The following is a 55,877-nucleotide window of genomic DNA, read 5'->3' as shown; positions in this document are numbered from 1 at the left end:
ACCCAGCCGGGGATCGCCAGCAGGCCGGCGCCGATGGCCATGATGACCAGGAACCAGACCACCATCGACTGCGAGGTGTCGGTGCGGGTCAGCAGGCTGACGGTGATCGCGGCGATGGCATAGGCGGTGGCAGCGGCCAGCACCATCAGCCCCGGCACCGAGATGAAACCGCCCACGCCCGGCCGCAGCACCACCAGCACGCCGACCAGGCCGATGCCGATGGCGACCCAGCGCCGCGGTCCGACCCGCTCGCCCAGCAGCGGCATCGACAAGGCAGCAATCAGCAGCGGCGCGACAAAATAGATGGTGTAAGCGGTGGACAGCGGCAGGTCGCGCAGGGCGAACACGAAGCAGCCGATCATCGCCATGCCCAGCCCGCCGCGCAGCAGGTGCAGGCCCCAGCGGCGCGGAATCAACGAGCGTGGCCCGGCACTGGCCAGTACCCAGACCAGCACGAAGGGCAGCGACGCCACACCCCGCAGGAAGGTCACCTCCAGCGAGGGATAGCTGGCCGAAAGCTGCTTCATGCCGGCGTCCATCAGCGAGAAACAGGCGACGGCGGCGACCATCCAGGCCACGGCGCGCGAAGGGGAGCGTTGCAGGTTCATGGCCCATTATCGCCGACCGCGGACGTTGCCGCCGCGACCGGCGCGATAGAATGAGCGCCACTGATTTCTGCGGAGTAACGCCCATGCCTTCCTTCGACGTTGTGTCCGAAGTCGACACCCACGAACTGACCAATGCACTCGACCAGGCCAACCGCGAGCTTGCCACCCGTTTCGACTTCAAGGGCGTGGACGCCAAGTTCGAGCGCGAGGGCGAAGTGATCACCCAATCCGCGCCGAGCGAGTTCCAGCTCAAGCAGATGAACGACATCCTGCGCGCACGTCTGGCTGCCCGCAGCATCGACGTGCTCAGCCTGGAATATGGCGACGTGGAAACCAACCTGGCCCAGGCCCGGCAGAAGATCACCGTCAAGCAGGGCATCGAGCAGAAGATCGCCAAGAAGATCGCTGCGGCGCTGAAGGAAGCCAAGCTGAAGGTGGAAACCCAGATCAACGGCGACAAGCTGCGGGTGATGGGCAAGAAGCGCGACGACCTGCAGGACGCCATTGCCGTGCTGAAGGCCGGCAAGTTCGAACTGCCGCTGCAGTTCAACAATTTCCGCGATTGATCGACGCCGGGGTGTAGCGCCGGCCTCGGTTGCCGGCCTCACTCCCGCAGCAATTTGTACAGCGTTGTCCGCGAGATTCCGAGCTGGCGTGCGGCAAGGCTGAGGTTGCCGTCGGCGGCGCGTGCGGCGCGGCGCGCTGCATCGCGCTGCTGGTCACGCAGTGGCGCCGCCTGCACGGGCCCCGCGGCCGCAGCCGGCGAACGAGACCGTGCAGCGCGCGGTGCCTGCAGATGCTGCAGATGGACCGCACTGCCCTCACCCAGCCGCACCCGATGCGCAGGACCGGGCTGCAGCAGGCGACGTCGCTGTGCGGCGCTGGCGCCGGCAAACAACGTATCCAGCGAAAGCAACGGCAGCGGCCCGCGCCGTGGCAGACCGAGCAGACGCCGGGCGACGCGGTTGGCGGCAAGCAACTGGCCGTCTTCCTGCACCGCCAACAGGCCCTGCAGCGGTGATGCCAGCCAGCGCGGATCATGCTGCACCGCCAGCAGGTGCACATCGCTGAGCGTGTGCATCAAACGGTTCTCGATGGCCAGCGCCGCCTGCCGGAAATAGCCCTGCAGCAATACCGGATCGCGTTCCCCAAGCCCGGTGATGTCGATCGCACCGCAGACCTGCCCCTGCAGGTCATGCAGCGGCTCACTCAAGCAGAACACGGGGGCAAACCGCTGCAGATAGTGTTCGTTGCCGCGTACCAAGGCGGGCAGGTCGTCGGCCAGGCTGACCGCAGGCGCGGTGGTGCCGATCTCTGCCTCGCCCAACCGCCGTCCCACCTGGATCGGCCGCAGCAGCGGCGCATCTTCAAGGCCATGGGCGCGATGCACGATCACCATGCCTTCGCGGTTGGCGCAGAACATCGTCCATCCCCGCGCACCGAACGCGGCCCACAACTGCTCCAGCTCCGGCTGTACGCAACGCGCCAGGCGCCGATCATCGCGAGACTCCAGGCGAAGGCCATTGCCCTGCAGTGGCGGGTAATACGGCTCCTGCCCGGGCCGCACACCGGCCGCATGCGAGCGCTGCCAGGACTGCTGCAAAGGCAAGGGCAGCATCGCCAGCGACTGCACATCGCCCTCGGCAAAAGCGGCACGCGCCGCCACCAACTGCTGTTGCCCGACTGTCGTGGCCATCATGCACGCAGAGTACACCCGTGCACGCCACGCCCGCGTTACGTCCCGACAACGGAGCGTTTCCGTTTCCGTCAGACATTCATCCACGCATGACATGGATCCATGTGTCGACCAAGGTCGACACCTACCAAGGACAGGCCATGCCATTCCAACAGATTACGGAGATCTGTCGAAGGCGGGGTGGGTCCGGTTGCGGGGGTGTCCGCGGCATGGATGCCGCGGCCAAGCCCCCAAGGACGGGTTTACGGCGTCCCCCGCAACCGGACCCACCCCGCCATCCCACGGAATACCCGCTTTTGACGTTGCCGTTGCCGTTGCCGTTGCCGTTGCCGTTGCCGTTGCCGTCGATTCGGCGGGGGCAGGGCGCAGCCCTGCAAACCCACCCCACCCTCACATCACGCCGCGATCCGCAGAATCGGCTTCAGGGTAATGCCCCGAGTACTGTCCTCGGCCGCCTGGTTGATCTGCTCCAGCGGATAGAACTTCACCAGCCTGTCGAACGGGAAACGCCCCTGCTGGTACAGCGTCACCAGCTGCGGAATGAACACCTGCGGCACGCTGTCACCCTCGACGATGCCACGGATGCTGCGACCACCCAGCAGCAGGTTGTTCACATCGAAGCTGGCGGTCGTGCCCAATTTCGGCGCGCCAACCACGCCCATCATGCCCAGCCCGCCCAGCGCCTCGATACCTGCGGAGAGAACCTCCGGACGACCGGTGGATTCCAGCGCGAAATCGGTGCCACCACCGGTGATCGCACGCACGGCCTCGATCACATCGGTCTCGCGGCTGTTGACCACGTGGGTAGCGCCCAGCTCCAAGGCCAGCTGCAACCGCGAGGGCACCACGTCGATGGCGATGATGGTGGTGGCACCGGCGACCTTGGCCGCCATCACCGCGCTCAGGCCGACCGCACCGGCGCCATAGCTGGCGAAGCTGCTGCCCGATCGCACCTGCAGCGAGTTGAGCACCGCACCGGCACCGGTCTGGATACCGCAGCCCAGTGGCCCGAGCAGCTCCAGCGGCGCATCGTCAGGCACCTTGATCGCGTTGATCTCGCGCGCCAATGCAAACGTGGCAAACGACGACTGTGCGAAGAAGTGATCGTGCAGCGGTTGGCCCTGTGCATCGGTGATGGCGGTATGACCGTGGCCATCAACACCACCGAAATTCAGCGCAAAGAAATCGCGGCAGTACGCACCATGTCCACCACGGCAGGGATTGCAGTGGCCGCATTGACCGTAGGTCAGCACGACGTGGTCGCCGGCCTTCAGTTCACGCACGTTGGGGCCGACCGCCTCGACGATGCCCGCGCCCTCATGGCCCAGCACCGCCGGCAGCGGCACCGGATAGTATTGGTCACGCACGATCAGGTCGGTATGGCACAGGCCGGTCGCCACGATCTTCACCAGTACCTCGTCGTCCTGCGGTCCGCGCAGGCGTGCCTGTTCGATGACGAAGGGCTGTTCCTTGCCGCGCACCACGGCGGCGGTGATGTCACGCGATCCACTGTTGCTGCTCATCGTTGCGTTCTCCTCGATCAGATCGGATAGGCCGGGGCTTCGCCCTTGACCGTCATCCATTGCCACTGGGTGAATTCCTCCACGTTGGCCGGGCCGCCGATGCTGGTGCCGTTGCCGGACGCTCCTACCCCGCCGAAGGGATTGATGACCTCATCGTTCACGGTCTGGTCGTTGATGTGCAGCAGGCCGGTACGCAGGCGCTCGCCCAGCTTCAGCGCGCGGCCGACATTGCTGGAGACGATCGCCATCGACAGGCCGTACTCGCTGTCGTTGGCCAGGCGCACGGCTTCGTCGTCGTCATCGAACGGCACCACCACCGCCACCGGCGCGAAGATCTCTTCGTTGAACGCCGGATTGTCCGCGCTGACGTTGCCGAGCACGGTCGGTGCGAAGAACAGGTCCTGGTAGGTGCCGCCGGTTTCGAGGGACGCACCGGCCTTCACTGCGTCGTCGACCACACGCGCCGCATGGTCGCGCTGCGCGGCATTGATCAATGGCCCCAGCGCCACGTCCTCGCGTGCAGGGTCGCCCACCTTCAGCGACTTCGCCTTGGCCACCAGCTTCTGCAGGAACGCCTGATGGATGCTTCGCTGTACCAGCACACGGCCGGTGGCCATGCAGATCTGTCCCTGGTGCAGGTACACGCCCCAGGCGGTATTGGCCACGGCCAGATCCAGATCGGCATCGTCGAGGATGATCAGCGCGTTCTTGCCCCCCAACTCCAGTGACACTTTTTTCAGATGCTTGCCGGCGGCTTCGCCGACCTTGCGCCCGGCAGCAGTGGAACCGGTGAACTGGATCATCGCCACGTGCGGATCACTGGTCAGCGCGGCACCGGCGGCGCCGTCGCCGGGCAACATGTGCAGCACCCCCTGCGGAAGACCGGCCTGCTCGAACAGGCGTGCGATCACCGCACCACCGCACACCGCCGTGCGCGGGTCGGGCTTGAGCACCACGGCATTGCCGAGAGCGATGGCCGGGGCCACCGCGCGCATCGCCAGGTACAGCGGAAAATTGAACGGTGAGATCACCCCCACCACGCCGAGGGGACGACGCCGCGCCAGATTCAGCCTGCCGGGCTCGGACGGCAGGATTTCCCCCACGCTGCGCGAAGGGAGTGCGGCGGCCTCATGCAGTGCCTTGATGGTCACCTTGGCCTCGAAGCCGGCCTTCAGGCGGGTGGAGCCGCTTTCGCGGACCAGCCAGTCGACCAGCGTGTCTAAGTTTTCCTCGGCCAGGCGTGCAGCCTTGCGCAGCACCTCGGCGCGCTGTTCGTACGGCGCCGCCGCCCATGCCTGTTGCGCCTGCGCCGCAGCGGCAGCCGAACGCGCGACCTGCGCCGCGTCGGCCAGGCCGATCTCACCAAGCGACTGCCCGGTGGCGGGCTCGATCACCGGCTGGCGCTGCGCGGCAGCGCTCCATTGACCATCGAAGAAGGCGCCTGACCAGAGTGTGTCCGGCAGCCATGGGGAAGATGCAGTCATGTGAAGTCCTCCTGTGTCGTGCCGCCATTGCACGCCTAGCCCGCTGCGTCGGCAATCGGCCATTGGCGTGATATCGGCAAGGGATTGAATCGATGGGAATTTCCAGCATCGCCGTTGTCCAGTTCCTGCACAGTGAACGGCGTCCCCGCACCGGCACGCCTACAATGGCCACCCACGCCAGCCGATGCGCCCGCCATGACCGACACCACCCTGCCCACCGATGACCCGATCGCCGCCACCCGCCTGTGGCTGGAGCGCATCGTCATCGGCCTGAACCTGTGCCCGTTCGCCAAGGCGGTGTACGTGAAAGACCAGGTCCGCATCGTGCTGAGCGACGCGACCACACCGGAAGCCCTGGTGGAAGAACTGGCCGAAGAACTGGTGCTGCTGCGCGACACGCCGGCCGAGCAGATCGATACCACCCTGATCGTGCACCCGCAGGTGCTGAGCGACTTCCTCGACTACAACGACTTCCTCGACAACGCCGATGCGGCGATCGAGGCGCTGGACCTGCAGGGCACCCTGCAGGTGGCCAGCTTCCATCCGGATTATCAGTTCGATGGTGTCGCCGCCGATGACGCCAGCAACTACACCAACCGCGCGCCCTACCCCACCCTGCACCTACTGCGCGAAGACAGCGTGGAACGCGCGGTGGATGTCTACCCGGATCCGGACGTGATCGTCGAGCGCAACATCCAGACCCTGGACCGGATCGGTGTGGAAGGCTGGCACCGTCGCCTTCGCGGTGACGACCTGTCATGAGCGCGGCGCCGCCGATTGCTGCCTGGCCGGCCACACCGCTGCACGACAGGGTCGTGCTGGTCACCGGTGGTGCCAACGGCATCGGCCGCGGCATCGCCCAGGCGGTGCTCGGGGCCGGCGGTCGCGTGCTGATCGGCGATCTGGATGTGGAGGCAGGCCAAGCCTGCCTCGCCGAATGGCAGCGCGGCGATGATGCCGCGTTCCAGCGGCTGGACATCACGGACGAAACCAGTGTGCGCGACTTCATCGCGGTAGCGCTGCAACGCTTCGGCCGCATCGATGGCCTCGTCAACAATGCCGGCATCGCGGGGCCGCACGGCACCCTGCTGCAGGACATGGACTGGGAAGAATGGCAGCGCAGGCTTTCGTCGCTGCATGGTGCGTTCCTGTGCAGCAAGCATGCATTGCCGGCGCTGTCGACCGATGCAGGCGCGATCATCAACATCGCGTCGACGCGCGCCTGGCAGTCCGAGGCAAACAGCGAAGCCTATGCAGCGGCCAAGGGCGGGCTGGTGGCCTTCACCCATGCGCTGGCGATCAGTGCCGGACCGGCGGTGCGGGTGAACAGCATCAGCCCCGGCTGGATCAGCACCGATGCCTGGCAGGCGCCGTCGCGCCGACACGTGCCGCAGTATTCGGCCAGCGACCATGCCCAGCATCCGGTGGGCCGGGTGGGGCAACCGGAAGATATCGGCGCGCTGGCGGTATACCTGCTGTCCTCGCTGTCCGGTTTCAGCACCGGCCAGGATTTCATCGTCGACGGTGGCATGACCCGGAAGATGATCTACGCCGAGTGATCCCGGCCACCGCACCCGGTAGATGCCAACCTTGGTTGGCATGGATCCCGTGCCAACCAAGGTTGGCACCTACCAGGGCATCACGCATCGATTTCCAGTAGATCCACGCCATGCGTGGATGGCGGTAGCGTGCTTACGCCATGCCGGAATGCCGCAGCAGCGCGTCGATCTGCGGCGCGCGGCCGCGGAAGGCCTTGAAGTTTTCGGCGGCCGGGCGACTACCGCCGCGCGACAGCACTTCGTCGCGGAAACGCGCGCCGGTTGCGGCCAGCGCCTGCGGCGCTTCCTCGAACGCGGCGTACGCATCGGCACTCAGCACTTCAGCCCACTTGTAGCTGTAGTAACCGGCGGCATAGCCACCGGCGAAGATGTGGCTGAACTGGTGCGGGAAGCGATTCCAGCTCGGCGGATGGTTCACCGCCACTTCCGCACGCACGCGCTCAAGCAGTGCCAGCACGCTGTCCTGCGCGGCTTCGAACTCGCTATGCAGCAGCATGTCGAACAGGCCGAATTCGAGCTGGCGCACGGTGGCCATGCCGCTGTGGAAATTGCGTGCGGCCAGCATGCGCTCGTACAGCGCGCGCGGCAGCGGTTCGCCGCTGTCCACATGCGCGGTCATGCCCTGCAGGTGGTCCCATTCCCAGCAGAAGTTCTCCATGAACTGGCTGGGCAGCTCCACCGCATCCCACTCCACGCCATTGATGCCGGCCACGCCCAGCTCGCCGATGCGGGTCAGCAGCTGATGCAGGCCATGGCCCATTTCATGGAACAACGTGGTCACTTCGTTATGGCTGAAGGTCGCCGGCTTGCCGTCGGCACCGCGGCCGAAGTTGCACACCAGGTACACCAGCGGCGTCTGCACGCTGCCATCGGCGCGCTCGCGGCGGTTGCGGCAGTCATCCATCCACGCGCCACCGCGCTTTCCCTCGCGGGCGTACAGGTCCAGGTAGAACTGGCCCACCAGGTTGCCCTGCGCATCCACCAGGCGGAAGAAGCGCACGTCCTCATGCCAGACCGGCGCGCTGTCTTCCTGCACGCGCAGGCCGTACAGCTGTTCGATCACCGAGAACAGGCCGCCCAGTACTTTCGGCTCGGTGAAGTACTGTTTCACTTCCTGCTCGGAGTAGCTGTAACGCGCCTGCTTCAGGCGGTCGGCGGCGAACGCCAGATCCCAGGCCTGCAGGCTGTCGATACCGAGATGCTCGCGGGCGAACTGCTCCAGCTCGGCACGATCCTTGGCCGCGAACGGCTTCGCACGCGCGGCGAGGTCACGCAGGAAACCCAGCACTTCGGCGGGGTCCTTGGCCATCTTGGTGGCTACCGAATAGCCGGCGTAGGAATCAAAGCCCAGCAGTGCGGCCAACTCGGCACGCAGCGCAAGGATGCGATCGATGTTGCCGCCGTTGTCCAGTGCATCGTCGCCGAACTCGGAAGCGCGCTGCGCGCTCGCGCGGTACAGGATCTCGCGCAGGTCGCGGTCTTCTCCCCAGGTCTGCACGGGCAGGTAGCACGGCATCTGCAGGGTCAGTTTCCAGCCCGTCGTGCCGTCCTTCTCGGCTGCCGCGCGTGCAGCGGCCTTCACGTCGTCCGGCACGCCAGCCAGACGCGCCGGGTCTTCGACGATCAGCGACCACGCATCGGTGGCGTCGAGCACGTTCTGCGAGAACTTCGCCGACAGCGCCGAGAGCTCTTCCTTGATCGCCGCGAAACTCTGCTGCGCGTCCGCATCCAGTTCGGCACCGCCCAGGCGGAAATCACGCAGGGTGTTTTCCAGCACCTTGCGGCGCGCCTCGTCGAAACCCGCCGCTTCGGTGCTGGCCGCCAGGGCCTGGTACTGGCGGTACAAGGCCAGGTTCTGGCCCAGCGCACTGGCGAAGCGGGTCACCCGCGGCAGGTTGCTGTTGTATGCCTCGCGCAGCTCGGGCGTGTTGACCACGCCCTGCAGATGGCCGACCAGGCCCCAGGCACGCCACAGTCGTTCGGTGGCATCGTCCAGCGGGGTAACGAAGGTCTGCCAGCTGACCGGCTGCACCTGCTCGGCAGCGCTGACCGCCGCCTCGGCCTGCGCCAGCAGCACGTCCAGCGCCGGCGCCACATGCTCGGGGCGGATCGCCTCGAAGCGCGGCAGGCCGGAAAAATCGAGCAGGGGGTTGGCAACGGTCACGGCAGGTCTCCAGAGTACGGGCCCGAAGGTGCGGGCAGCCAGATCGATATGGCGCTTGCCGGGCTGGCAGACAAGGGGCGGCGGGCCATTGTTCACGTCGGCCTTACGGCCGTCGGCTGAAGCTTGCGGCGCGGGGGAGACCGCAGCGGAACGTGTCGAGGAGGCCCCACATGGAAGGTCTGGCTCCAGCTCCATCCGCAGTACGTTCACCATCGCTGGCGCTGTCGGCCAGCCCGACCGAACTGGCCTGGATCGCCGCGCTGTGCGATGCGGGCGACGATGCGCCGCGCCACCTGCAGCAGCTGCAGGCACTGCAACACCAGGGCGGCAGGTTCAGCGACGAGCAGGAGTGGTATCCGTTCGAGGTGATCGAACGCGGCGCCAGCCAGGTGCAGTCGGGGCACGAGCGCGAGTTCGTCATCTGCGTGCTGCTGTGGCTGCAGGCATTGGCCCAGGGCCGGGCCAGCAGCCTGGACCCACGCCTGCACCTGGACGACCGCGCCGTGGAGATCGAGGCCCTGCCCGATGCCCTGCGCGATGTGGTGCTGGATGCGTTCACTGCGGCCGGATATTGATCGGGGTGCGACTCACCGCCGCGCTCGCCGGACACGGCCCGGCGCTACCGGCTCGGCGTGACCGATAGCGCCGGGCCATGCCCGGCGGAAATGTTGGCCGGTTACAGCGCTTCCAGGCTGCACCACGGCAATGCAGGCAGGCCCTGCCCGGCTGCTGCCGCTGCTACCTGTGCGTCGGCGGTTTCCACATCGATCCCCTGCCGCACATACCAGGCGGGGTCGTAATAGCTGTGCGCGTAGCGATCGCCGCTGTCGCACAGGATGCTGACGATGCTGCCCTGGCGGCCAGCCTCGCGCATCCACTGCGCGGCCTGCAGCACACCGATGAAATTGGTACCGGTGGAGCCACCGACGCGGCGCCCCAGCTGACGGCTGACGTGGCGCATCGCGGCCAGGCTCAAGGCGTCGGGCACCTTCAACATGGCGTCGACACTGGTCGGAATGAAGCTCGACTCCACCCGCGGCCGGCCGATGCCTTCCACCCGCGAGCCGCCGTTGCAGGTCATGCCGCGCCACTCATTGCCGCCGGCCAATGCGGCCTGGTAGCCATCGAAGAACACCGAGACTTCCGGGTCCGCACACAGGATGCGGGTGTCGTGCCGGCGATAGCTGACGTAGCGCCCGAGCGTTGCAGCAGTACCGCCGGTGCCGGGGCTGCACACGATCCAGTCGGGAATCGGGCTGGGTTCCTCGGCCATCTGCTTGAAGATGGATTCGGCGATGTTGTTGTTGGCACGCCAGTCCGTGGCGCGCTCGGCATAGGTGAACTGGTCCATGAAGTGGCCGCCGGTTTCGCGGGCCAGCTTTTCCGAATCGCAGTTGAGGTCGCAGGCGCGCTCGACCAGATGGCAGCGGCCACCGTGGAACTCGATCGCCGCGATCTTCTCCGGCGACGTCGTGGCCGGCATCACCGCGATGAACGGCAGGCCCAGCAGTCGCGCGAAGTAGGCCTCGGACACGGCGGTGGAGCCGCTGGAGGCCTCGATCACCGGTCGCCCTTCACGCAACCAGCCGTTGGCCAGCGCATACAGGAACAGCGAGCGCGCCAGCCGATGCTTGAGGCTGCCGGTGGGATGGCTCGATTCATCCTTCAGGTACACCTCGATGCCATCGAACCCGGGCAAGGCCAGCGGGATCAGATGGGTATCGGCGGAACGGTTGAAATCGGCTTCGATCTTGCGGATGGCGGCGGCCACCCATTCACGCTGCGACATGGCGGGCAATGGTCATCAGGACGGAACGGTGCGATCCGTCCATTGTACGTCGCGGTGCCGTCAGCTGCCGGCCCGTAGAATGACGCCCATCCGGCCGGCAACGGCCCTGTCTGAAGGACCTCCCCCATGACCATTCCCGCCCTGCGCGATGTCCCCGGCGTCGCCGCCCAGGCCCCTGCCGAAACCACCGGCTTCGTCTTCAACCACACCATGCTGCGGGTCAAGGACGCCACCGCCTCGCTGGACTTCTACACCCGCGTGCTCGGCTACCAGCTGATCGACAAGCGCGACTTCGCCGAGGCCCAGTTCAGCCTGTACTTCCTGGCCTACGTTCCGGCTGGCACCACCGTGCCGGAAGATGACGACATCCGCCGCCTGTGGATGGCCGGGCTGCCGGGCGTGCTGGAACTGACCCACAACCATGGCACCGAGACCCAGGACGGCCCGGTCTACCACGACGGCAACAGCGACCCGCGCGGCTTCGGCCACATCTGCGTGTCGGTGCCGGACATCGAAGCGGCCTGCCAGCGCTTCGAGGACCTGGGCGTGACCTTCCAGAAGCGCCTGACCGACGGCCGCATGAAGAACCTGGCCTTCATCAAGGACCCGGACGGCTACTGGGTCGAGATCATCTCCAACGCCTGACCCAGAAAGGGGCACAATTCCGGTAGCGCCGGGCCATGCCCGGAGGCCTTGAGCAGGCCGCGCTGCGCGCTCGCCGGGCACGGCCCGGCGCTACCGACTCCGTCCCCCTTTTTTTGCGAGGTTCGTATGGAAACGATGGAACTGCACCGCGGGCGATTGATCGACCACATCCAGCTGGTCGTACGTGATCTGGCCGCCAGCCGCCGCTTCTACCAGGCGGTGTTCGACACGATCGGCATCCCGATGGCCGGTGAAGGCGATGACTACTTCTGGGCCGACGAGCTGTTCATTTCCAGCGCCAGCAGCGAGGCCGCCGCGGGTCAGCTGACCGGTCGCCACCACCTGGCGTTCCAAGCCCGCGATACCGCCACCGTCAATGCCTTCCACACCGCTGCGCTGGCTGCCGGCGGCAAGGACAACGGCGCGCCCGGCGAGCGCCCTTACCATCCCGGCTACTACGGCGCCTTCGTGCTCGATCCGGATGGCAACAACATCGAGGTCGTCTACCACGGCCCGGCGAACTACAGCGCCGATTCGGTCAAGGTCAGCTTCTGAGCCGGCAGATGTACTGAAACGAAGAAGCCGGGCAATGCCCGGCTTCATTTCATCGCACTGCGCAGGCCTCAGTGGGCTGCCATGTAGATGTCCTGCAGCACGGCCTTTTCCAGCTCCAGCTCGCCCAGCAGGTTCTTCACGATGTCACCCAGGCTGAGGATGCCGACCAGCGTGGCACCATCGGTGACCATCAGGTGGCGACGACGCGAGTAGGTCATCAGGGACATGGCCTGCTTCAGCGTGGCGTCCGGCGCAATGCCTTCCAGACCGGTGGACGGCAGGCTGGAAATCACCCGTCGGCCGGCCTGCGGACCATCATCGGCCAGGCTGCGGACGATGTCCTTCTCGGAAATGATGCCGACCGGGGCATCATCCTTCATCACTACCAGTGCAGCGATCCTGTTCGCGCTCATCTTGTGCGCGGCGGCACCGATCGTGTCTTCCGTGTCGATGGTGATGACAGCTTCTTTCTTGGATTGCAGGAGCTCGCGGACGTTCATTCTTGTTTCCTGGTGCAGGTCACTCAAGTCAAAAAAGTGTGCTCTGCCGATTCGCCCCCTCCCCGGGAACAGACCCTTCAGCGCACGTCTGGCGCACTTTGCCGGATCTGGCATTTCGCCAGGAGGCGGGCTAGGTGCTGCAACGCGAACGAGGCGGGTTCAACGGCTCAACCCGGATCTCGGTCAACTCGATTCTACGACTGCGTCCATCGGTCACTAGCGGCATCGATGGGACAGTACGTCGTAGGAACCTTCGACGCTTCCGAGAATCGCACCCGGGCTGAAACCGGCGCTGAATGCAGTAGGTGCCACGCCCTCAAGTTCGCACGGGGATGGCCGACGCCGCTGCAACCGCCCGACCCTGCAAAGTCAGGTCGGTCAGACTCGATCCGTCGCGGGAGGTACCGATACCAGCACCCGCAGCGCGCTGACAACACCGGTGCGAAGCACGCGCTGCGGTATGTGCGGATGCGCCGGCTCACGACCGGCGCATCCGGCCCGGTGCTATCGGGAGCATTGCCCCTTCTGGGCCAGTTTCAACTGCGCCACCTGGCGCCGCCCCTCCGCCTCTGGAACGACGGTGAGTTTGGCACCACCAACGAACACCCCCATCTTGATGGTCTGCTCGATGAAGTAGTTCCGTCCCGCCTCGACAAGCAGCTGGATGTCATTGGGCGAGAACTCCGATTCCGTCGAGATCGCATGTTCCTGGTTGCCGGCCAACAGGGTGTAGAAGAACACCTTGTTCGCGGTCTCACCCAGGCATTCACCATCGATCCAGAGATCTTTCTTCAATGCCTGGCCGACGAAACTGTTGCGATAGACATAGACGCCTGCCTTGCCCTCCTCCGGCACCGGGAAGGTCTTGGCCAGCTCCATCTGCCCCTTGTCCGCTGTCGGGACACTCGCACACGCAGACAACATCGCAATTGCCGTTGCCAGTGCAACCACCTGCCACTTCTTCATCTACCGCCCCCCTGATATGCGCGTCGATGCGCGCGGATTGAATCTTCCATGGACCGTCCCGGGAGAGGCGCATGCGGCCTCGCACGGACGTGTCATCGCATAGCGGTCTTCACCACTGCGGGTGATAGGCATCCCTGTACTCGGATTCAGCCATGCCTGAATTGACGAAGCGCCGCATGTCCGCCCCCGCTACGCATTGCGCGTATTCCAGTGCCGCCTCGATGCTGGCGAACGACGCCCCCTGTGCCTCGTCCGGATCGGGCGCAACGCTGGGAAAGCTGTAGATGTCCAGATACTGCGGAGTACCCACGTCGGCGACCTCGTGCAGGGTTACTACCCACCCCCCTTCCCGTTCGCGATCGATGACCAGGAAGCGGATGACCCGCCAGTCGGCATCGTGGCGAGCCGGAAGCAACTGCTCGACACTGCGACCATTGCGCAGGTTGGCCACCACATCGAACGCGTCAAGGTGGCGCATGCATCCTCCGTGATGCGGCAGGCCCAGTGGCCGCATCGTGCCACACGGAAACGAAAAAGGGTGGCCGCGATGGGCCACCCTTGCATGCATCACCCGCCAGCCACGTCCGGCCTTACTCCACCGTCACGCTCTTGGCCAGGTTGCGCGGCTTGTCCACGTCGGTGCCGCGTGCCAGCGCGGTGTGGTACGCCAGCAGCTGCACCGGGATGGTGTGCACCACCGGGCTGAGCACGCCGGCATGGCGCGGGGTGCGGATCACGTGCACGCCATCGGACTCGTTGAAGTTGCTGTCCTGGTCGGCGAACACGAACAGCTCACCGCCACGCGCACGCACTTCCTGCATGTTGGATTTGACCTTCTCCAGCAGGCTGTCGTTGGGCGCAATCACCACCACCGGCATGTCCTCGTCCACCAGCGCCAGCGGCCCGTGCTTGAGCTCACCGGCCGGGTAGGCCTCGGCGTGGATGTACGAGATCTCCTTCAGCTTGAGCGCGCCTTCCAGGGCGATCGGATAGTGCAGGCCACGGCCCAGGAACAGCGCACTGCTCTTGCGCGCGAAGCGCTCGGCCCATGCGGCGATCTGCGGTTCCATGTTCAACGCATGCTGCACGCTGCCCGGCAGGAAACGCAGCTGCTCCAGGTAGTCTGCTTCCTGCGCAGCATCGACGCGGCCATGCAGCTTGCCCAGCACCACGGTCAGCTGGAACAGCGCGGCCAGCTGGGTGGTGAAGGCCTTGGTCGATGCCACGCCGATCTCGGCGCCGGCGCGGGTGTAGCAGACCAGTTCGCTGGCGCGCGGAATCGCGCTTTCCGGCACGTTGCAGATCGACAGCGTGTGCTTGTGGCCGAGCGACTTGGCGTACTTCAGTGCCTCCATCGTATCCAGCGTTTCGCCGGACTGGGAGATGGTCACGATCAGGTGCTTGGGATTGGCATACGCGGCGCGATAGCGGTACTCGCTGGCGATCTCCACGCTGCACGGCAGGCCGGCGATGGCCTCGATCCAGTAACGCGCGGTCAGGCCCGAGTAGTAACTGGTACCACAGGCCAGGATCTGCACGCCTTCGATGCCCGACAGCACCGCTTCGGCATTCTTGCCGAACAGTTCGGCCGGGAAGCCACCGGCGTCGATCGCCGCTTCGATGGTGTCGCCCAGTGCACGCGGCTGCTCGTGGATTTCCTTCTGCATGAAGTGGCGGTACGGCCCCAGCTCCAGCGAGGCCAGCGAGACATCGGAGAGATGTACATCGCGCTCGATCGGCTGATCATTGCCATCGAAGATGCTCACGCCATCACGGCGGATCTCGGCGGTGTCGCCCTCTTCCAGGAAGATCACCTTGCGCGTGGCCGACAGCACGGCCGACACGTCGGACGCCACGAAGTTCTCGCCCTCGCCCAGACCGACCAGCAGCGGGCAGCCCATGCGGGCGCACACGAAACGTTCCGGCTCGGCACGGCTGATCACAGCCAGTGCATAGGCACCGGTCAGTTCCTTCACCGTGTGCTGCAACGCGACCAGCAGGTCATCGCCATTCTTCAGATGGTGATGAATCAGATGGGCGATCACTTCAGTGTCGGTCTGCGACTCGAAGGTATAGCCCAGCGCGCGCAGTTTCTCGCGCTGTTCCTCATGGTTCTCGATGATGCCGTTGTGCACCAGCGCCACGCCGTGGCTGATGTGCGGATGCGCGTTCGCCTCGGTGACACCGCCATGGGTGGCCCAACGCGTGTGGCCGATGCCCAGGCTGGCCGTGAAGCCTTCGGCCTCGGCAGCGGTGGCCATTTCAGAGACACGTCCGGTGCGGCGCACGCGGCGCACGTCAGCGCGCTCGGCATGGTCGATCACGGCGATACCGGAGGAATCGTAACCACGGTATTCCAGTCGCTTCAGTCCTTCGATCAGGACCGGCACCACATCCCGTTGGGCGATCGCACCTACGATTCCACACATGTCACGCATTTCCTTGAAGACGGTCGGCGCATTCTAGCCTGCGTGTCCGCCAGCCCTCCCTCCTGTCCGCTTAATGAAAGTGTCCGGAAAGGTGTCCGCGGACACCCGGACAGTGGTGACGCACCCGCAAATCATTGATGGCAAAGGAAATAAAGTTGGCACGCTGTGTGCTTTGTCCATAGCACCACTCTGGCACCACCGACAGGCACGAACCCGATGATCCGCGACACCTCCGCCCAGGACCAGATCGTTTCCTCCGCTTCGGCCAGTGCCCCCAAGGCCGCATGGCACCGCTACCGCTGGCCGGCCCTGGCCGGCATCGCCCTGCTCGCCGGCATCGGCTGGGCCGTGCATGCCTGGTCCAACGCCAGCCGCTCGTTCGACAGCAGCCGGGTGCGCGTGGCCGAAGTGCAGCGGGGCGACCTGGTGCGCGACATCGCCGCCGACGGCCGGGTGATCGCCGCCAACAGCCCGGTGTTGTACGCAATCTCCGGCGGCACGGTGGACCTGAAGGTGGTGGCCGGCGACGTGGTCAAGAAGGGCCAGGAACTGGCGATCATCGACAGCCCCGAACTGCGCAGCAAGCTCGCGCAGGAGGAGGCCACCCTGGCGGGTCTTGAAGCCGAGGCCAGCCGCGCCAACCTGGATGCCACCCTGGCCCGGGCCAAGTCACGCAAGGAAACCGACCAGGCCAGCATCGAACGCCAGGCCGCCGACCGCGACCTGCAGCGCTATCAGCGCGGCTTCGATGGCGGTGCAGTGCCGCAGATCGATCTGGCCAAAGCCCAGGACACCCTGAAGAAGGCCGACATCAGCCTGGCCAATGCCACCACCGATGCGCGCCTGCAGAGCCAGGGCGCGGATCTGGACGCACGCAACAAGCGCTTGCTGGCCGACCGCCAGAAGGCCGTGGTCGCCGAAGTGCAACGCCAGGTGGACGCGCTGACCCTGCGCGCACCGTTTGATGGCCAGGTCGGTCAGGTGCAGGCCACCCAGGCCACCAACCTTGCTGCCAACGCGCCGGTGCTCGGCGTGGTCGACCTGTCCAAGTTCGAAGTCGAGATCAAGGTGCCGGAGAGCTTCGCGCGCGACTTGGCGATCGGCATGCCGGCGCAGCTGACCGGTGGCAACGGCCAGCCGTTCCCGGGCGAGATCAGTGCGGTGTCGCCGGAGGTGGTCAATGGCGAGGTCAACGCCCGCGTCCGCTTTGCCGCCGCCCAGCCTGAAGGCCTGCGCCAGAGCCAGCGGATGTCGGTGCGGGTACTGCTGGATACCCGCAAGAACGTCATGAAGGTCGAGCGTGGCCCGTTCGTGGAACAGGGCAACGGCGTGGCTTACGTGATGGACGGCCGCACTGCGGTGCGCCGTCCGATCGAACTGGGCGTCAGCAGCCTGGGCGAAGTGGAAATCAAGTCGGGTGTGCAGCCGGGGGACCGCATCGTGGTCTCGGGCAGCGACCTGTTCAAGGACGCCGAACGCGTCTCCGTCAACTGATTGCCGATAACTGACACATCCTGGAGAGAGGACACCCCATGTACATGCTCGAAATGCGTTCGGTCGCCAAGGTCTTCCGCACCGAACAGGTGGAAACCCACGCGCTGCGTTCACTGGAACTGCAGGTCAAGGAAGGCGAGTTCGTTGCCGTCACAGGTCCGTCCGGCTCCGGCAAGACCACCTTCCTCAACATCGCCGGCCTGCTGGAGACCTTCACCAGCGGCACCTACATGCTCGATGGCCAGGACGTCAGCAAGCTCGGCGATGATGCGCGCAGCCGTCTGCGCAACCAGAAGATCGGCTTCATCTTCCAGGGCTTCAACCTGATTCCGGACCTCAACCTGTTCGACAACGTGGACGTGCCGCTGCGCTACCGCAAGATGAGCGCCGGCGAGCGTCGCGAGCGCATCGAAAAGGCGCTGGGCCAGGTCGGCCTGGGCTCGCGCATGAAGCACTACCCGAATGAACTGTCCGGTGGCCAGCAGCAGCGCGCGGCGATTGCCCGTGCCCTGGCCGGCAGCCCCCGTCTGCTGCTGGCCGACGAACCGACCGGCAACCTGGACACGCAGATGGCGCGCGGGGTGATGGAACTGCTGGAGGAGATCAACGCCGCCGGCACCACCATCGTGATGGTCACCCACGACCCGGAACTGGCCGCACGCGCGCAACGCAACGTGCATATCGTCGACGGCCAGGTCACCGACCTGGTGCGCGAGCCGGTGCTGGCCACCCCGCGTCGCATCGTCGCCGTCAACGAGTGAGGGCACTACCATGTTCGCCTACTACGCCCGACTGGCGGTGCGCAGCTTCCGCCGCAACAAGGTACTGACCGCGCTGATGGTGGTGGCCATCGCGCTGGGCATCGGTGCTTCGATGACCACCCTGACCGTGTTCCATGTGCTGTCCGGCAATCCCATCCCGGACAAGAGCGAGCGTCTGTTCTATGCGCAGATCGACCCGCGCCCGCGCAACGGCTTCGGCCTTGAGGAAGAGCCCGAAGAGCAGATGACGCGCTTCGACGCCGAAGCCCTCCTGCGCGAAGCCAAGGCCGAACGACAGGTGATGATGACCGCCGGTGAAGGCACGCTTGAGCCGGCCAACAGCACCCTCAAGCCGTTCTCGGTTGATACCCGCTGGACGTCAGCCGACTTCTTCCCGATGTTCAACGTGCCCTTGCAGTACGGCCGCCCATGGTCCCGCGAGGACGACAACGGCCGCGCGCGCGTTGTGATCATCTCCAAGGCACTCAACGACAAGCTGTTCCAGGGAGCGAACAGTGTCGGCCGCGAGATCCGCATGGAAGGCCATGCGCTGCGCATCGTGGGTGTCCTGAGGGAATGGAACCCGGAGCCGCATTTCTTTGACCTCACCACCGGCTCGTTCGGCAGGGAAGAAGACCTGCTTGCACCGATCTCCACCGCCTTCGACCTGAAGCTGGGCAGCAACGGCAACATGAACTGCTTCGGTGAAAACCCCGACGGCGAGAACAGTTATGCCCTCAACGCGCCCTGCGCCTACCTTCAGTATTGGGCGGAAATGGATCCGGCCAAGGCGGGCGACTATCGCCGTTATCTGGAAAACTATTCCAGCCAGCAGCGCCAGGCGGGTCGCTTCGAACGCCCGGTCAACGTACGCCTGCGCAACGTGATGGAATGGCTGGATTTCAAGGGTGCGGTGCCCAGCGACGTGCGTCTGCAGTTGTGGCTGGCGCTGGGTTTCCTGGTGGTCTGCCTGGTGAACACCGTCGGCCTGCTGCTGGCAAAGTTCCTGCGTCGCAGCGGCGAGATCGGCGTACGTCGCGCGTTGGGCGCCAGCCGCGGGCAGATCTTCCTGCAGTGTCTGGTCGAAGCCGGCGCGGTTGGCGTAGTGGGCGGCCTGCTCGGCATCGGTCTGTCCCTGCTGGGACTGTATGCAGTGCGCCAGCAGCCGGTGAGCTACGCAAAGCTGGCACACCTGGACAGCAGCATGCTGCTGCTCGCGCTCGGCCTCACCCTCATCGCCAGTCTCGCTGCCGGTTTCCTGCCCGCCTGGCGCGCGATGCAGGTCACCCCGGCCATCCAGCTCAAGTCGCAGTAAGCATCCGTACGAGGACTTCCCATGGACATCCGCCCCATCCTCAGCACCCTGCGCCGGCACAAGACCGCAGCCGCACTGATCGTGCTGGAAATTGCCCTGACCTGCGCCATCGTCTGCAATGCGTTGTTCCTGGTCAGCGAGCGCATCGAGCGCATCAGCCGGGACAGCGGGCTGGCCGAGAACGAACTGGTCGTGATCCGGGTCACCGGCGTCGGCGCACAGACCGACGCGGCCGCGCGTACCCGTGAGGACCTGGCCTCGCTGCGCGCCATTCCCGGCGTGACCGGCGTCAGCGTGATCAACCAGGTACCGTTCCGCAACAGCTCGTCCAACACCAGCCTTTCCCGCGAGATGAACCAGGAGCGCCCGACCGCCAGCCTGGCGATGTACACCTTCTCCGAGGACGCCCTGCGTACGCTGGGCCTGAACCTGGTGGCCGGCCGCGACTTCCAGCCGGGCGAGTACTTTGATTTCGAGAAACTGAGCAAGGCCAACGGCACGCCGGTGATCCTCAGCCAGGCCGCCGCGAAGAAGATGGCTGCCGACGGCAATGCCCTCGGCAAGTCGTACTACCTGGGCAAGCAGACCGTGCACGTCATCGGCATCGTCGATACGCTGACCACGCCCAACGGCTGGGGCAACAACTGGGATGATTCGATGATCCTGCCGGTGCGGCAGACCTTCGGCAACGGCATCTTCATGCTGCGCACCGATCCGGCACGCCGCGACGAGGTGCTCAAGTCGGCGCTGGCCGCACTGGACCGCAACGATCCCAATCGTCTCATCCGCGAAAAGCAGTCGTTCACCGACCAGCGCACGGACTTCTTCAAGAACGACCGTGCCATGGTCGGCCTGCTGGTCACCGTGTGCATCGCGCTGCTGGTGGTCACTGCACTGGGCATCGTCGGCCTGGCCAGCTTCTGGGTGCAGCAGCGCAGCAAGCAGATCGGCATCCGCCGCGCACTGGGGGCCACCCGCGGACAGATCCTGCGCTACTTCCAGACCGAGAACTTCCTGCTGGCCACGCTGGGCATCGTGCTGGGCATGCTGGCGGCCTACGCCATCAACCTGGCGCTGATGAACATGTACGAGCTGCCACGCATGCCGCTGCTGTACCTGCCGCTGGGCGCGGTGCTGCTGTGGATGCTGGGCCAGATCGCGGTGTTCGGCCCGGCCCGCCGTGCTGCTGCCGTGCCACCGGCCGTCGCCACGCGGGGGGCGTGAGATGCGCGCCGGCCTGCTGGTCCTGTTGTTGGCCCTGCCGCTGCCGGTTCTCGCCGGCAGCAGCAGCGCGCAGACGCTGGAGTGGCGCCATGACGATGCCCGGCTGGCGCTGCGCTCGACCGAGGGCGTGGTGCGGGTGGATGCGGCCAGCCCGGAAGCCCGCTTCGGTGTGCGCAGCGGCGACCGCATCCTGCGCGTGAACGACTCGCCGGTGCGGCAGATCGAGCAGCTCGCCGATGCCGTGCAGTCGGCGTCGACACCCACCGTCTACCTGCTGCTGCGTCGCGATGGCCGGATGCTCACGGTGCCGGTGAACGTGTCCCAGTGGCGCCCCGCACTGGCGCCACCACCACCACCGCCGCCGGCTCCCCCGCCTCCGCCTCCGCCACGGCGCTGAGGCCCGGCGGCCCCTGCGTCGCCATCGGTTTGGCTATGCTTGGTGGGTGGCGCCGAAAGCTCCGGCGTCATCCACCCTTTTCCGTGCGCGGCGCCGACGCTTTCCGGCGCTTCCCTGCCCTCCCAGAAGCCGCCGAATGCCCGCGATCCTGATCATCGACGACAACGCCAGCGTGGGAACCGCGCTGGACGTGCTGTTCTCCCTGCACGACATCGACACCCTGCTGGCGCAGAGCCCGGCCGAAGGGCTGGCGTTGCTGGAGTCACAGGCGGTCGACCTGGTGATCCAGGACATGAACTTCAGCGAGGACACCACCTCCGGCGAGGAAGGCGAGGCGCTGTTCGCGCAGATCCGCGAACGCCACCCCGATCTGCCGGTGATCCTGCTGACTGCGTGGACCCACCTGAGCAGCGCGGTGGACCTGGTCAAGGCTGGTGCCGCCGATTACCTGGCCAAGCCCTGGGATGACCGCAAGCTGCTGACCACGGTCAACAACCTGCTGGAATTGTCCGAAGCGCGGCGCGAGCTGGACCAGCGTCGCCAGCGCGAACAGCGCCAACGCCATGCACTGGAAGACAAGTATGCGTTGTGTGGCGCAGTGTTCGCCGACCCCGCCAGCGAGCGGGTGATCGCCCTGGCCTGCCAGGTCGCGCGTTCGGAGCTGCCGGTGCTGATCACCGGCCCCAATGGCGCGGGCAAGGAAAAGATCGCGCAGATCATCCAGGCCAACTCGCTGGTGGCCAAGGGCCCGTTCGTTGCGGTGAACTGCGGCGCCCTGCCGTCCGAACTGATCGAGGCCGAACTGTTCGGTGCCGAGGCCGGCGCCTACACCGGCGCCAACAAGGCGCGCGAAGGCAAGTTCGAGGCGGCCGACGGCGGCACACTGTTCCTGGATGAGATCGGCAACCTGTCGCTGGGCGGGCAGATGAAGCTGCTGCGCGTGCTGGAGACCGGGCGCTTCGAACGCCTGGGCTCCAACCGCGAACGCCAGGTCAAGGTGCGCGTGGTCAGTGCGACAAATGCCGATCTGCCGGCGATGATCCGCGAGGGTACGTTCCGCGAAGACCTCTACTACCGGCTCAACACGGTGGAACTGACGCTGCCACCGCTGGCCGACCGCCCCGGCGATATCGTGCCGTTGGCCGAGCATTTCCTCAGCATCGGCAAGCCGCTGTCCAGCACGGCGGCCACTGCGCTGCAGCGGCACCTGTGGCCGGGCAACGTGCGCGAGCTGCGCAACGTGATCCAGCGTGCCGAACTGCTGGCCACCGGCAACCGCATCGAAGTTGCCGATCTCAACCTGCCACGTGCGCCTGCCGCACCGCGCCCGACGCCAAGCGCCGGCAATGATCCCGACCGCGCACGCATCGAAGAAGTGCTGGCGCGCAACCACGGGGTCATCGCCCAGGCAGCCAACGAGCTTGGACTGAGCCGGCAGGCGCTGTACCGGCGCATGGACCGTCACGGCATCCCACGCGAATGAAACGACGCTCCTTCACCTTCCGCCTGTTCCTGCGTCTGCTGCCGGTGCTGGCGCTGGCTGCCGCGCTGCCGTGGCTGCTGGCCTACTGGATGGACCATGGCTGGGTGGTGACCACCGTTTCCACGATCATCCTGCTGTCATTGATGTGGTGGACGCTGCGCCGCGCCACCGCACCGGTGCGGTCGTTGATGCGGGCGCTGTCCGGGACCACCAGCAGCTACCGCGACGGTGAGTACAACTTCGGCATCTACTGGCCCGGCAATGACGAACTGGGTGACCTGGTGCAGGCGCACCGCGAGCTGGGCGAAGTGCTGCGTGCACAGCGCCAGGGCCTGGTGCAGCGCGAACTGCTGCTGGACACCATGGTGCAGAACACGCCGGTGGCGATGCTGCTGATCGCCGCCGGTGGCGATGGTATTTCCCGCGTGGTGTTTTCCAACCTGGCCGCGCGCAAGCTGCTGCACAGCGGCTGGAAGCTGGAGGGCCAGCGCATGGAAGACGTGATCGAGCAGCTGCCGGTGGAACTGCGCGACGCCATCGGCCGCGGTGGCGACAGCCTGTTCGCGGTGAAGGCGGAAAGCGAAGACGGCGTGGAGGGCGACGAGGATGACGAACAGGTCTACCACCTGTCGCGCCGTGCGTTCCAGCTCAACGGCCGCCCGCATGACCTGCTGCTGGTACGCCAGCTCACTGCCGAACTGCGCCGGCAGGAAGTGCAGACCTGGAAGAAGGTGATCCGGGTGATCAGCCACGAGCTCAACAACTCGCTGGCACCGATCGCCTCGCTGGCCCACTCCGGTGGCGAACTGGTCAGACGCGAGCGCTTCGACAGGCTGCCGGAGATCTTCACCACCATCGAAGACCGCGCACGCCACCTGGAAGGCTTCATCCGCGGCTACGCGCGTTTCGCCAAGCTGCCACAGCCACAACTTCAGACCGTCCAGTGGGCGCCGTTCCTGTCCAGCCTGTGCCAACAGATTCCGTTCACGATGGAACGTGAACTCGACGAGGAGCTGAGCAGCCGGATCGACATCGCCCAGTTCGGCCAGGCTCTGCTCAACCTGCTGAAGAACGCGCACGAGGCCTGCGCCGAAGCAGATCCGCCGAACGACGACGTGCAGGTGCAGCTGACCCGGCTGCCACAGTGGTTGCGGCTGGATGTGCTGGACCGTGGCAAGGGCATGAACGAGCAGGTACTGCAGAATGCGCTGATGCCGTTCTATTCGACCAAGCGCAACGGCACCGGGCTGGGGTTGGCTCTCACCCGTGAGATCGTCGAGGCGCACGGCGGCAGGGTATCGCTGCAGAACCGCACTGACGGCGGGCTGTGTGTGTCGATCCTGTTGCCGGTGGGGTAGGAAGGTCAAAAGCCAGTAGATCCACGCCATGCGTGGATGCTTTTGCTCTGCTTCCCGAACTCACCTTGAAAAAAACACTCGCCGCATCGCCACCCGCAGGTGCATCGGAAATCCCAGCGCCGCTTCCTCGGCCATCACCCCTCGCAAGCCGGCGCCCCACTCCGCCTCCGGCAGCACGTTGAATCCTTCACTGCCGTAAAACGCCGCATTCCACGGCACATCGGACAGCGTGGTCAGCACCGCGGCAGGGTAGCCACGCGCCCTGGCCTCGGCCAGCGCATGCCGCAGCAGCGCGCGTCCGTAGCCACGCCGCGCCTGGGCAGGATCCACATCCATCTGCAGCACGTGGAAATCACCATCGAGCGCACCGCCCAGCAGGTAGCCGGCGATGCTGCCATCGACGCCCTCGATGACCCACAACTGCCCACGCTGCAGTCCAGCCTGCAACGTCGCAAGGTCCAGTCCATGGCTGGCGAACACAGGGTACGCCTCGTGCCCGCGCAGCAGTTCGCCCGCACGCTGTTCGATGCGGGGCAGCGCGTCGAGCTCGCCGACGCGCGGTGGTCTCGGCTCAGCTTTTCTTGATGGGTCGCTGCCAGCCATCGATCGTTTCCTGGCGCGCACGGGCCACGGTCAGCTTGCCGTCCGGCGCAGTGCGGGTGATGACCGAGCCTGCAGCAATCGTCGCGCCTTCACCGATCAACACCGGCGCCACCAGCGAACTGTTGGAGCCGATGAAGGCGTTGTCGCCGATGGTGGTGGTCGACTTGTTCACGCCGTCGTAGTTGCAGGTGATGGTGCCCGCACCGATGTTGACCTTGCTGCCGATCACCGCGTCACCCAGGTAGGTCAGGTGGTTGGCCTTGCTGCCCATCCCCAGGGAGACCTTCTTGGTCTCCACGAAGTTGCCCACGTGCACGCCATCGGCCAGCACGGTACCCGGGCGCAGGCGCGCGAACGGGCCGATCTGTGCCGCCCCCTCGCTGATCACGCCTTCCACATCGCAGTGCGCACGCACTTCAGTGCCCGCGCCGAGGGTGACGTCCCTCAGGCGGGTGAACGGGCCGATGGTCACGCCATCGCCCAGCACCACCTTGCCTTCAAGGATCACATCGACATCGATCATCACGTCGCTGCCGACGATCACTTCACCACGGATATCGACCCGCGCCGGGTCCCGCACGCGCGCGCCCTGAATGCACAGCGCGCGCACCGCGCGCCGCTGCCAGGCCCGTTCCAGCTGCGAGAGCTGCCATGGATCATTCGCGCCTTCCGCGTCCTGCGCATCGGCCACCAGGGCCATCTCCGCCGGAGTGAACTCACGGGCGGCAAAGGCGAACACATCGGTCAGGTAGTACTCGCCCTGCGCGTTGCTGTTGGACAGCTGCGACAGCCAACGGCGTAGCGCCGTCGACTCGGCAGTGATGATGCCGGTGTTGATGATGCGCACCCGGCGCTGTTCATCGTCGGCGTCCTTCTGCTCGACAATCGCACCCACCTTGCCTTCGGCATCGCGCAGCACGCGACCATAGCCGGTGGGATCCTCGACGTCGGCAACCAGCACGGCCAGCCGGCCCGGCTGGGCCAGCAGGTCGCGCAGGGTCTGCGCATGGATCAACGGCACATCGCCGTACAACACCAGCACCTGCGCGGCATCGGGCACCTCGGGCATGGCCTGGGCAACGGCGTGGCCGGTACCCAGCTGCTGCGCTTGTTCCGCCCACAACAGGTCCGGCTGGTCAGCAAAGTAATGCCGCACCTGGTCCCCGCCGTGGCCGTAGACCACGTGGATGGCAGCCGGCTGCAGCTCGCGCGCCGTGGCGATCACATGCGCCAGCATCGGCTGCCCGGCAATCGGCTGCAGCACCTTGGGCAACACCGATTTCATGCGCTTGCCGGCGCCAGCGGCGAGGATGATGACGTGCAGGGGTTGGGTCATGGAGAGGGGCCGCGCAGCGGCGGCAATCTGAGGACTGGCTGATAGGATAGCCGAGCTCTTTCCCCGCCTGACGTGAACCATGCGCCGCCTGAAGGAACGATTCCTCGATCTGCTGCCCTGGATGGGCCCGCTGCTGCTGGGCGGCATCGGGAAGGTACGGCAATGACGCTCGTCCGCCAGGGCAGCTCATACATCGTCATCGGGCTGGTGCAGCTGCTGCTGGACTGGCTGGTGTTCGTGGGCAGCACCGCACTCGGGCTGCCCGTGGCCCCTGCCAACATCGTCGGCCGTTTGGCCGGCATGTTGCTCGGCTTCTGGCTCAACGGCCGCTATACCTTTGCTGCCGCTGGCCAACAGCGCCTGGGCTGGAAGCGCTTCGCGCGCTTCCTCCTGCTGTGGATGCTGCTGACCGCGGCCAGCACCCTGCTGGTGACTGCGGCCGACCATGCATTGGGGCTGCAGTACGCGTGGCTCGCCAAGCCGCTGGTGGAAGGCGGCCTGGCCCTGGTGTCGTTCATGCTGCTGCGGCACGTGGTGTACCGCTGACCGGATTCATTGAAGGCCAGCGTCGCCAGCCAGACGTGCGCGCAATCCCTCGCGCCACAACTGCAGCGGGCTGTAGCGCAACTGCACTTGATGGCGGCCTGCCGGCATGCACAGCGCATGGAACAGGCCATTGCCCCGCAGCAGCGGCAGTACGGTGCCGTCGGCCAGGCGTGCCTGCCAGCCACGGGCGGTCACCTCATTGACCACGACCCATGCGGGGCGGTCGGCTTCCACCGTGAGCTCGATCCGGCCAGGCTGATAGTGCTGTACCTGGATGTTGGCCTCACCGGCATTCTGCTCAGGGCATGTGGCGCTGGCCAAGGCCGGCAACCAGAGCTGCCGGCTGAAATCGGTCTGGTTGAATTCATCCGCCGGAGGCAGACGCGCATCGTGGCGTCGGACGTCCCGAGGATTGAGCACGCGCGGCAGCACGCTGTCGCGTCGCGCGAGCTCGATCTGGTCACCCTGCGCGCTTGAACCCGGGAACGGATCCTGGGCCAGCAGCCAGCGCACGCCCAGCAGATCGTACAACGGCGCTGTCGTGTCCGGCACCCAGGCCGTCGGCAGCTTCTGCTGGAATGTATCCACCGGCTCACCCGGCATGCCGGTCATCTGCAGGTAGTCGCTGGCCAGCAGCGGGTTGTAGCCGTTTGCCAGCGCGATCGCATGGACCGCAGCGCCGTTGGTGAGCCCGCCGATGCCGAAGACCACAGCGCGCTCGGGCAATCCGGGTTGCCGCTCTGCCGCGAGCAGCGCGTAGGCCCGCTGCGCCGGCCCGGCGCGGTCGGCGGTCAGCACCGACTTGGTGCCACTGCCCGCGTTGAAGCGGGTCCCCACGTTGAACAGCAGCAGGTCAAACAGCACCAGCGCAAACAGCCAGCGCTCGGGTGCCCGGTGGCGGCGCAGCAACAGCACTGCCGCACTCCCCAGGGCCGCGCTGATGCCGAGCCAGGCAAAAGCCACCAGCTGACCGCGCTCGATCGCCATCCATGCACTGGAAACGGCCAGCAATGCGACAGCACCCACAGACGTCCACGGCAACCGCAACGGGCCTCGCTGCAGTGCGACCTGCAAGGCGTTGGCACCCAGCCAAGCCGCTGCGGGAAGGGTAAGGAACAAGGCATCAGCAGGACGCCGGAACAGATCCAGGCCTGGCAGCCAGGTGAACAACCACGGGAACAGTGGCGTTGCCCCACCCAGCGCGATCAGCACCGTCAGGATTACCACTGCCAGCGCGATGCGCGTCGCAGCGGGTTTGCGCCGCAGCACTTCGCCGCCCCATCCCAACCAGAGCGCCAGCGGCACCGCGCCGAGATAAAGGTAATCGGCGCTGATGTCACCAAAGGCCCAGCTATCACCGCGCCCTTGCGAGAACACGTTTCCGGACAGAAGCGTGGCCAGGGTCTGCCAATGGATGGCGCCGGGCAGTGCGCCCTGCAGCGACAACCCGTCGCGATTGGTCTCGCCCAGCCACGCCAGCGTGGACAACCACTGCGGCGCACTGATAGCGCCCGCGAGCAACGCGACAAGGCCGAACCGCAGCAGCATTCGCACGTGCTGGCCCTTCGCCAGCACAACCGCACCCACGGCATGGATCGCGCAGGCGAGGATGATGAAATAGGTGACCTGGGTCAGCTGCAGCGCACACAGTCCACCGGCGATGCCTGCCAGCAGCACATCACGCCCGCGCCCATGGCGGCGGACCTGCTCCATGCCCAGCCACAGCCATGGCAGCAGGCTGTAGCTGATGATCATCGGCGTGTGCTGCAGGCGCGATGCAGCCACCCCGCCGAACATCAACACCAGGGCGAACAGCAACTGCGCCGGTGGCGGCATCCCCTGCACGCGGCCCAGCCGCAAGGCACCGAAGCCACCTGCCAGCACGTGCAGCAGCACGACTATGGTGAACAGATGCAACGACGTCGGTGCCAGCAGCATCGGCAGCAGCATGCTCGGCTGCAACGTCATCATCTGCGGGTCGGCCAGCTGCGGGTAGCCGCCGTACAGATACGGATTCCACCACGGCGCCTGCAGATGACGCAGTTGCTCAGCGCTGAAGCTGACCGCCGGGAAGAACTGTTGCACGGCGTCGAACGGAATGGTCTTGATGCCCAGCAGCCACGGCAGGCAGAGCACGATCCAGGCAATCAGGAACATGCCTTCCGGTGTGCGCCAGCGGCACTGCCAGCCCCCCATGCCCTGCGTCGCTGTCGATGACTGCTGCATTCCCTGCCTCCTTGGAAAACAAACAAAAACGCCGGCATGGCAGCCGGCGTTCCTGCATTCACCCGTGCCTTGCGGGCACAGATGTCACCTCGGCACGGTTCAGTGCTTGAGGGTCTTGCGCAGGCGCTCCAGCGCCTGCAGCTGGACAACGGCTTCGGCCAGCTTCTGCTGGGCTTCGGCCACTTCCATCGCTTCACCACGGTTGGCCAGGATGCGCTCGGCTTCTTCCTTGGCCTTGCGGACCGAGGCTTCGTCGATGTCCTGTGCGCGGATCGCGGTGTCGGCCAGCACGGTCACCACCTGCGGCTGCACCTCCAGGATGCCGCCGGAAATGGCGAAATCCAGCTGCTCGCCGCTCGGCGTGGTCACTACCACCTTGCCCGGCTTCAGGCGGGTGATCAGCGGTGCGTGCTTGGGCGCGATGCCCAGTTCGCCCAGCTCACCGGTGGCCACGACCAGGGTCGCTTCGCCACGGAAGATTTCCTGCTCGGCGCTGACGATGTCGCAACGGATGGTGCTCATGTAACTCTCTTCGCTAGGGGGCGGGTCGAACCCACCGCAGGGATTCCGCAGCGGTGGGCGCAGGCCCACCCCGTGTCACGGTCGGGACGGGCGTGTGCCCGTCCCTGCCGCATCAGGCCTTCTCGGCCATCTTCTTGGCCTTCTCGACCGCTTCTTCGATGCTGCCGACCATGTAGAACGCCTGCTCCGGCAGGTGGTCGTACTCGCCATCGACGATGGCCTTGAAGCCACGGATGGTGTCCTTCAGCGACACGTACTTGCCCGGCGAGCCGGTGAACACTTCGGCCACGTGGAACGGCTGGCTGAAGAAGCGCTCGATCTTGCGGGCACGCGACACGGCCTGCTTGTCTTCTTCGGACAGTTCGTCCATGCCCAGGATGGCGATGATGTCCTTCAGTTCCTTGTACTTCTGCAAGGTCTGCTGGACGCGCTGGGCGGTGTCGTAATGCTCGTGGCCGATGACCAGCGGATCCATCTGGCGGCTGGTGGAATCCAGCGGATCGACCGCCGGGTAGATACCCAGCGAAGCGATCGAACGCGACAGGGTCACGGTCGAGTCAAGGTGGGCGAAGGTGGTCGCCGGCGACGGATCGGTCAAGTCATCGGCCGGCACGTAGACGGCCTGGATCGAGGTGATCGAACCATTCTTGGTCGAGGTGATGCGCTCCTGCAGGACACCCATTTCCTCGGCCAGGGTCGGCTGGTAGCCCACTGCCGACGGCATACGACCCAGCAGTGCCGACACTTCGGTACCGGCCAGGGTGTAGCGGTAGATGTTGTCGACGAACAGCAGCACGTCCTTGCCCTTGCCGTTCTCGTCCTTCTCGTCGCGGAAGTACTCGGCCATGGTCAGGCCGGTCAGGGCGACGCGCAGACGGTTGCCCGGCGGCTCGTTCATCTGGCCGTACACCATCGCGACCTTGTCCAGGACGTTGGAGTCCTTCATCTCGTGGTAGAAGTCGTTGCCCTCACGGGTACGCTCACCCACGCCGGCGAACACGGACAGACCGCTGTGCGCCTTGGCGATGTTGTTGATCAGTTCCATCATGTTGACGGTCTTGCCGACGCCGGCGCCGCCGAACAGGCCGACCTTGCCGCCCTTGGCGAACGGGCACATCAGGTCGATGACCTTGATGCCGGTTTCCAGCAGTTCGGTGGCCGGGGACTGGTCTTCGTACGACGGAGCAGCACGGTGGATTTCCCAGGTGTCGCTGGCGGCGACCGGGCCGGCTTCGTCGATCGGACGGCCGAGCACGTCCATGATGCGGCCCAGGGTGCCAGCGCCGACCGGCACGGAAATGCCGCGCTCGGTGTTGGTGGCCACCAGGTTGCGCTTCAGGCCATCGGTGGAGCCCAGCGCGATGCAGCGGACCACGCCGTCACCGAGCTGCTGCTGCACTTCCAGGGTGATTTCGGTGTTGTCCACCTTCAGCGCGTGGTACACCTTCGGCACCGACTCGCGGGGGAATTCGACGTCGACGACGGCGCCGATGATCTGAACGATCTTGCCCTGACTCATTGCTGCATCCTCTAAATGTGTGCTTTTAACGAACGCGGTCAGACTGCTGCCGCGCCGCCGACGATTTCGGAGATTTCCTGGGTGATCGCTGCCTGGCGGGCCTTGTTGTAGACCAGCTGCAGGGTTCCGATCAGCTTGTTGGCGTTGTCACTGGCCGACTTCATCGCCACCATGCGCGCGGCATGCTCGGAAGCGACGTTTTCCAGCAGCGCCTGGTACACCAGCGACTCGATGTAACGCGTCATCACGTGCTCGAGCACGGTCGCGGCATCGGGTTCGTACAGGTAGTCCCAGTCGTGGTGCGCAACCTGCTTCTCGGCGGCCGGCAGCGGCAGCAGCTGATCGAAGCTGGCCTTCTGCACCATCGTGTTGACGAAGCGGTTGTAGACCAGATACACGCGGTCGACCTTGCCTTCGGTGAAGGCGTCGAGCATGACCTTGATCACACCGATCAGCGATTCCAGCTTCGGCGTGTCGCCGATGTGGGTCACCGTGCCGACCATGTTCACCTTGACCCGGCGGAAGAAGGTCGATGCCTTCTGGCCGATGGTCACCAGGTCCACTTCGGCGCCCTTGTCCTGCCAGGCCTTGGCTTCGCCAAGCATCTTGCGGAACAGGTTGTTGTTGAGGCCGCCGGCCAGACCGCGATCGGAGGAGATCACGATGAAACCGACCCGCTTGACCTGTTCACGCTCGACCAGGAACGGATGCTGGTAGTCGGTGCTGGCCTGCGCCAGGTGGCCGATCACCTGCTTCATCGCCTGCGCGTACGGACGCGAGGTCTTCATCCGATCCTGCGCCTTGCGGATCTTGGAGGCCGAGACCATTTCCAGGGCGCGCGTCACCTTGCGGGTGTTCTGCACGCTCTTGATCTTGGTTTTGATTTCGCGTCCGCTTGCCATCTTTTATTCCCGTGGCGCGGGGCCTGGGCCCCGCGTTGTTCAACCGTTTGATCGTCTGGTCCAGCGGAGCATCGCTCCGCTCTACAGGACCTCGATTACCAGCTGCCGGTGGTCTTGAACTCGACGATGCCCTTCTTGAAGGCACCTTCGATGTCGTTGTCCCAGCCGCCGGTGGCGTTGACCTTGCCGATCAGCTCGCCCTGGGTATTGGCGAAGTGCGCGTGCAGGCCTTCTTCGAACGCCAGCAGCTTGCTGACCGGCACGTCGTCGAGGTAACCCTCGTTGACGGCGTAGATCGACAGCGCCTGGTTGGCGATCGACATCGGCGCGTACTGCTTCTGCTTCATCAGCTCGGTGACGCGCTGACCGCGCTCCAGCTGCTTGCGGGTGGCTTCGTCCAGATCCGAAGCGAACTGCGCGAACGCAGCCAGCTCGCGGTACTGGGCCAGCGAGATACGGATGCCGCCGGACAGCTTCTTGATGATCTTGGTCTGTGCCGAACCACCGACGCGCGACACCGAGATACCGGCGTTCACGGCCGGACGGATGCCGGCGTTGAACAGATCGGTTTCCAGGAAGATCTGGCCGTCGGTGATCGAGATCACGTTGGTCGGAACGAAGGCGGAGACGTCGCCAGCCTGGGTTTCGATGATCGGCAGCGCGGTCAGCGAACCGGTCTTGCCGGTGACCTTGCCTTCGGTGAACTTCTCGACATATTCCTCGGACACGCGGGCAGCGCGCTCGAGCAGACGGGAGTGCAGGTAGAACACGTCACCCGGGTAGGCTTCACGGCCCGGCGGGCGCTTCAGCAGCAGCGAGATCTGGCGGTAGGCCACGGCCTGCTTGGACAGATCGTCGTACACGATCAGCGCGTCTTCGCCGCGGTCCATGAAGTACTCACCCATGGTGCAGCCCGAGTAGGCGCTGATGTACTGCATCGCGGCCGATTCGGACGCGGTGGCAGCCACCACGATGGTGTGCGCCAGGGCGCCGTTCTCTTCCAGCTTGCGCACGATGTTGGCAACGGTCGAGGCCTTCTGGCCGATCGCTACGTACACGCACTTGATGCCGGTGCCCTTCTGGTTGATCACCGCATCGATGGCCAGCGCGGTCTTGCCGGTCTGGCGGTCACCGATGACCAGCTCGCGCTGGCCACGGCCGATCGGGATCATCGAGTCGACCGACTTGTAACCGGTCTGCACCGGCTGGTCGACCGACTTGCGCCAGATCACGCCCGGCGCAACGCGCTCCACCGGAGCGGTCAGGTCGGTGCCAAGCGGGCCCTTGCCGTCGATCGGCTCGCCGAGTGCGTTGACGACGCGGCCCAGCAGTTCCGGACCGACCGGCACTTCCAGGATGCGGCCGGTGGTCTTGGCGACGTCACCTTCGCGCACTTTCTCGTAGCCACCCAGGACCACGGCGCCGACCGAGTCGCGCTCCAGGTTCAGGGCCAGGGCGAAGGTGTTGTTCGGCAGTTCGATCATTTCGCCCTGCATCACGTCGGCCAGACCGAAGATGCGCACGATGCCGTCGGACACGCTGGTCACGGTGCCTTCGTTGCGCGATTCCGCGGCCAGCTTGACCTTCTCGATGCGGTTCTTGATCAGTTCGCTGATTTCGGAGGGGTTGAGCGTGGTTGCCATCGTCAAGTCCTAGTGCCGGCAGCGGGGCCGGACGTTAAATGAATTCAGTTAGCGAGCGCGGTCTGCAGACGGGCCAGCTTGCCCTTCAGCGAACCATCGATGACCACGTCGCCGGCGTCGATCACAGCGCCGCCGATCAGCGAGGCGTCGACCGCGGTGGTCACTTCGACCTCGCGGTTGAAGCGCTTGCGCAGCGCGGCCTTGATCGCGTCCAGCTCGGCAACCGACAGCTCGGCCGCGGAGGTCACCGTGGCCTTGACCACGTGCTCGGCCTCGGCGCGCAGCGCGTCGAACATGCCAGCGATTTCCGGCAGCAGCGGCAGACGATGCGATTCGGCAAGCACAGCCAGGAAGCGCGAGTAGGTCTCGCCGCGGGACTCCGGCGCCAGCAGGGCGACGGCGTCGTCGCGACCCAGCTCCGGGTTGGCGAGCAGGGCCGCCACGCGCGGGTCGGCGGCGACGTGGGCGGAGAACGCCAAAGCGTCCGACCACGGCGCGAACGCGCCTTCGTCACGCGCGGTCGCGAAGGCGGCGCGGGCGTACGGGCGGGCAAGCGTGAGGGCCTGGCTCATCCTTAAATCTCCGAGGCCAGCTCGTCGAGCAGCGCCTTGTGGGCGTTGGCGTCGATTTCGCGCTTGAGCAGCTTTTCGGCACCGGTCACGGCCAGCGCGGACACCTGCTTGCGCAGATCTTCACGGGCACGGTTGGCGGCGGCGTCGATTTCAGCCTGGGCCAGGTCCTTCTGACGGGTGGCTTCGGCAACAGCTTCGTTGCGGGCCGCGTCGACGATCTGGTTGGCACGCGCATGGGCCTGATCGATGATCTCGTTGGCCTTGGTGCGGGCTTCCTTCAGCGCTTCATTGACCTTGTCCTGCGCCTGGGCCAGATCTTTCTGGCTGCGGTCGGCAGCAGCGAGGCCTTCAGCGATCTTCTGCTGGCGCTCTTCGATCGCGTTCATCAGCGGCGGCCAGATCTTGGTCGCGATGAGCCAGATCAGGGCGGCAAAGGCCAGGGCCTGGGCGATGAGGGTAAAACCGATATCCATGGGGTTCGCTCAGTCGGTTGTGACGGGATGGAGGCGCCGCCACACGGGCGGCGCATCCGAACCTTCATCCGCGACCAGGCGCCTGCGGCGCCCGGTCGTTTCGCTTTCGCTGGATCAGCCAGCGATTGCCGGCAGACGCGAGACGAACTCGCCGACCATCGGGTTGGCGAAGGCGAACAGCAGGCCCACGGCGACCGAGATGATGAAGGCGGCGTCGATCAGGCCGGCGGTGATGAACATGCGGACCTGCAGGACCGGGATCAGTTCCGGCTGGCGCGCGGCCGACTCCAGGAACTTACCGGCCATGATGGCCAGACCCAGACCGGCGCCCAGCGCGGCCAGGCCGATCATGATGCCGACGGCGAGGACGGTGGAGCTCTGAACTTGGGCGAGATTGGTCAGGACGGCGAAGTACATGGTTTTCTCCAGGAACTTGATTGCTAAGGGTTTAGAAACAAACGGATGAAGGGTGAAGCGAAACTCAGTGAGCGTCTTCCGACAGGCTCAGGTACACGATGGACAGCATCATGAAGATGAAGGCCTGCAGCGGAATCACCAGAAGGTGGAACAGCATCCAGCCGAAGCCGGCGAACGCGCCTGCAAACATGCCGGCGATACCTGCACCGCCCAGCACCCAGATCAGCAGGAACACGATTTCACCGCCGAACATGTTGCCGAACAGTCGCATCGCCAGCGAGATCGGCTTGCTCAGCCACTCGACGATGTTCAGGATCAGGTTGAACGGCATCATCCACTTGCCAAACGGTGCGGTCAGGAATTCCTTGGCGAAACCGCCAAAGCCCTTGGCGCGCAGCGCGAAGAACAGCATCAGGAAGAACACGCTGATCGACATGCCCAGGGTGGCATTGACGTCAGCGGTGGGGACCGGCTTCCAGTACGGCACGCCCATCAGTTCGAGCGGCTTGGCGATGAAGTCGGCCGGGATCATCTTGATGAGGTTCATCAGGAGGATCCAGAAGAAGATCGTGATCGCGATCGGGGTCACCAGCTTGCTGGTGCCGTGGTAGGTGTCCTTGGCCTGGCGGTCAACGAACTCCAGGCAGATCTCGACGAACGCCTGCCACTTGCCCGGCACGCCGGAGGTGGCCTTGCGGGTGCCGAGCCAGAAGGCGACGACCATCACCAGGCCCATCAGCAGCGAGGTCACCAGCGTGTCCACGTGGATTGCCCACGGAGAGCCATGACCTGCAGTCAGATTGTGCAGGTGATGCTGGATGTAGGAGGTGGGTGTAAGCGCCTCGCCTGCCATGTGTCCGGAACCTTAAGTTAAATGAATTCGATTAGCGCCTGGCCATGGCCAGGACCTGGAACATCAGCCCGACGGCGATACCGGCCAACAGCGCCAATGCAGGCAGCTTGAAGACCAGGAACCCCACCATCAGGACACCAAAAACGAGCGCCCACTTGGCCACGATCGCAACGATCAGGCGCGCCATGGCCGAACCGGCCCCCAGCGCACCACCACCCAATGCCATCCGTGCCGCCACCCAACCACCGGCCGAGACCGCCACGCCGGATGCCAGGGCACCAAGGGCATACTTCGGCCCTACCAGCAGGAAGGCCAGAGCCAGGACAGCCACTGCGGCCAGCGGGTAGACCGCGGCGCGCAGCATCAGTCGCCGACCCGTTTCTACGGAGTTCAGCACAGGACGTCCCGCGTGGTTACAAGTGGATGGCTGAGGCGACTACAGCAGGGGGGCCTCATCGAGCCGCCAAATTATAGCAATGGGACAATTTGCGAGACAACCGGTCCCTGTTCATATCGGAACAGCGCAAGTTGCGGTAAGGGCTGCGGATTTGCAGCCCACCACGGGGACAATGACATCTGCGCAATGTTGCGGCGCAACGCATTGAACTTTGGTCGCAGGCGATGGAACTTTCCGCCGACGGCAATGGTCCGATCCTGCGACCTGCCTGCAGCTACCTCGTCGACGCTTCGCCTGCAGGTCCCCATGATGGCCCCGAAGCGCCGCTCCGGGGCCATCTTTTTCGCACGGCACCGACAGCGCTGAACCGTCCACACCGCGTGGACCATACCTTCACGAATGGTGGACAGCGACGTCCGGCAAAGTGGTCTTCATTCCGATGAACCACTGCAAGGACTCTTTCGATGCGCTCCGTCCCCACCCTGCTCGCCCTCTCGCTTCTCGCTGCCGGCGCGTCGTTCGCCTCCGCCGCCCACGCCGCCGAGGGCGATGACCGCTTCGCCCTGCGCCTGGGCGCGATGAACATCGACTCGGACAACACCCTGCGCGGCAACACCAATGTCGCCGGCCAGGACGTCGGCTTCTCCGAGGACTTCAAGCTGGGCGGCAAGGAATGGGAGCCGCGTATCGACGGCATGTTCCGCATCAGCAACCGCCAGCGCCTGCTGTTCAACTACTTCAAGTACGACAAGGACCGCCGCGAGACGCTCGGCCAGGACATTTCCTTCGGCAACGTCAACGTGCCGGCCGACAGCTTCGTCAAGGCCGAGCTGAAGTACCAGGTGGCCAGCCTGGTGTATGACTACTCGGTGGTGGACACCGAGAAGTTCGACCTCGGCCTGCAGCTGGGTGCCGAATACGCCAAGGTCAGCACCAAGGGCTACGCCGACCTGGGTACGGTGTACGAAGGCCAGTTCCTGGACGAGAAGACCGATGGTGTTGCGCCGGTGGTCGGTGCACGCCTGAGCTTCACCCCGTCCGAAAAGTGGATGATCACCCTGCAGGGCCAGTACCTCAACACGCGCTGGGGCAGCTTCGACGACTACAAGGGTGACCTCAGCCGCGCCAACGCGATCGTCGATTACCGCTTCACCCAGAACTTCGGTGTGTTTGCTGGCTACGACTGGTTCAAGCTGGATGCGGACAAGAAGGGCAGCGACGGCACCATCGGCCTGAAGCAGGAATTCAAGGGCCCGGTGGCCGGTATCAGCGTCACCTTCTAAGCCCTACGCCTCTTCCACAACGCTCTCTCCTGGCGCGGCCTCCGGAACATCGGGGGCCGCGTTTTTTTGTGCTGTTGTTCCGTGCAGGGGCAAGAGCAGGATGGTCGAGCGCTGGAGGGATAGGGGGCTGGGTGCGAATGTCCCCCGGCGCCGGCCTGCGGCCGTCACCTCCTCCTTTACTTCGCACCCAGCCCCCTCTCCCTCCGCGTGTCAGGCATCCACGCGGCCGTTGCCGTGGCAGCGGCTGCGGCTCCTCTTTCCGCAAGCCGAGCCGCTACGCGGGTGGCAGGCGTTTGGACAAAGTAAAGGAGGAGGCGACCGCCACAGGTGGGCGACGGGGGACATTTGTCCAAACGCCTGCCACCCGCGCAGCGGCCCTACAGCTCGCAAAAATCCGGAGCGGAGAAACGAAAAACCCCGGCAGATGCCGGGGTTTCTCGTTCGCAAAGGCGCGGACGCCTTATTTTTTCTTCGGCATGTACAGATCGGTGATCGTGCCGTCGTAGATTTCCGAGGCCATCGCCACCGATTCGCTCAGTGTCGGGTGCGCGTGGATGGTGTGGCCGATATCTTCGGCTTCGGCACCCATTTCGATGGCCAGGCCGATCTCGGCCAGCAGATCACCCGCATGCACGCCGACGATGGCACCACCAATGATGCGGTGGCTGTCTTCGTCGAAGATCAGCTTGGTGAAGCCCTCGGTGCGACCGATGCCGATCGCACGGCCGCTGGCGGCCCACGGGAACTTGGCCACGCCGACCTTCAGGCCCTTGGCCTTGGCTTCGGTCTCGGTCACGCCGACCCAGGCGATTTCCGGGTTGGTGTAGGCCACCGACGGAATCACCCGCGCCACCCACTCCTTCTTGTGGCCTGCAGCCACTTCCGCGGCCAGCTTGCCTTCGTGCGTGGCCTTGTGGGCCAGCATCGGGTTGCCGACGATATCGCCGATGGCAAAGATGTGCGGCACGTTGGTGCGCATCTGCCGGTCGACCGGAATGAAGCCGCGGTCGGTGACCTGCACGCCGGCCTTGTCCGCATCGATCTTCTTGCCGTTCGGCGAGCGGCCCACGGCCACCAGCACGCGGTCGAAGGTGCCCTGCGCCAATGCCGGCGTCTGCCCTTCCTCGGCGGCTTCGAAGGTCACGGTGATGCCCTTGGCATCGGCGGTCACGCCGGAGGCCTTGGTCTTCAGGTGAACCTCGATGCCCTGCTTCTTCAGGCGGTCGGCCAGCGGCTTGACCAGGTCCTTGTCGGCGCCCGGCATCAGCTGGTCCATGAACTCGACCACGGTGACCTTGCTGCCCAGCGCGCCATACACGGTGGCCATTTCCAGGCCGATGATGCCGCCACCGACGACCAGCAGCGAACCCGGCACTTCAGCCAGTTCCAGAGCGTCGGTGGAGTCCATCACGCGCTTGTCGTCCCACGGGAAGTTCGGCAGCTTCACCGCCTGCGAACCGGCGGCGATGATGCACTTCTGGAAGCGCAGCAGCTGGGTGCTGCCGTCTTCAGCCGTGATCAGCAGTTCGTTGGCCGACACGAACGTGCCAACGCCCTGCACGTTGCGGACCTTGCGCTGCTTGGCCATGCCGGCCAGGCCCTTGGTCAGCTGGTTGACGACCTTTTCCTTGTACTGGCGCAGCTTGTCCAGGGTGATGGTCGGCTTGCCGAACTCCACGCCGAAATCACCGGCGTGGGCCACTTCGTCGATCACCGCTGCGGCGTGCAGCAGGGCCTTGGACGGGATGCAGCCCACGTTGAGGCAGACACCGCCGAGGCTGGCGTAGCGCTCGACCAGGACCGTATCCAGGCCGACGTCGGCGGCGCGGAAGGCGGCGGTGTAGCCGCCCGGGCCGGAGCCCAGCACAACCATTTCGCATTCGATGTCGGCGGTTTTGCCACTGGCCAGCGCCGGCTTCGGTGCGGCCGGCTCGGCCGGGGCGCGGTGCGACGGGGTCACCGGCGGCTTGCTGGCCGGAGCGGCCGCCGCCGGGGTCGGCGCAGCAGCCTTGGCCGGCGCTTCAGCGGCGCCCTCGGTCTCCAGCAGCACGACGACCGCGCCCTCGGACAGGGTGTCGCCCAGCTTGACCTTGATTTCCTTGACCACGCCGGCAGCCGAGGACGGCACTTCCAGGGTGGCCTTGTCCGACTCCAGGGTCACCAGACCCTGGTCTTTCTTCACCGTATCGCCAACGGCGACCAGCACTTCGATCACCGGTACATCGCTGTAATCGCCGATGTCGGGAACCTTGATTTCAATCGTGGCCATGGTGGGTTTTCCTCGTGCCCGACCGGCGTAGCCGGCGGGCTGTCACTGCGTTTCGACAGGCGGCCGCGCCAGGGGCAGCGGCCGCACGGTGGGGGCGAAGCGGTGCCTTACAGCAGCACGCGGCGCATGTCGGCCAGCACCTGCGAGAGGTACGTGGTGAAGCGTGCGGCCAGGGCGCCATCGATGACGCGGTGGTCGTAGCTCAGCGACAGCGGCAGCATCAGCTTCGGCGCGAATTCCTTGCCGTTCCAGACCGGCTGGATGGACGACTTGGAGACACCGAGGATGGCCACTTCCGGCGCATTGACGATCGGGGTGAACGCGGTGCCGCCGATGCCGCCCAGCGAGCTGATCGAGAAGCAGCCGCCGCTCATGTCGGCCGGGCCCAGCTTGCCGTCGCGCGCCTTCTTGGCCAGTTCGCCGGTTTCCTGCGCGATCTGCACCACGCCCTTCTTGTCGACATCGCGGATGACCGGAACGACCAGGCCGTTCGGGGTATCGGCCGCGAAACCGATGTTGAAGTACTTCTTCAGGGTCAGGTTCTCGCCGCTGGCATCCAGCGAAGCGTTGAACTCCGGGAACTGCTTCAGCGCCGCAGCGCTGGCCTTGATCAGGAAGGCGAGCATGGTCAGCTTGATGCCGGCCTTCTCGTTCTCCTTGTTCAGCGCCACGCGCAGGCCTTCCAGGTCGGTGATGTCGGCCTGCTCGAACTGGGTGACGTGCGGGATCATCGCCCAGTTGCGGGCCAGGTTCGCACCGGAGATCTTCTTGATGCGCGACAGCGGCTGCACTTCAACGTCGCCGAACTTGCTGAAATCGACCTTCGGCCACGGCAGCAGGTTGAGGCCACCACCGGCGGCCACGGTGCCACCAGCAGCGGCCGGAGCGCCGCCGCTGAGCGCGGCCTTGACGAACTTCTGCACGTCGGCCTTGCTGATGCGGCCGCCCTTCTCGCTGCCGCTGACCTGCAGCAGGTCAACACCCAGCTCACGGGCGAACACGCGCACCACCGGCGATGCGTAGGGCACCTTGGCGGGCAGCACGCCATCGGCGTTGAACTGCACCGGCGGGCTGCTCGGCGCACCGGCCGAGGGGGCGCTGGCGATCTCGCGGGCGGCCAGCTTGTCCGGCTGTGCCGCTACAGCGACCGGCTCGACCTTGGTGGCCGTCTCGGCGGCGGCCGGGGCAGCGGCGGCGGCGGCCTTGCTCGGGGCCGGGGCGGCAGCGCCTTCGGCTTCGATGATGGCGACCACATTGCCCTGCGACAGATTGTCGCCGACCTTGACCTTGATCTCCTTGACCACGCCAGCGACCGACGACGGCACTTCCATGGTGGCCTTGTCGCTTTCCAGCGTGACCAGGCCCTGGTCCTTCTTCACCGTATCGCCCACGGCGACCAGCACTTCGATGACCGGAATGCCGCTGTAGTCGCCGATATCCGGCACCAGCGCTTCAACCGCGCCACCGCTGGCAGCGGGGGCGGCCGGGGCTGCAGCGGCCGGAGCGGGAGCCGCCTGGGTGGCAGCCGCCGGAGCAGCGGCCTTGGCCGGTGCCGGCGCAGCGGCAGCAGCCGGCTGGGCAGCCTCGCCGTCGGCCACTTCGATCAGCGCCACGACCTTGCCTTCGGACAGGCTGTCGCCCAGCTTGACCTTGATTTCCTTGACCACGCCGGCCACCGAGGACGGCACCTCCATGGTCGCTTTATCGCTTTCCAGCGTGACCAGGCCCTGGTCCTTCTTCACCGTATCGCCGACGGCAACAAGCACCTCGATTACCGGGATATCGCTGTAGTCACCGATATCGGGGACACGTGCTTCCTTGATTTCGGCCATGGGGAGAACTCCGGCAATCTGGTGTAGGGAAACGTCTATTGTGCGGCCAGCGGGAGCCAGCGCCAACCGTTACAGGTGTTTTCAGTACGCACGCAGCCGGGACACGCTGTTGCTCATGGCTCGCCGACGCCTCCAGTCGGTAGCGTATTGTCCCGTCGATGTCCGCTTGATGTCGCCAGAGCGACGGCCACCGGCTGCCAGGCCTGACGCAGGCGCGGCAACGACCATGCTGCATTGGCGGGGCTGGTGGACGGCAGCGCCAGCACTGTTGGCGAGGCGGCCAGCTGCGGCAGCACCCAGCGCTGGAACGCCTGCATCGCTGCAGCGCCATTGCAGCCGATCAGCTGCAGGTCAGGCAGCGTGGCGATCAGTGCGGGAAGTGCATTGGCTACTTCCGTTCCTCGCACGATGTCCGCATCCAGGCTGCCGCGCCGTTCGCAGCGGCCGATCACATCCCACAGGCCGATGCCATTGGCGGCCAGCGCCTGCAGTCGCTGCGCATACGGCAACGACGGATCGAAGCCGCACAGGTCGCCGAGCAAGGGCCAGAAGCGATTGCGTGGGTGCGCGTAGTAATGCTGTGTCTGCAACGAAGCGACACCGGGCATTGAGCCCAGCAGCAACACCCGGCAATCCGTGTTCACCTGCGCAGGCAGGCCGATGCACAACGTTGCGGCGCTCACATCTTCTCCAACTGCATGAATATTCCGGAATGGCAGAAACCGCATGAAAACAAGCGTTTCGCGCTGTTCGCTGAACAATGCGAACTAATTTTTAACGCGCGTCGGATTCGATTCATGTTGGGGCGACTACGGTGTGCTCGCCCCGCAACCGGGGGCCCAAAACAAGAAACATTAGGAGATTCCCCCATGCGCTCCATCCGTATCCTGAGCCTCGCCCTGCTGACCTCCGCCGCGTTTGCACCGGCTGCCTTCGCGCAGGACAGCAGCACCACCGACACCGCCTCGGGCAAGCATTTTGCCGTGGTTGGCGGCGTCTCGCTGCTGCAGCCGAAGAATGACCCGATCGATGGCATCAAGAAGGTCGATGGCGGCCCGGCACCGACCGTCAGCTTCAGCTACTACATCAACGACAACTGGGCCGTTGAACTGTGGGGCGCTGCAGACAAGTTCGACCACAAGGTGAAGGGCCCGGGCAATGCCCGCCTCGGCAGCGTCGAGCAGCAGCCGGTCGCACTGAGCGGCCAGTACCACTTCGGCCAGGCTGACAACGTGTTCCGTCCGTTCGTGGGCGTGGGCTACTTCCAGTCGGCTTTCAGCAATGAAACCCTGGCAGACGGCAGCGACTCCGACATCCGCCTGAAGGATGCCAAGGGCGTGATCGGCACCGTCGGTGTGGACATGAACATCAACTCGACCTGGTTCGCCCGTGCCGACGCCCGCTACATGCGTTCGCGTCCGGACGTGAAGGTCGGCGGCGAGAAGATCGGCGAAGCGAAGATGGATCCGTGGACCGTCGGCTTCGGCATCGGCGCCCGCTTCTAAGCGCTTCTGCGTCATTGTTGTACCGCGACGGGCCCTTCGGGGCCCGTCGTCGTTTCCGTCACCCGCGTTCTGTAGAGTCGACAAACGGGATGCGGAGGCGCGATGGACGAGGTCGACCTGCTGGTGATCGGCGGTGGCATCAACGGTGCCGGTATCGCCCGTGATGCCAGTGGCCGTGGCCTGAAGGTGCTGCTGTGCGAACAGCACGACCTGGCAGCGCACACTTCCAGCGCAAGCAGCAAGCTGATTCATGGTGGCCTGCGCTACCTGGAGCAGAGCGAGTTCGGCCTGGTGCGCAAGGCGCTGGGCGAGCGCGAAGTGGTACGCCGGCAGGCGCCGTTCCTGGTGCGGCCGCTGTGCTTCGTGCTTCCGTGGCAACCGCACCTGCGGCCACGCTGGATGCTGCGCCTCGGCCTCTGGCTGTATGACCACCTGGGCCGGCGCAGCCCCGCCTTCCCTGCGTCGCGCAGCATGGATCTGCACGACGATCCGCTCGGCGCGCTGCTGTCGCCCCAGCTGCGGCAGGCCTTCAGCTATGCCGATGCGCAGGTGGACGATGCGCGGCTGGTCATCCTCAACGCGCTCGACGCTGCGCAACGGGGTGCTCGCATCCTGACCGGCACGCGCTGCATGGACCTGCGACGCGAGCACGGACGCTGGCGCGTCGTACTGGAAGACACGTCCGGCCATCGGCAGACCGTGCAGGCACAGGCGGTGGTCAACGCCACAGGTCCTTGGGCCGGCGGCCTGCTGGAGCGGATGCACGCCCGTAGCGGCGGACCTGCGCTGCGCCTGGTGCAGGGCAGCCACATCGTGCTGCGCCGCCCCTGGCCGAACGACAGGGCCTGCCTGCTGCAGCAGCCCGACGGCCGCGTGGTGTTCCTGCTGCCCTTCCATGACCATCTGCTCATCGGCACCACCGACACCGACTACCGCGGCGACCCCGCACGCTGCAGTGTGCTGCCCTCGGAAGTGGACTACCTGTGCAGTGCAGCCAACGGCTACCTGCGCGATCCGGTCGCACCTGCCGAGGTGGTCTGGCAGTTTGCCGGCGTGCGCCCGTTGCTGGCCGACCCGGACCCGCGCGCGGCGAAACTGAGCCGTGACTATCGCCTGCAACTGGACGCCGACGGTGCGCCTGCGCTGCACGTGCTGGGCGGCAAGCTGACCACGTACCGGGTGCTGGCCGAGGAAGCACTGGATCTGCTGCGTCCCTATCTGCCGCACGCAGGCCCAGCCTGGACGGCGGCAGGCGACCCGCTGCCCGGCAGCGACTGGGGCGATGCCGGGCAGGCACGCGAGCACCTACAGCAACAGGCCCCGTGGCTGCCGGAGGCCACGCTGCGACGCTGGGCAAGCGCCTATGGCAGCCGCAGCGTCGATCTGCTGCACGGCACGCACAGCCTGCTCGATCTGGGCGAAGACTTTGGCGCAGGCCTGCACGCACGCGAGGTGGCGTACCTGTGCGACCACGAGTGGGCCCGCACCGCCGAGGATGTACTGTGGCGACGGAGCAAGCTGGGGCTGCAGATGGATACGGCGCAGGCGGCACGGCTGCAGGCGTGGATGGATTCACATTGCCGGTAATGCCAAGCGCGGCCCGCCGCCGCCGATGCATTACGATTTCAACATTGCCACTGGAGACGCTGCATGACGCCCCGCTACGTGCTGGCCATCGACCAGGGAACCACCAGTTCGCGCGCGATCCTGTTCGATCGTGGCGGCGACATCATCGGCAGCGCGCAGCGCGAGTTCGCCCAGTTGTTTCCACAGCCGGGCTGGGTCGAGCATGACCCGCGCGAGATCCTCACCAGCGTCTACGCCACGATCACCGAACTGCTCAGCCGCGAACAGATCGACCCCCGCCACATCGCAGCGCTGGGCATCACCAACCAGCGCGAAACCACCGTGGTCTGGGACCGTGCCAGCGGCCAGCCGATCCACAACGCCATCGTCTGGCAGTCGCGGCAGAGCCAGGCGATCTGCGAGCGGTTGAAGTCCGGCGGCCACGAAGCGCTGATCCGCGAGCGCACCGGCCTGCTGATCGACGCCTATTTCTCGGCCACCAAGATCCGCTGGATCCTCGATCACGTCGAAGGCGCGCAGCAGCGGGCCGAACGTGGCGAGCTGCTGTTCGGCACCATCGACAGCTGGCTGGTGTGGAATCTCAGCGGCGGCCAGGCGCACGTGACCGACTACAGCAACGCCGCGCGCACGCTGCTGTTCAACATCCATACCCTGGAATGGGACGATGACCTGCTGGCACTGCTGGACATCCCGCGTGCGATGCTCCCGCAGGTGCGTGATTCCAGTTCGGTGTATGCGCACACGCGCCCGCAGTTCTTCTTCGACCACCCGATCCCGATCGCCGGCATCGCCGGCGACCAGCAGGCCGCGCTGTTCGGCCAGGCCTGTTTCGAGCCGGGCATGGTCAAGAACACCTATGGCACCGGCTGCTTCATGCTGATGCACACCGGCACGCAGGCCGTACGCTCGCGCAATGGCCTGCTGACCACCATTGCCTGGGGCCTGGATGGAAAGGTGGAATACGCGCTGGAGGGCTCGATCTTCGTCGCCGGCTCGGTAGTGCAGTGGCTGCGCGATGGCCTGCGCATGATTGATCGTGCCGGCGACAGCCAGGCCTTGGCCGCACAGGTGCCGGACAGCGCGGGGGTATATCTGGTGCCGGCCTTCGTCGGCCTGGGTGCACCGTACTGGCGCAGCGACGTGCGCGGCGCGATGTTCGGTCTGACCCGCGGCACCCGCAAGGCGCACTTCGTGCGGGCAGCGCTGGAGGCGATGGCCTACCAGACCCGCGACGTACTGGATGCGATGCAGTCCGATGCGGGCATCTCGCTCAGTGAACTGCGCGCCGATGGCGGCGCGATCGGCAACGACTTCCTCGCCGGCTTCCAGGCCGACATCCTCGGCGTGCCGCTGCTGCGCCCCCGGCTGACCGAGACCACCGCGCTGGGTGCGGCCTACCTGGCGGGGCTGGCGGTCGGCTTCTGGGAAAGCCGCGAGCAGATCGCGGCACAGTGGGGGCTGGATCGCCGCTTCGAACCACAGATGGCGGTGGCCCGGCGCGAGAAACTCTACGCAGGATGGCAGCAGGCCGTGGCCGCCACCCTCGCCTTCCACGTCGATTGACATTGTAGAGCCGAGCCATGCTCGGCTGCCGTTGGTGGAATGCCGAAAACAGCAGAGCCGAGCGTGGGCTCGGCTCTACAGGAAGGGCAGTGTCGACCAAGGTCGACACCTACCACAGGCATCGTCAGCGGATCAGCGCGGTCAGAACGCCGGCAGCACCGCGCCCTTGTACTTGGTCTCGATGAAGGCCTTCACCTGCGGGCTGGTCAGCGCCTTGGCCAGCTTCTGCACGCGGGCATCGTCCTTGTTGTCCGGGCGGGCAACCAGGAAGTTCACGTACGGCGAGTCCTTGCTCTCGATCGCCAGTGCGTCCTTGGTCGGGTTCAGGCCGGCATCCAGCGCATAGTTGGTGTTGATCAGGGCCAGATCGACCTGGTCCAGCACGCGCGGCAGCATGGCCGAATCCAGCTCGCGGAACTTCAGGTTCTTCGGGTTGGACACGATGTCGCGCTGCGTGGCCAGCGCATTGGTCGGGTCCTTCAGCTCGATCACGCCGGCCTTGTGCAGCAGGATCAACGCGCGGCTGTTGTTGCTCGGGTCGTTGGGGATCACCACGTCGGCCCCTTCACGCAGCTCGGCCAGCGACTTGATCTTGCGCGAATAAGCACCGAACGGCTCGATGTGCACGCCCACCACCTTGGTCAGGTCGGTCTTGCGATCGCGATTGTAGGCGTCCAGGTACGGCTCGGTCTGGAAGTAGTTGGCATCCACCTGCTTCTGCACCAGCTGGTCGTTGGGCTGCACGTAGTCGTTGAACACGCGCACGTCCAGCTCCACGCCTTCCTGCTTGAGGATCGGCTTGACCACTTCCAGGATCTCGGCGTGCGGCACGGCAGTGGCGGCCACCACCAGCTTCTGCGAAGGCTCGCCGGACTTGCCGCAGGCGGTCAGTGCCAGCGCAGCGGCGAACAGGGGCAGCAACAGGGTCTTCTTCATGGGCGCAATCGATCTCGGGGGGAGGTGTCAGGATTTTTCGTAGTTGGTCAGGGCCAGTTCCAGCAATGCCTTGGCCTGCTCGCGCAGCATCATCGGTTCGACGATCTCGGCATCGGACCCGTAATGCAACACGTCCATCAACAGTTCGCGCGACACGCTGTAAGGCACCTTCAGTTCGTAGCGGCCATCGGCGAGGAAGCGGCCCTGTTGCTTGGAGTGCCAGTGTTCGTCGGCCACCCAGCGCGCGGCCTTGGCACTGAACAGGATGGTCGCCCAGCCCTTCGGCGCACCGGAGAAGATGCCGTAGCTGGCGCCCAGCTGCTCGTCCAGCTCGCTGTCGGCGACATCGCGGGCGGTGCTGTCGATCACCCGCGCCTTGTAGATGCGGTCCACCGCGAAGCTGCGCAGGGCCTCGCGATCATGGTCCCAGCCGTCCAGATACCAGTTGTCGCGGTAATGGGTCAGCCGCTGCGGCGATACCGTGCGCTTGGTCGCTTCGTCGGTCGAGCGGGCACGGTATTCAAAGCCCAGCTGCTTGCGCTCCAGCACTGCCGAGGCCACCGAACGGAAGCTGGCTTCATCGAACTTGCGGCCACGGTGCGGAATCACCCGGACCCGGTCCACCGGCCAGCTGGAAACACCTGCCTGGGCAGCCAGCAGGCTCTCGATGCGCTGCTGCAGCGGCGCCAGCACCGAAGACAGCACACCGCCGCCGGTACGGGCCAGCAGGTGCTGCGAGGCCAACAGGGCGTGCAGCTCCTCCGAGCTCAGCCACAGCCCGGGCAGCTCGAAGCGGTCGCTCTCGTCGGCCATGTAGCGGAAGCCGGCCTCGCCATCGCCCTCGATCGGCGCCATCAGCGCATCGCGCAGGAACGCCAGGTCGCGGTAGACGGTGGCCCGGGAGCAACCGAGCTTGTCCTGCAGGGTCGCCACCGTCACCGGATAGCGTGCGGACTTGAGCAGACGATGCAGGGCGGTGATGCGTTCGTATCGGTCCATGCCCCCGATTATGTCCGAGTCTCGGGCGTTGTGGCGGACGATTGGGCTATCGTGAGCGCCCCCTGCCCTGCGGAGCGCCCGATGCGCCGGTTGTCTGTCCTGCCCCTGTTGGCCTGCGTGCTGCTGGCCGCCTGCGACCGCGCACCGGCGCCCACCGATGCTGCGACGCCCGTCCCCGCTGCCGATCCGGCGCAGGCGGTGCTGTCTGCGAGCCAGCGGTTTGCCGCCCTGCGCAGCTTCCATGCCGAGCTGGAGGTGCTGGGCGCGCAGCAACCGGTGCGCACCGCGATGGACTTCGTCGCCCCGGATCGCTTCCGGGTGCAGACCCCGGCCGGGCCGCAGGTGATCATCGGCGACACCATGTTCCTGCAGGCCGACGATGCGATCCGCCAGGTGCCGACCCCGCCAGGGTTGCTGGAGCAATGGCGCAGCCCGCTGCCCGCCGATATCCCCGCCCAGGCCCTGCAGGCCGAAGACCTGGGCGAGCAGACGCTGGAGGGCGTCAGCACGCGCCACTACCGCCTGCGTGGCGCCACCGCCGGTGAACGCCTGGAGTACTGGGTGGATGCGCAGGGCCTGCCACGGCAGATCGTGCGCAGTGGCCACAACAACGGCAAACCCTTCCAGCTGCGGCTGCGGTACTCGCGCTTCAACGATCCGGCCCTGCAGATCGATCTGCCCTGAATGGGGCTCGCCGGCAACGCCTGCTGAAGCAGGCGGGACGGGCGATTCGGACGGTCATCACGCTTCCAGTATCATCACTGGCTGCCAATCGCTTCGGAGAAGCCTCGATGTCCCTGCGCGTGTCCCTGCTGGTCCCCTTGCTGCTCTGCGCCCCGCTGGCGTATGCGCAGGATGCCTCCGAACTGGCGGCGATGTCCTCGCCGTGGAGTGGCAGTGGTGGCGAACTCGGCTTCGCGTCGGCCCGTGGCAACAGCAGCACCGAGAGCTTCAACGGCCGCCTGCGCCTGCGCTACACCGATGGCGACTGGGTACACAGCATGGACCTGTTCGGCCTGCGCTCCAGCTCCAAGGTGATCGAGACCAGCGACGACGGCACCACCACCCGCCGCAACAACACCACCGCCAACCGCTACACCGGCAGTGCGGGCAGCGCGTTGCAGCTGGGCGAACATCGCCAGCTGACCGCCACGGTACGTACCGAGCGTGATGACTTCGCCACCTACGACCGGCAGAGCTCGTTCGGTCTGGGTTACGGCACCCGGCTGTGGAACACCGAGCGCTTCTCGTTCGACGCTCAGATCGGCCCGGGTGTGCGCCGCACCCACAGCACCGAGGACGACCGCACCCGCACCGGCCTGATCGGTCGTGGCCTGTTCGACCTGAAGTACTCGCTGACCGACAACACCGACCTGATCAACACCCTGCTGGTCGAATCGGGTTCGTACAACACCTTCGGCCAGAACGATTTCGGTGTCTCGGTGAGCATGAACGAGCACCTGGCGCTGAAGGCCGGCTGGCAGGCGCGTTACAACAGCGACGTCGCCGTGGACAAGCGCAAGACCGATACGCTGACCACGATGAACGTGGTCTACAAGTTCAAATAAGCGAAACGGGCGCCAGGCGCCCGTTTTCTTTTCCGGTAGTGCCGGCCGCTGGCCGGCAACCTCATGATCCCGATTGAATGCGGTTGCCGGCCAGCGGCCGGCACTACCGGGAATGCTCAAACGTTCAACAGCTCGCCGGCACCCGCTTCCAGCAGCATCTTCGCCACGCGCTGGCCCAGCGCTTCCGGGTCGCTGGCCGGGCCCACGGCGTCGGCACGCACCGCGCGGCCGTCACTGGCACTGCCGACCAGCCCCTGCAGGTGCAGATCCGACCCTTGCCACTGCGCGATCGCCGCTACCGGCACATGGCAGCTGCCGTGCAGCGCGCGGTTCATCGCCCGCTCCGCTTCCACACAGGCGCGCGTGGCGGCGTCATCCAGGCCTGCAAACAGCGTCATCAGCGCCGCGTTGCCGCCATCGCACTCCACCGCCACCGCGCCCTGCGCCGGCGCCGGCAGCCACTGCGGCGGCTGCAGGCGGGCGACGATGCGCCCCCCCAGGCCCAACCGCTCCAGCCCAGCCACCGCCAACACGATGGCGTCGTAGCCACCGTTGTCGAGCTTGGCCAGGCGGGTGTTGACGTTGCCACGCAGGTCCAGCAGTTCCAGGTCCGGGCGCAGAGCGCGCAGCTGGGCCTGGCGGCGCAGTGACGAGGTACCGACGCGCGCACCGATCGGCAGCGCATCCAGCGAGGCATACAGGTTGGAGACGAAACCATCGGCCGGGTCGTGGCGGGTGAGCATCGCCGGCAGCGCGAACGGCGCATCCAGTTCCATCGGCACGTCCTTCAACGAATGCACCGCACAGTCGGCCTCGCCCCGCAGCATGGCCAGTTCCAGTTCCTTCAGGAACAGGCCCTTGCCACCGATGGCTGCCAGCGAGCGATCCAGCACTTCATCGCCGCGGGTGCTCATCGGCACCAGTTCCACATGCAGATCGGGGTGTGCCTGGCGCAGGCGGTCGGCGACGTGTTCGCTCTGCCAGAGGGCGAGCGGGCTCTTGCGGGTGGCGATGCGGACGGTTTCCATCCGGGCATTATCGCGCCTATCGGCGGGATACGGCCAACGGCGGAGCCCCTCGTGGCTGGTGTGGTCGTGCAAGCAACAGCTGTGCTTGGCCGGGCGGGGTGGGCTGCGCGGGGGACGCCGTAAACCCATCCCTGGGGGCTTGGCCGCGGCATCCATGCCGCGGACACCCCCACGCAGCCCACCCCGCCCGGCCTCTGACAGTTTCCGTGTGCGTCAGCCACGGAAGATCAAAAGAAAAAAGAAAAAAGCAGAAGCAGAAGCAACAGCCGGCGACTTCCGGGGTCAGATCCCTTTTCCGCAGGAAAAGGGATCTGACCCCTCTTTCCCCACCCGATAACACCAACGCTCTTGCTGTCCGTCACCGGGAAATTCGCGAGGGGGAGGCGGGGTGGGCGGGCGGGACCGTTGGCGCCATGGATGGCGCCATCGAGCCCCCATGGATGGGTTTACGGCGTGTCCCGCCCGCCCATCCCGCCTCACCCAACACGCAACAACACAGAGCCGACCAACCCGCTGTTGCTGTTGCTGTTGCTGTCGAAGCAGTCGCGGCCGCAGGCCGCGCGTAACCTCACAGATGCCGCAATTCCTGCTTCAGCGTCGCCACGCAGCGCCGGCTCACTTCCAGCGGTTGCTTGCCATGCCGCAGCACGGCCTGCACCTGGCCACCACTGCCTCGACGCAGTTCCACCAGCTCGTGGCGCGCCACCAGGCAGTTGCGATGGATGCGCACGAAGCGGCTGGCGAACTCTTCCTCCAGCGACTTCAACGATTCCTCGATCAGGTCCTCGCCACGTGCGTGATGCACCACCACATACTTTTCTTCGGCCTGCAGGTAGTGGATGTCGTCCAGCGGAATCAATCGCAGGCTGCCGCGCAGGCGGGCACACAGCATGCTGCGGGCCTGGCCGCCGGTGTGCTGGGGTTGGCCGTCACGGCCGGCCAGGAAGGTACGGGCGCGTGCGATCGCCGCCGCCAGCCGCTCGGCGCGTACCGGTTTCATCAGGTAATCGATGGCCGCTGCCTCGAACGCGGACAGCGCGTGCGCATCGTAGGCGGTGCAGAACACCACGGCCGGCCTCGGCTCGAAACTGGCCAGATGGCGGGCCGCTTCCAGCCCGTCCAGGCCGGGCATGGCGATATCCAGCAGGACCAGGTCCGGCTGCAGTTCGGCGCATGCGTGCAGGGCCTGCTCGCCGTTGCCGGCCTCGGCCACTACGTCCACCCCTTCCTGCGCGGCCAACAGGCTGCGCAGGCGCTCGCGCGCCAGCGGTTCGTCATCGGCGATGACTACCCTCACGATCGTCCCCTCACTGGATCGGCACCGTCACCTGACAGGCATAGTAGCCCTCGCTCCAGCCAGCCGTCATCCGCGCGGCGCGGCCAAAGCGCCAGGTCAGGCGGTGGCCGATGTTGTGCTGGGCATGGCCCGCTCCCTGCGCCAGGGCCAGCCCGGGCACCTGCGGGTCCGGCGCAGGATTGCGTACGCGGATCTGCAGCTCGTTGCCCACACAGGCCAGATGCAGTTCGATGGTGCCGCCCTCAGGCAGGCGCGAGATGCCGTGCAGCACCGCGTTTTCCACCAGCGGCTGCAGCACCAGCCGCGGCATCGGCAGATCCCAGGGCAGTGGTTCGTCGCGCTGCCAGTGCACCCGCAGGCGGTCGCCCAGACGCAGCGATTCAATCGACAGATAGCGCTCGGCCAGTTCGCACTCATCGCGCAGGGTCGAATCGCCCTCGCCGGCACCCAGTGCGGCGCGGAACAGATCGGACAGGTCGAGCACGGCACGCTCCGCCACCGCCGGGTCGCGATGCAGCAGGCTGGCGATCAGGTTCATGCTGTTGAACAGGAAGTGCGGGCGGATGCGCGCCTGCAGGGCGTCGGCCTGCGCGCGGGCATTGGCCTGCACCTGCGCCGCCCAGCGATCGCTGACATAGAAGTAGCGCAGCGCCAACGCGGTGATCAGCGCCGTGGTGGCCGCGCTGCCCAGGGTGAAGCGCCAGAAGCCGATGCCACTCGCGAAGTTGTCGCCCAGCACGGCATACAGGGCATGGATGATGCCCGCGCACAGGATGGCGATCAGCGCGGCCAGGCTGACAGCGGCGACGGCACCCAGCATTTCCGGCAGCTTCGACAGCGCCTGCCGCAGCAGGCACAGGCTGGCAGTGACCGCCAGTGCCAGCCACAGCGCGAAACCGCTGGCCGAGGCCAGTTCACCCATCGTCCAATGGCGGCTGCCATCGGGCGCCAGCGCCAGCACCACTACCACCAGTTCGGCCAGGCCGAGCATCGCCGCCAGCCGCGGCAGGCGGCACAGTTCCGGCATCCACGGGGCGGCGGGGCTGGCGGCCATGGCTCAGACGGTGCCCAGACGTGCTTGCAGCCAGTCGCCCAGCGCGTCGATTTCTTCGGCGCAGACCTGGTGGGCCATCGGGTAGCTGTGCCACTGCACATCGAGCCCGAGCGTGCGCAACGTCTCGGCGCTGTGCGCGGCCACCGCCTGCGGGATCACCGGGTCGCTGCTACCGTGGGCCATGAACACCGGCACGTCCACCGCGCCATCGACACGCGACGCGCTTTCGGCATCCGGCAGGTAGGTCGACAGTGCGATCAGGCCGGCCAACGGTGCAGTGCGTGCCAGCGCGGCGCTGAGGATCACCGCCCCACCCTGCGAGAAGCCGGCCAGGAAGATGTGATCGGCGGCGACGCCGCGCTCTATCTCGCGGGCGATCAGGGCATCCAGCTGCACCACCGACTCCTGCACGCCCGTCAGGTCGGCGCGCGAGCGGAAGTCCATGCCGACGATGTCGTACCAGCCACGCATCGGCACGCCGTTGTTGATCGTGATCGGCCGCACCGGTGCGTGCGGGAACACGAAGCGCAGCGCCGGCCAGTGCGGGCGCACCAGCTCGGGCACGATCGGCGCGAAATCGTTGCCGTCGGCACCGAGGCCGTGCAGCCAGATCACCGACCACTGCGGCGAGGCGCCGGTTTCCTGTTCCACCGTTTGCAGCATGTTGCGGCTCCTGTACGTTCGAGCCGCATTATGCCGCTGGCACGGTGCGATCAGTACAGCGGCGGTTGCTCGGCCGCTTCCCGGCGCAGCTGTGCGGCGCGTACCAGCACCGGTGGCGGGATGTTCTCTTCGGGGATGTCGAGCAGGCCGAGGCGGTGCAGGAAGGCACCCGGTCCGCGCAGCGAGGTCAGTGCCACCACCGGCACCGCCAGCACCATGCCGATCACCACCGGCGCCATCCAGGCGGCCAGCGACGGTGACACCGCCCACGCCAGCACGCCCATGAACGCGCCAAACACGCCCAGGCCGCCGTAGCCGCGCACCAGCGAAATCCACGAGATGCCACCGTCATCGCGTTGCTGAGCATCCCAGCCCGAGTCACGCCCGGACAGCACTTCGGCCACGCCGCGCGACTGCACGTACATCACCACCGGCGCCATCAGCGCGGCCAGCACGGTTTCCACCAGCATCGACAGGAACGCCCGGATCGCGCCACCGCAGCCACGGCGTTCAACCGGGTCGAGCAGCATCGCCAGGTAACCCAGCACCTTGGGCATCAGCAGTACCGCCATGGTGGCGGCGAACAGGCGCACCACCTGTTCTTCATCCTGCGCGCGCCAGTACACGCTGGGCGACAGGTGCAGCAGGGCATTGAAATCGATGCCTTCCTGGAACAGCGGGATGGCGATGCCGATCAGCATCAGCATTGCCCACATCGGTGCGGTGAAGTAATGGCCGATGCCGATCAGCATGTGCACGCGGCTGATCCAGTGCAAGCCACGGCTGCCCACCACCTTGCCGTGCTGCAGGTTGCCCTGGCACCAGCGGCGATCACGCACCAGCAGGTCGGTCAGCGTCGGCGGGCCTTCTTCATAGCTGCCGCCCAGGTAGGGCACCATGTGCGCAGCCCAGCCACCCCGGCGCATCAACGCTGCTTCCACGAAATCATGGCTGAGCACGTGGCCGCCGAACGGCTTGCGCCCCGGCAGCTCCGGCAGGCCGGCGTGATCGGCGAAGGCACGGGTGCGGATGATCGCGTTGTGCCCCCAGTAATTGCTTTCGGCACCGTGCCACCAGGCCACGCCACGGGCGATCACCGGGCCGTACACGCGCCCGCCGAACTGCTGCATGCGCGAGAACAGGGTGCGGCCGCCGATCACCGATGGCAGGGTCTGGATCAGGCCGACGTCGGCGTTGTGCTCCATGCCGGCCACCAGACGCACGATGCTGTCACCGGTCATCAGGCTGTCGGCATCCAGGATCAGCATCTGCGGGTAGGCACCGCCGAAGCGACGTACCCAGTCGGCGATGTTGCCGGCCTTGCGCGCGCTGTTGTCACCACGGCGGCGATAGAACAGTCGCGCCTGCCCATCGGGCACCAGCTCGCGCAGCTCGGCGAACACCTGCTCTTCGGCACGCGCGATGTCCTCGCGGCGGGTATCACTCAGCACGAAGAAATCGAAACGCTGCAGCTGACCAGTGGCCGCCACCGATTCGTAGATCGCGCGCAGGCCGGCCAGCAACCGGCGCGGGTCTTCGTTGTAGGTGGGCATCAGCAGCGCAGTTCGGCTGTGCACGGTCGGCAGCGGCTTGTCCGGATCGATGCCCAGGCGGTAGCCCCGGTCGAACACGGCCGTCAGGAAGCCGGCCACGGCACTGGCAAAGGACAACGCGATCCACGCGAACAGGCCGACAAACAGCACCAGCAGGCAGGCCTCCAGCACGCTGATGCCGTTGCCGGACAGCACCCGCCACATCATCCGGGTGGCCACGGCGGTCATCGCCACCGTGCCGCCGAGGATGTACAGGCGACGCAGGCCGATCATGCGCGGCGAGGTGCGATGGCGCCGGACTTTCAGCGTGCCTTCGCGCAGCGTCTGTTCGGGCATCACCAGCGGTGCTTCGGCCGGCAGCAGGGCCCAGCCCGCGTCAGGACCGGCCGTGACCGGTTCCGCGTCGATGGTTTCACTCCCCATGGCCGCCTACTCCCTGCAGGCCGCAGGACCGGCCGTCCCGGCCAGGCTGCATGCACCAAGGTTCCTGGCACGCATTCCCGGCGTCCGCACTTGTCCTGTCTGCCACGGCGTCATGCCGCGCAGTCGATGTCTGTCACTACCGGAACCCACACGATCTCCAACGGGGCGGAATCGAAAAATGCGGCTCAGTCTATGGCGCCGAATGTAAGCCGGGTGCGAAGGCCTACGCCGGGAAATCTCCCCATTCAGCAATCAGCAGGCGAACCGCGCCACGCGGTCGGGGAATGTCGATTCATCCCGGAAAGTACTGGATCGTAACAAACGAGAACGGTTATCATTCCGTTAACCAGGCAGGTCA

52 protein-coding genes (1 of these 52 only partly in view) are annotated in these 55,877 nt (G+C 66.1%); 20 read left to right on the top strand and 32 right to left on the bottom strand.

The genetic code is table 11. The features are described 5' to 3' along the window. Window positions 1–608, bottom strand: the 5' portion of a protein-coding gene (locus ACQ5SA_RS15765) for a DMT family transporter (RefSeq protein WP_499314884.1). The gene continues 289 nt to the left of window position 1, outside the view; the window shows 608 of its 897 coding nt (coding positions 1–608); it begins with the start codon at window positions 606–608; its stop codon lies beyond the left edge, outside the window. Between the two features lie 83 nt (window positions 609–691). On the opposite strand from ACQ5SA_RS15765, the gene ACQ5SA_RS15760 reads away from it, so the two are divergent. Then, entirely contained in the window at window positions 692–1,174 is a 483-nt protein-coding gene (locus tag ACQ5SA_RS15760; protein ID WP_230112551.1) for a YajQ family cyclic di-GMP-binding protein, read from the top strand. A 38-nt stretch (window positions 1,175–1,212) separates the two neighbouring features. Here the strand turns inward: ACQ5SA_RS15760 and ACQ5SA_RS15755 are convergent, their stop codons facing one another. From ACQ5SA_RS15755 to ACQ5SA_RS15745, 3 genes are all read right to left on the bottom strand, one after another. After that, entirely contained in the window at window positions 1,213–2,307 is a 1,095-nt protein-coding gene (locus tag ACQ5SA_RS15755) for a helix-turn-helix domain-containing protein (protein WP_499314882.1), read from the bottom strand. A gap of 392 nt (window positions 2,308–2,699) precedes the next feature. Then, window positions 2,700–3,827: an NAD(P)-dependent alcohol dehydrogenase gene (locus tag ACQ5SA_RS15750; RefSeq protein ID WP_499314881.1), complete on the bottom strand. Its 1,128-nt coding sequence runs from the start codon at window positions 3,825–3,827 to the stop codon at window positions 2,700–2,702. Window positions 3,828–3,844: 17 nt separating this feature from the next. Next, window positions 3,845–5,311 carry a benzaldehyde dehydrogenase gene (locus ACQ5SA_RS15745; protein ID WP_499314879.1) on the bottom strand — a complete coding sequence of 489 codons (1,467 nt, stop codon included), beginning with the start codon at window positions 5,309–5,311 and terminating at the stop codon, window positions 3,845–3,847. 195 nt (window positions 5,312–5,506) lie between these two features. On the opposite strand from ACQ5SA_RS15745, the gene ACQ5SA_RS15740 reads away from it, so the two are divergent. Further along, the gene (locus ACQ5SA_RS15740; RefSeq protein WP_499314877.1) at window positions 5,507–6,073 is read left to right on the top strand and encodes a DUF1415 domain-containing protein; all 567 of its coding nucleotides are present in this window, start codon (window positions 5,507–5,509) and stop codon (window positions 6,071–6,073) included. Then, complete coding sequence (locus tag ACQ5SA_RS15735) at window positions 6,070–6,870, top strand: SDR family oxidoreductase (protein ID WP_499314876.1); 801 nt, start codon at window positions 6,070–6,072, stop codon at window positions 6,868–6,870. The genes ACQ5SA_RS15740 and ACQ5SA_RS15735 overlap by 4 nt, the downstream gene beginning before the upstream one ends. Before the next feature lie 133 nt (window positions 6,871–7,003). Here ACQ5SA_RS15735 and ACQ5SA_RS15730 read toward each other — a convergent pair whose 3' ends face one another. Next, window positions 7,004–9,034 (bottom strand): M3 family metallopeptidase, encoded by a 2,031-nt coding sequence (locus tag ACQ5SA_RS15730; RefSeq protein WP_499314874.1) that lies wholly within the window; start codon window positions 9,032–9,034, stop codon window positions 7,004–7,006. Window positions 9,035–9,204: 170 nt separating this feature from the next. Here ACQ5SA_RS15730 and ACQ5SA_RS15725 point away from each other — a divergent pair, with 170 nt between their 5' ends. Beyond that, entirely contained in the window at window positions 9,205–9,609 is a 405-nt protein-coding gene (locus tag ACQ5SA_RS15725) for a hypothetical protein (RefSeq protein WP_499314872.1), read from the top strand. Between the two features lie 101 nt (window positions 9,610–9,710). Here ACQ5SA_RS15725 and ACQ5SA_RS15720 read toward each other — a convergent pair whose 3' ends face one another. Beyond that, window positions 9,711–10,823: a PLP-dependent cysteine synthase family protein gene (locus tag ACQ5SA_RS15720; RefSeq protein WP_499314870.1), complete on the bottom strand. Its 1,113-nt coding sequence runs from the start codon at window positions 10,821–10,823 to the stop codon at window positions 9,711–9,713. A 126-nt stretch (window positions 10,824–10,949) separates the two neighbouring features. Between ACQ5SA_RS15720 and gloA the strand changes: the two genes are divergently transcribed. Continuing rightward, on the top strand, window positions 10,950–11,468 hold the full coding sequence (gloA, locus tag ACQ5SA_RS15715; protein ID WP_499314868.1) for a lactoylglutathione lyase: 519 nt from the start codon (window positions 10,950–10,952) through the stop codon (window positions 11,466–11,468). A gap of 126 nt (window positions 11,469–11,594) precedes the next feature. Continuing rightward, window positions 11,595–12,023 (top strand): VOC family protein, encoded by a 429-nt coding sequence (locus ACQ5SA_RS15710; protein ID WP_499314866.1) that lies wholly within the window; start codon window positions 11,595–11,597, stop codon window positions 12,021–12,023. A gap of 68 nt (window positions 12,024–12,091) precedes the next feature. On the opposite strand, the gene ACQ5SA_RS15705 is transcribed toward ACQ5SA_RS15710, so the two are convergent. The 4 genes from ACQ5SA_RS15705 to glmS all read right to left on the bottom strand — a co-directional run bounded on the left by ACQ5SA_RS15705 (window position 12,092) and on the right by glmS (window position 15,918). Further along, window positions 12,092–12,523, bottom strand: a complete 432-nt coding sequence (locus ACQ5SA_RS15705; protein WP_089237013.1) for a CBS domain-containing protein — start codon at window positions 12,521–12,523, stop codon at window positions 12,092–12,094. A 504-nt stretch (window positions 12,524–13,027) separates the two neighbouring features. Beyond that, the gene (locus ACQ5SA_RS15700; RefSeq protein WP_499314865.1) at window positions 13,028–13,489 is read right to left on the bottom strand and encodes a DUF2846 domain-containing protein; all 462 of its coding nucleotides are present in this window, start codon (window positions 13,487–13,489) and stop codon (window positions 13,028–13,030) included. A 109-nt stretch (window positions 13,490–13,598) separates the two neighbouring features. After that, entirely contained in the window at window positions 13,599–13,967 is a 369-nt protein-coding gene (locus ACQ5SA_RS15695) for a hypothetical protein (protein ID WP_353101648.1), read from the bottom strand. A gap of 112 nt (window positions 13,968–14,079) precedes the next feature. Then, entirely contained in the window at window positions 14,080–15,918 is a 1,839-nt protein-coding gene (gene glmS, locus ACQ5SA_RS15690; protein WP_499314863.1) for a glutamine--fructose-6-phosphate transaminase (isomerizing), read from the bottom strand. A 216-nt stretch (window positions 15,919–16,134) separates the two neighbouring features. On the opposite strand from glmS, the gene ACQ5SA_RS15685 reads away from it, so the two are divergent. The 7 genes from ACQ5SA_RS15685 to ACQ5SA_RS15655 all read left to right on the top strand — a co-directional run bounded on the left by ACQ5SA_RS15685 (window position 16,135) and on the right by ACQ5SA_RS15655 (window position 23,950). Beyond that, entirely contained in the window at window positions 16,135–17,412 is a 1,278-nt protein-coding gene (locus tag ACQ5SA_RS15685) for an efflux RND transporter periplasmic adaptor subunit (protein WP_499314862.1), read from the top strand. Between the two features lie 38 nt (window positions 17,413–17,450). Next, on the top strand, window positions 17,451–18,173 hold the full coding sequence (locus ACQ5SA_RS15680) for an ABC transporter ATP-binding protein (protein WP_230111847.1): 723 nt from the start codon (window positions 17,451–17,453) through the stop codon (window positions 18,171–18,173). 10 nt (window positions 18,174–18,183) lie between these two features. After that, on the top strand, window positions 18,184–19,488 hold the full coding sequence (locus tag ACQ5SA_RS15675) for an ABC transporter permease (RefSeq protein ID WP_483023903.1): 1,305 nt from the start codon (window positions 18,184–18,186) through the stop codon (window positions 19,486–19,488). A gap of 21 nt (window positions 19,489–19,509) precedes the next feature. After that, on the top strand, window positions 19,510–20,712 hold the full coding sequence (locus tag ACQ5SA_RS15670) for an ABC transporter permease (protein ID WP_499314859.1): 1,203 nt from the start codon (window positions 19,510–19,512) through the stop codon (window positions 20,710–20,712). A gap of 1 nt (window position 20,713) precedes the next feature. Continuing rightward, a complete protein-coding gene (locus ACQ5SA_RS15665) occupies window positions 20,714–21,109 on the top strand; it encodes a PDZ domain-containing protein (protein WP_499314857.1) in 396 nt (131 codons plus the stop codon). 136 nt (window positions 21,110–21,245) lie between these two features. Next, the gene (locus ACQ5SA_RS15660; RefSeq protein ID WP_251473400.1) at window positions 21,246–22,592 is read left to right on the top strand and encodes a sigma-54-dependent transcriptional regulator; all 1,347 of its coding nucleotides are present in this window, start codon (window positions 21,246–21,248) and stop codon (window positions 22,590–22,592) included. After that, window positions 22,589–23,950, top strand: a complete 1,362-nt coding sequence (locus ACQ5SA_RS15655; protein ID WP_499314855.1) for a sensor histidine kinase — start codon at window positions 22,589–22,591, stop codon at window positions 23,948–23,950. Before ACQ5SA_RS15660 ends, ACQ5SA_RS15655 begins: the two co-directional genes overlap by 4 nt. 60 nt (window positions 23,951–24,010) lie before the next feature. Here ACQ5SA_RS15655 and ACQ5SA_RS15650 read toward each other — a convergent pair whose 3' ends face one another. Beyond that, window positions 24,011–24,553 (bottom strand): GNAT family N-acetyltransferase, encoded by a 543-nt coding sequence (locus tag ACQ5SA_RS15650; protein WP_499314853.1) that lies wholly within the window; start codon window positions 24,551–24,553, stop codon window positions 24,011–24,013. Beyond that, on the bottom strand, window positions 24,522–25,889 hold the full coding sequence (glmU, locus tag ACQ5SA_RS15645) for a bifunctional UDP-N-acetylglucosamine diphosphorylase/glucosamine-1-phosphate N-acetyltransferase GlmU (protein ID WP_499314851.1): 1,368 nt from the start codon (window positions 25,887–25,889) through the stop codon (window positions 24,522–24,524). The genes ACQ5SA_RS15650 and glmU overlap by 32 nt, the downstream gene beginning before the upstream one ends. 162 nt (window positions 25,890–26,051) lie before the next feature. On the opposite strand from glmU, the gene ACQ5SA_RS15640 reads away from it, so the two are divergent. Continuing rightward, window positions 26,052–26,435: a GtrA family protein gene (locus tag ACQ5SA_RS15640; protein WP_230111833.1), complete on the top strand. Its 384-nt coding sequence runs from the start codon at window positions 26,052–26,054 to the stop codon at window positions 26,433–26,435. 6 nt (window positions 26,436–26,441) lie between these two features. Here the strand turns inward: ACQ5SA_RS15640 and ACQ5SA_RS15635 are convergent, their stop codons facing one another. The 10 genes from ACQ5SA_RS15635 to ACQ5SA_RS15590 all read right to left on the bottom strand — a co-directional run bounded on the left by ACQ5SA_RS15635 (window position 26,442) and on the right by ACQ5SA_RS15590 (window position 35,926). Further along, complete coding sequence (locus tag ACQ5SA_RS15635; RefSeq protein ID WP_499314849.1) at window positions 26,442–28,661, bottom strand: putative glycosyltransferase family protein; 2,220 nt, start codon at window positions 28,659–28,661, stop codon at window positions 26,442–26,444. Window positions 28,662–28,760: 99 nt separating this feature from the next. Further along, window positions 28,761–29,183, bottom strand: coding sequence for a F0F1 ATP synthase subunit epsilon (locus ACQ5SA_RS15630; RefSeq protein ID WP_025877355.1), 423 nt, complete (start codon window positions 29,181–29,183; stop codon window positions 28,761–28,763). A 112-nt stretch (window positions 29,184–29,295) separates the two neighbouring features. Beyond that, a complete protein-coding gene (gene atpD, locus ACQ5SA_RS15625) occupies window positions 29,296–30,702 on the bottom strand; it encodes a F0F1 ATP synthase subunit beta (RefSeq protein ID WP_089237045.1) in 1,407 nt (468 codons plus the stop codon). 38 nt (window positions 30,703–30,740) lie between these two features. Beyond that, window positions 30,741–31,604: a F0F1 ATP synthase subunit gamma gene (gene atpG / locus ACQ5SA_RS15620; protein ID WP_089237047.1), complete on the bottom strand. Its 864-nt coding sequence runs from the start codon at window positions 31,602–31,604 to the stop codon at window positions 30,741–30,743. Between the two features lie 95 nt (window positions 31,605–31,699). After that, window positions 31,700–33,247 (bottom strand): F0F1 ATP synthase subunit alpha, encoded by a 1,548-nt coding sequence (gene atpA / locus ACQ5SA_RS15615; RefSeq protein ID WP_089237049.1) that lies wholly within the window; start codon window positions 33,245–33,247, stop codon window positions 31,700–31,702. Between the two features lie 44 nt (window positions 33,248–33,291). Next, entirely contained in the window at window positions 33,292–33,819 is a 528-nt protein-coding gene (locus ACQ5SA_RS15610) for a F0F1 ATP synthase subunit delta (RefSeq protein WP_230111829.1), read from the bottom strand. 2 nt (window positions 33,820–33,821) lie between these two features. Beyond that, a complete protein-coding gene (locus ACQ5SA_RS15605; protein ID WP_025877365.1) occupies window positions 33,822–34,292 on the bottom strand; it encodes a F0F1 ATP synthase subunit B in 471 nt (156 codons plus the stop codon). A gap of 114 nt (window positions 34,293–34,406) precedes the next feature. Continuing rightward, window positions 34,407–34,709 (bottom strand): F0F1 ATP synthase subunit C, encoded by a 303-nt coding sequence (atpE, locus tag ACQ5SA_RS15600; RefSeq protein ID WP_089237053.1) that lies wholly within the window; start codon window positions 34,707–34,709, stop codon window positions 34,407–34,409. 64 nt (window positions 34,710–34,773) lie between these two features. Then, window positions 34,774–35,562 (bottom strand): F0F1 ATP synthase subunit A, encoded by a 789-nt coding sequence (gene atpB, locus ACQ5SA_RS15595; protein ID WP_089237055.1) that lies wholly within the window; start codon window positions 35,560–35,562, stop codon window positions 34,774–34,776. Window positions 35,563–35,593: 31 nt separating this feature from the next. Further along, window positions 35,594–35,926, bottom strand: coding sequence for a hypothetical protein (locus ACQ5SA_RS15590; RefSeq protein WP_032952006.1), 333 nt, complete (start codon window positions 35,924–35,926; stop codon window positions 35,594–35,596). Between the two features lie 497 nt (window positions 35,927–36,423). Here ACQ5SA_RS15590 and ACQ5SA_RS15585 point away from each other — a divergent pair, with 497 nt between their 5' ends. Continuing rightward, window positions 36,424–37,242 (top strand): hypothetical protein, encoded by an 819-nt coding sequence (locus tag ACQ5SA_RS15585; protein WP_108268351.1) that lies wholly within the window; start codon window positions 36,424–36,426, stop codon window positions 37,240–37,242. A gap of 460 nt (window positions 37,243–37,702) precedes the next feature. Here the strand turns inward: ACQ5SA_RS15585 and lpdA are convergent, their stop codons facing one another. From lpdA to ACQ5SA_RS15570, 3 genes are all read right to left on the bottom strand, one after another. Continuing rightward, on the bottom strand, window positions 37,703–39,511 hold the full coding sequence (gene lpdA, locus ACQ5SA_RS15580; protein WP_499314846.1) for a dihydrolipoyl dehydrogenase: 1,809 nt from the start codon (window positions 39,509–39,511) through the stop codon (window positions 37,703–37,705). Between the two features lie 107 nt (window positions 39,512–39,618). After that, window positions 39,619–41,343, bottom strand: coding sequence for a dihydrolipoyllysine-residue acetyltransferase (gene aceF, locus ACQ5SA_RS15575; RefSeq protein ID WP_499314844.1), 1,725 nt, complete (start codon window positions 41,341–41,343; stop codon window positions 39,619–39,621). Between the two features lie 113 nt (window positions 41,344–41,456). Then, a complete protein-coding gene (locus ACQ5SA_RS15570) occupies window positions 41,457–42,026 on the bottom strand; it encodes a DNA-deoxyinosine glycosylase (protein ID WP_353100995.1) in 570 nt (189 codons plus the stop codon). Window positions 42,027–42,212: 186 nt separating this feature from the next. On the opposite strand from ACQ5SA_RS15570, the gene ACQ5SA_RS15565 reads away from it, so the two are divergent. From ACQ5SA_RS15565 to glpK, 3 genes are all read left to right on the top strand, one after another. After that, window positions 42,213–42,848 (top strand): OmpW/AlkL family protein, encoded by a 636-nt coding sequence (locus ACQ5SA_RS15565; protein ID WP_049464294.1) that lies wholly within the window; start codon window positions 42,213–42,215, stop codon window positions 42,846–42,848. 102 nt (window positions 42,849–42,950) lie between these two features. Further along, window positions 42,951–44,435 (top strand): glycerol-3-phosphate dehydrogenase, encoded by a 1,485-nt coding sequence (gene glpD, locus ACQ5SA_RS15560; RefSeq protein WP_499314842.1) that lies wholly within the window; start codon window positions 42,951–42,953, stop codon window positions 44,433–44,435. Window positions 44,436–44,498: 63 nt separating this feature from the next. Then, window positions 44,499–45,998 (top strand): glycerol kinase GlpK, encoded by a 1,500-nt coding sequence (gene glpK / locus ACQ5SA_RS15555; protein ID WP_353100990.1) that lies wholly within the window; start codon window positions 44,499–44,501, stop codon window positions 45,996–45,998. A 141-nt stretch (window positions 45,999–46,139) separates the two neighbouring features. On the opposite strand, the gene ACQ5SA_RS15550 is transcribed toward glpK, so the two are convergent. Both ACQ5SA_RS15550 and ACQ5SA_RS15545 read right to left on the bottom strand, forming a co-directional pair. Continuing rightward, entirely contained in the window at window positions 46,140–46,934 is a 795-nt protein-coding gene (locus ACQ5SA_RS15550; RefSeq protein ID WP_223486710.1) for a MetQ/NlpA family ABC transporter substrate-binding protein, read from the bottom strand. A gap of 27 nt (window positions 46,935–46,961) precedes the next feature. Further along, window positions 46,962–47,933, bottom strand: coding sequence for a helix-turn-helix transcriptional regulator (locus ACQ5SA_RS15545; protein WP_089237071.1), 972 nt, complete (start codon window positions 47,931–47,933; stop codon window positions 46,962–46,964). An 81-nt stretch (window positions 47,934–48,014) separates the two neighbouring features. On the opposite strand from ACQ5SA_RS15545, the gene ACQ5SA_RS15540 reads away from it, so the two are divergent. Next, window positions 48,015–48,617, top strand: coding sequence for a LolA family protein (locus ACQ5SA_RS15540; protein WP_230111815.1), 603 nt, complete (start codon window positions 48,015–48,017; stop codon window positions 48,615–48,617). Window positions 48,618–48,724: 107 nt separating this feature from the next. Continuing rightward, window positions 48,725–49,501: a DUF481 domain-containing protein gene (locus ACQ5SA_RS15535; protein ID WP_089237075.1), complete on the top strand. Its 777-nt coding sequence runs from the start codon at window positions 48,725–48,727 to the stop codon at window positions 49,499–49,501. Between the two features lie 116 nt (window positions 49,502–49,617). Here the strand turns inward: ACQ5SA_RS15535 and hemC are convergent, their stop codons facing one another. From hemC to mdoH, 5 genes are all read right to left on the bottom strand, one after another. Further along, window positions 49,618–50,529, bottom strand: coding sequence for a hydroxymethylbilane synthase (gene hemC, locus ACQ5SA_RS15530; RefSeq protein ID WP_353098741.1), 912 nt, complete (start codon window positions 50,527–50,529; stop codon window positions 49,618–49,620). A gap of 568 nt (window positions 50,530–51,097) precedes the next feature. Further along, on the bottom strand, window positions 51,098–51,826 hold the full coding sequence (locus ACQ5SA_RS15525) for a LytR/AlgR family response regulator transcription factor (protein ID WP_025879008.1): 729 nt from the start codon (window positions 51,824–51,826) through the stop codon (window positions 51,098–51,100). A 10-nt stretch (window positions 51,827–51,836) separates the two neighbouring features. Beyond that, complete coding sequence (locus ACQ5SA_RS15520) at window positions 51,837–52,853, bottom strand: sensor histidine kinase (protein WP_499314920.1); 1,017 nt, start codon at window positions 52,851–52,853, stop codon at window positions 51,837–51,839. Between the two features lie 30 nt (window positions 52,854–52,883). Beyond that, the gene (locus ACQ5SA_RS15515) at window positions 52,884–53,543 is read right to left on the bottom strand and encodes an alpha/beta hydrolase (RefSeq protein WP_499314839.1); all 660 of its coding nucleotides are present in this window, start codon (window positions 53,541–53,543) and stop codon (window positions 52,884–52,886) included. Window positions 53,544–53,593: 50 nt separating this feature from the next. Continuing rightward, window positions 53,594–55,519, bottom strand: coding sequence for a glucans biosynthesis glucosyltransferase MdoH (gene mdoH, locus ACQ5SA_RS15510; protein ID WP_089237081.1), 1,926 nt, complete (start codon window positions 55,517–55,519; stop codon window positions 53,594–53,596). Between the last annotated feature and the right edge of the window lie 358 nt (window positions 55,520–55,877).

This window comes from Stenotrophomonas indicatrix, from assembly GCF_050573115.1.
GTDB lineage: Bacteria > Pseudomonadota > Gammaproteobacteria > Xanthomonadales > Xanthomonadaceae > Stenotrophomonas > Stenotrophomonas lactitubi_A.
Note: the sequence above shows the minus strand (reverse complement) of the source record. Positions and strands in the feature narration are given on the sequence as shown.

Excerpts from the sequence above, each read along its gene's own strand:
- ACQ5SA_RS15695 (WP_353101648.1), bottom strand. The coding sequence starts at position 13,967 with ATGCGCCACCTTGACGCGTTCGATGTGGTGGCCAACCTGCGCAATGGT.
- ACQ5SA_RS15740 (WP_499314877.1), top strand. The coding sequence starts at position 5,507 with ATGACCGACACCACCCTGCCCACCGATGACCCGATCGCCGCCACCCGC.
- ACQ5SA_RS15710 (WP_499314866.1), top strand. The coding sequence starts at position 11,595 with ATGGAAACGATGGAACTGCACCGCGGGCGATTGATCGACCACATCCAG.
- ACQ5SA_RS15670 (WP_499314859.1), top strand. The coding sequence starts at position 19,510 with ATGGACATCCGCCCCATCCTCAGCACCCTGCGCCGGCACAAGACCGCA.
- ACQ5SA_RS15605 (WP_025877365.1), bottom strand. The coding sequence starts at position 34,292 with ATGGATATCGGTTTTACCCTCATCGCCCAGGCCCTGGCCTTTGCCGCC.
- hemC (WP_353098741.1), bottom strand. The coding sequence starts at position 50,529 with ATGGAAACCGTCCGCATCGCCACCCGCAAGAGCCCGCTCGCCCTCTGG.
- atpD (WP_089237045.1), bottom strand. The coding sequence starts at position 30,702 with ATGAGTCAGGGCAAGATCGTTCAGATCATCGGCGCCGTCGTCGACGTC.
- glpD (WP_499314842.1), top strand. The coding sequence starts at position 42,951 with ATGGACGAGGTCGACCTGCTGGTGATCGGCGGTGGCATCAACGGTGCC.
- atpE (WP_089237053.1), bottom strand. The coding sequence starts at position 34,709 with ATGTACTTCGCCGTCCTGACCAATCTCGCCCAAGTTCAGAGCTCCACC.
- gloA (WP_499314868.1), top strand. The coding sequence starts at position 10,950 with ATGACCATTCCCGCCCTGCGCGATGTCCCCGGCGTCGCCGCCCAGGCC.
- ACQ5SA_RS15540 (WP_230111815.1), top strand. The coding sequence starts at position 48,015 with ATGCGCCGGTTGTCTGTCCTGCCCCTGTTGGCCTGCGTGCTGCTGGCC.
- lpdA (WP_499314846.1), bottom strand. The coding sequence starts at position 39,511 with ATGGCCACGATTGAAATCAAGGTTCCCGACATCGGCGATTACAGCGAT.
- atpB (WP_089237055.1), bottom strand. The coding sequence starts at position 35,562 with ATGGCAGGCGAGGCGCTTACACCCACCTCCTACATCCAGCATCACCTG.
- ACQ5SA_RS15520 (WP_499314920.1), bottom strand. The coding sequence starts at position 52,853 with ATGCCGGAACTGTGCCGCCTGCCGCGGCTGGCGGCGATGCTCGGCCTG.
- ACQ5SA_RS15735 (WP_499314876.1), top strand. The coding sequence starts at position 6,070 with ATGAGCGCGGCGCCGCCGATTGCTGCCTGGCCGGCCACACCGCTGCAC.
- ACQ5SA_RS15590 (WP_032952006.1), bottom strand. The coding sequence starts at position 35,926 with ATGCTGCGCGCCGCGGTCTACCCGCTGGCCGCAGTGGCTGTCCTGGCT.
- mdoH (WP_089237081.1), bottom strand. The coding sequence starts at position 55,519 with ATGGGGAGTGAAACCATCGACGCGGAACCGGTCACGGCCGGTCCTGAC.
- ACQ5SA_RS15665 (WP_499314857.1), top strand. The coding sequence starts at position 20,714 with ATGCGCGCCGGCCTGCTGGTCCTGTTGTTGGCCCTGCCGCTGCCGGTT.
- ACQ5SA_RS15515 (WP_499314839.1), bottom strand. The coding sequence starts at position 53,543 with ATGCTGCAAACGGTGGAACAGGAAACCGGCGCCTCGCCGCAGTGGTCG.
- atpG (WP_089237047.1), bottom strand. The coding sequence starts at position 31,604 with ATGGCAAGCGGACGCGAAATCAAAACCAAGATCAAGAGCGTGCAGAAC.
- glmU (WP_499314851.1), bottom strand. The coding sequence starts at position 25,889 with ATGACCCAACCCCTGCACGTCATCATCCTCGCCGCTGGCGCCGGCAAG.
- aceF (WP_499314844.1), bottom strand. The coding sequence starts at position 41,343 with ATGGCCGAAATCAAGGAAGCACGTGTCCCCGATATCGGTGACTACAGC.
- ACQ5SA_RS15550 (WP_223486710.1), bottom strand. The coding sequence starts at position 46,934 with ATGAAGAAGACCCTGTTGCTGCCCCTGTTCGCCGCTGCGCTGGCACTG.
- ACQ5SA_RS15680 (WP_230111847.1), top strand. The coding sequence starts at position 17,451 with ATGTACATGCTCGAAATGCGTTCGGTCGCCAAGGTCTTCCGCACCGAA.
- ACQ5SA_RS15685 (WP_499314862.1), top strand. The coding sequence starts at position 16,135 with ATGATCCGCGACACCTCCGCCCAGGACCAGATCGTTTCCTCCGCTTCG.
- ACQ5SA_RS15535 (WP_089237075.1), top strand. The coding sequence starts at position 48,725 with ATGTCCCTGCGCGTGTCCCTGCTGGTCCCCTTGCTGCTCTGCGCCCCG.
- ACQ5SA_RS15760 (WP_230112551.1), top strand. The coding sequence starts at position 692 with ATGCCTTCCTTCGACGTTGTGTCCGAAGTCGACACCCACGAACTGACC.
- glpK (WP_353100990.1), top strand. The coding sequence starts at position 44,499 with ATGACGCCCCGCTACGTGCTGGCCATCGACCAGGGAACCACCAGTTCG.
- ACQ5SA_RS15705 (WP_089237013.1), bottom strand. The coding sequence starts at position 12,523 with ATGAACGTCCGCGAGCTCCTGCAATCCAAGAAAGAAGCTGTCATCACC.
- ACQ5SA_RS15565 (WP_049464294.1), top strand. The coding sequence starts at position 42,213 with ATGCGCTCCATCCGTATCCTGAGCCTCGCCCTGCTGACCTCCGCCGCG.
- ACQ5SA_RS15675 (WP_483023903.1), top strand. The coding sequence starts at position 18,184 with ATGTTCGCCTACTACGCCCGACTGGCGGTGCGCAGCTTCCGCCGCAAC.
- ACQ5SA_RS15610 (WP_230111829.1), bottom strand. The coding sequence starts at position 33,819 with ATGAGCCAGGCCCTCACGCTTGCCCGCCCGTACGCCCGCGCCGCCTTC.
- ACQ5SA_RS15745 (WP_499314879.1), bottom strand. The coding sequence starts at position 5,311 with ATGACTGCATCTTCCCCATGGCTGCCGGACACACTCTGGTCAGGCGCC.
- ACQ5SA_RS15725 (WP_499314872.1), top strand. The coding sequence starts at position 9,205 with ATGGAAGGTCTGGCTCCAGCTCCATCCGCAGTACGTTCACCATCGCTG.
- ACQ5SA_RS15640 (WP_230111833.1), top strand. The coding sequence starts at position 26,052 with ATGACGCTCGTCCGCCAGGGCAGCTCATACATCGTCATCGGGCTGGTG.
- ACQ5SA_RS15650 (WP_499314853.1), bottom strand. The coding sequence starts at position 24,553 with ATGGCTGGCAGCGACCCATCAAGAAAAGCTGAGCCGAGACCACCGCGC.
- ACQ5SA_RS15720 (WP_499314870.1), bottom strand. The coding sequence starts at position 10,823 with ATGTCGCAGCGTGAATGGGTGGCCGCCGCCATCCGCAAGATCGAAGCC.
- ACQ5SA_RS15755 (WP_499314882.1), bottom strand. The coding sequence starts at position 2,307 with ATGATGGCCACGACAGTCGGGCAACAGCAGTTGGTGGCGGCGCGTGCC.
- ACQ5SA_RS15750 (WP_499314881.1), bottom strand. The coding sequence starts at position 3,827 with ATGAGCAGCAACAGTGGATCGCGTGACATCACCGCCGCCGTGGTGCGC.
- ACQ5SA_RS15630 (WP_025877355.1), bottom strand. The coding sequence starts at position 29,183 with ATGAGCACCATCCGTTGCGACATCGTCAGCGCCGAGCAGGAAATCTTC.
- ACQ5SA_RS15700 (WP_499314865.1), bottom strand. The coding sequence starts at position 13,489 with ATGAAGAAGTGGCAGGTGGTTGCACTGGCAACGGCAATTGCGATGTTG.
- atpA (WP_089237049.1), bottom strand. The coding sequence starts at position 33,247 with ATGGCAACCACGCTCAACCCCTCCGAAATCAGCGAACTGATCAAGAAC.
- glmS (WP_499314863.1), bottom strand. The coding sequence starts at position 15,918 with ATGTGTGGAATCGTAGGTGCGATCGCCCAACGGGATGTGGTGCCGGTC.
- ACQ5SA_RS15545 (WP_089237071.1), bottom strand. The coding sequence starts at position 47,933 with ATGGACCGATACGAACGCATCACCGCCCTGCATCGTCTGCTCAAGTCC.
- ACQ5SA_RS15655 (WP_499314855.1), top strand. The coding sequence starts at position 22,589 with ATGAAACGACGCTCCTTCACCTTCCGCCTGTTCCTGCGTCTGCTGCCG.
- ACQ5SA_RS15635 (WP_499314849.1), bottom strand. The coding sequence starts at position 28,661 with ATGCAGCAGTCATCGACAGCGACGCAGGGCATGGGGGGCTGGCAGTGC.
- ACQ5SA_RS15585 (WP_108268351.1), top strand. The coding sequence starts at position 36,424 with ATGCGCTCCGTCCCCACCCTGCTCGCCCTCTCGCTTCTCGCTGCCGGC.
- ACQ5SA_RS15660 (WP_251473400.1), top strand. The coding sequence starts at position 21,246 with ATGCCCGCGATCCTGATCATCGACGACAACGCCAGCGTGGGAACCGCG.